We start from the raw sequence: 43710 nt of genomic DNA, 5'->3' as shown, positions 1-43710 counted from the left end.
CGGTAAGAAGAGGTGGTAAATTAATGATAATCCAAGCCCCCGTAGCTCAGTAATGGATAGAGCAAGGGATTCCTAATCCCTGGGTCGCCCGTTCGAGTCGGGCCGGGGGCACCAGTAAATACAAAGGGTTAGCTAAGTTGTCAACCATTTTTAATTTCTTTTTAGAAAATTTATCCCACCATTATCCCACCTCTTCCAAAGTGGGCTCACCCCGCGGTGCACGGCGCAGCCGCTCCCCCCCGTGGCTTCTTTTTTGGCAAAGGTTGATTTGATCCGGGACGCAACAGAAGAGATTGCTGATGGATTGAAAAAAAATTAACAGCTGCACTGAAGATGAGGCTTTTAGGAACCCTCAGCCGCCTCGCTAATGGGTTGACTTTCCCGGGCCTGTCCGGGACCTCAGATTTTGCCGTTATTGTATTTTAAATGTCAATAATTTACAACAGTTAACTGGCGGAGGGAGTAGGATTCGAACCCACGGACCTTTCGGTCAGCGGTTTTCAAGACCGCCGCCTTAAACCACTCGGCCATCCCTCCGTAATTGAATTTTAACCAATCCCCTGGACCACTGTCAACGTGTGTTACCCTTGGGACATACCTCTGACTCAGATCTGAGGCTCCTAAAGATTTGGGTGATAATGGCCAAAGAGAAATTTTAAATAATTTTGGGAAAAATACTTATACTGCGGTGATTTTTATGATCTAATAAAATTCAGATCAAATGAAATCAGGATATTTGATGAACATCTGGAGGTGCCTTGATTTACGGCCCGCAGGATAGCCGTCTCGTCAGATGTTCATGGCCCAGAGCGCCAATATTGTAAATTAATCTGAACGCTCCAGCCGAGAATCGGGAGCTTTCTTTCTCAAGCCATCGCCTAAATTTTTTGATTATCGCTATGATTTAAACCGACACCATGTTTGGCTGGTAGTGGGTTCAGACATCATAAACTAACAACAGGTTATCGAATATAATCTTGGGAGTAAGATGTTAACCGAAAGACAAGCCCAGGATCTGGAGGAAAGTCTCCGGCAACGCTATGAACTGGATTGGGACCAGGCCCGGGTGCGGGACCTAACCCTGAAGATTCTATACATCAAGGACCTGGAGACCCATCTGATAAGCCAGATTGAGGCTGGAGCCTGGTCACTGGAAAATTTCCCTTACTGGGCCAAGGTTTGGGAGTCGGCCTTGGTGTTGGCAGATTTTATGGTGGCCCAGGAGCCAGTTCCGGGCCACCGGATTCTGGAGTTGGGGGCCGGCTTGGGTTTTGTCGGTCTATTCGCTGCAGCTCGAGGGCATTTGGTCACTCTTACTGACAACCATCCTGATGCCCTGGCCTTTGCCACACTAAGTGCCTACTATAATAAACTTACCAACGCAACCATTCAGTTCCTGGATTGGCATCATCCTGAGCTGGGTCAGGCTTATGACTGGCTCATTGGCTCGGAACTCCTTTGTAATCCTAAATTTTTTGATTCCCTGATCGAGCTGTGCCACCGCTACCTGGCTCCCGGAGGACGCGTTTATATCACTCAGACCGCCCATTTCAAGGGCCAGTATCACTTCTTAGAACTGACCCAGAATCGCTTTGTGGTGCGCTATCGGAAAAAGACCCTGCGTCTCGACCAGGAGCCGAAAACCATTCTCTTTTTTGAATTGCGCCGCCCCGAATAGCTCAACCTCTTCCTACGAAGCCGCGGTCGGATCAACATGCTTTGAAATTATCGAGAGGCCGCCTAACTGGCGAGCCGGTCATACCTTTCAAGACCCTCCGAAACCGATAGTGACCTGATCCCCCTGGACCACTACCGGGACCCGGCGTTTACCCCCGGTCAGGGTCAACATTTCTGTCAAAGCCTGGGAATCCTGGATTACATCCAGATAAACGATGGATTTGCCTTCCTTGCCCAGAGCCTCCCGGGCTCGCTGGGTAAAAGGTCAAGTGTGCTTGCCGTAAATTTTGATAGTTTCGGTCATGACGCTCACCTCTTTAACTAACTTGGCCCAAAAAATAAACGCGCGTAAAGAGGAAATCTTCCATATTTAAGATAACCAAAGGATTTTCGGAAAGAGTGTACTGGACCCCTTCCAGGCGTTGGTTGACCTTTTCTTTCAGGTGGGCCAACAAATCATCGGTCAGTTGGGGGTGCTGGGGAACGGCTGCGGTCAGAAACTGACGAAAGACCTCAAAATTCCGCAGGGCCTCGGCCTGACTCTGTCGACGCAGGATGATCCGCAAGGGTTTCAAGCCATCACTGTAATAGTCGCCGATGTCTTCAAAATGCTTCTTGATCTGATTGGTGGACCATTGGCACATTTCCCGGTAACGCTGGGCCTCGGAACCGGTAAGATTGTCGGTGGCCAAAGTAATAAAATTGATGTCCGGGGAAGCGGCGGAACTGCCCGCGATATGGGTAAACCGGACGGTTAGGATGGGGTACCGGGGATTAGTTAAAACAAATTTCTGGATAAGTCGCTGACCAGGCCGGTCCGATTCACTCTGATGGGTCACCTTCCAGCCTTGCTTCTCCAAAACGTGCAACACTCCAGCCGCCCCCGGCGCCAATCGCCCCAGTTCTCGGAAATCCTCACTTTCCAGTCGCCTTGGAGCTATCTTGTAACCATAATCACCGACCGGTGAAGACTTCCGGGCCGCCAGCGGAGCCGAGCTAGGAGGCCGAGGCCGCCTGGTTAAGATTAGCCCAGGCGACGGGTGGCTTTCCTCGCGGGTCTCTGGATTCAGACCGATAACGAATTGGACCATGCCGCCAGGCCCCGGACGGAGTTGACGCCAGAAAACGTACGGACGGCCAGGAATTAGATCAAGGATAATCCGTACCCCTTTCCGGCCAGGAGTAAACAAAGTGCGGACCTGCCGGACCAAAGCCTGATCTCCCGGCAGATCTAAGGGCAGATGAGCCGCCACCGCGTTCGGGAAGATGATTATTAATTGGGGAGTGCTGACCGCAGTCACAGCCGATACCCGAGCCTCCACGGACTGGGTTAAGATTACGGTCAATAAGGTAGTATCCTGCACGCGGCTCAGTCCTAAGCGGAGAACTCGCGGGTCGGCAGGCAGGGCCTGTAAAACTCCAAGTCCCAGAAGCCAAAGCAGAGTCAATCCCCCTAAACGTCGCAGGTTTGCTTTTTTTACCAAATTGATCCCCATGGGTAGATTTGCCACGTCGGAAATGGCTATGCCTGCTTTTATTAATGAGTTATCGTGCTATTTTCTCCCAGATAGCTAACCACGGCTCCAAGGGGTTTTCCCGACTCTTATCCTCCCTCGGGCAGGCGCTTAAATTCCAGCCGCTTACCACCCGGCCTAATATCACCCGAGAGGTCCAGAAATAACTTCTCACCTACCGGAGTGCCGATAATCACCCCTCCGCCTTTGGTATGGAGCCAGATGTCGCCATTTTTGACTTCCCAACGGAAGGATACCTCCTGGCTTTCTATGGTCCAGGAGCCTTCACCGTCGGCTTTAAGTTCCAGAAATATCTGCTTGGGAGAAGGCTTTTTGACCTCAGCTACGTATTTACCCGTATAGGGGGTTCGTGATTTACACCCCAAGGCCCCACAAATGAAGAGGACGGCCAAGGCCAGCCACAGAATTCGGTATACCCTCATATCTTTTTCTCCCGTAAGATAAAGCCGCCCCGGTCAAAGATAAAGAGACGATCATAGAGGATAATCTGTATAGCCATGATCAACATCCCCACATCCCGGATGACCAGCCACCAGTCGAGAGGTTCGCCCACGGCCTCGAAGCAGCCGCAGTTAATTGGGGTGCCCTGAACCAGGTTGATGACAATGGCCACTGTAAAGACGATCAATAAGGCACCGATGATTGAGGCTGCGGCCCGGGTGCGAATACCCAGGATCAGGAACAAGCCGGTAACCAGCTCAATCCAGGGCATAATCACCGCCATAAAGTTGACCCCCAGATAGGGAACCAACTGAAAGCCAGCCACATTCTCGGCAAACTCACCGGGATAGACGATTTTATACATAGGGGCGACGATAAACGAAGTCCCCAGGACCAGACGGAAAACAATGGCGGTATAAGGACTGCGCCATATGGCAGCCAACAGGTTAATCATAATTCAGGGCTCCGTCGGATAATTGGTTTTTTCCCAAGCCGTTACTCCGGCGTCCAACACTTTGACATTGGTGTGCCCGCGCAATATGAGTTTGCGGGCCACATCGTCGTCGTAATGCCGGCTGATGTTACGGCCATAGACAATCAAGGGTTTGTCTTTATCAACCTGGCTGAGACGCATGGTATAAATAAAATCAAATAATGGCAAGGGCAGATTAACGGCCCCCTTAATATGCTTCTGATCGTAAAAGTTGGTGGGCCGGGCATCGATAAACAGGGCTTGCTGATGACTGTAGTCATTATAGGCTTGGGCCAGGTCGACCCGGGGTACTGGTTCCTGAGCCCAGAAATGGGGCACCAGGGGGATACCATTAGGATTGGAAAAGTTAAAGATGATTGCCAGAATCACACTCAATCCTAACAGCAACATATAATCGAACCAGGAGATTTCCCGCACCCGGACCTGCCGCACCACCTGAGTTTCCAGGCGTTTGTCACCTTCCACCAGCCATTGCGTCAACTGCCTGATGATCACACGGGCTAATTGCGGGTTGTCATCCAGCAGTTGGTCAAACTCGGCGCGGGTGATCTCGATAAGCCGGGTCTCTTCCAGTGTCTCCACCGAGGCGGTGCGAGGCTGATTGGTAACCAGGGCCAGTTCCCCGAAATAGGCTCCCGGCCCCAGGACGGCAAGTTCGGTGCGGATGTGGTCTCGGGTCTCCCGGAAGACCTGAACCTGTCCCTGGCGAATGACGTAAAAATGTTCCGGGATCTCACCCTGTTTGACGATCAGGGTATGGGCTGGTACGGTCTTTTCTTTCCCGATTTGGGAGATCTTCAGATGCAGAGGAGACGACAGGTCCGCCGAGTGACTGGATTGGGCCTCACCCCGATCTCTTATCTCTTTTTCCTCGTTTGCCATATTGGTGTCATCCTGTAGGCGGTTGATAACCGTCTGGTTCACCAGCTAGTCGCATAAATCTGCAGGCTGATCCGACCAAGTTTTCACCCTTTCGAATTTTTTCGTTCACGCGACCTTACGGGTCAGTTTTTTCAAGCGATTGACGCGCTTGCGCAGGATGGTGATCTTACTGCGAGGCTCTCCGGCGGCAATCGCGTCCAGTTTGGCTTGGCGCAAAGATTTAACTTTCTCTTTGATCTCCCGGACATTGATCGTCCGGGCGGTCTTTTTGCCTTCGTCCTGGATGCCCTTGACCTGCTTGATGGCAGCCAGCAGTTCCTCTTTGTTCATGCCGTGCACGCCGATAATTTCACCGCCTAAGGAAAGGGCATATTCACGCAGTTCTTTGGCGGTCATCCGCTCCAGGGGTTTTTCCTTTTTGCCTTTTTTTTCTTTTTTGGCCATAAAAATACTCCTCATTTTCCATTAAATAATTACTCCGACCCTGATTTTGCCGTTTTAGGTAGGAAGGGGCTGACCAGATCAATGGGAATGGGGAATAAAATAGTGGAGTTCTGCTCCGTGGCAATCCCCGCCAGGGTCTGCAGATAACGCAATTGCAGGGCGATGGGTTCTTGGGCCATAATATCGGCGGCTTCGTGGAGCCGTTTGGCCGCCTGGAATTCACCTTCGGCCGCAATGACCTTGGCGCGGCGTTCCCGCTCGGCCTCCGCTTGGCTGGCCATGGCCCGTTGCATTTCAGGGGGTAGGTCGATAGCTTTGACTTCCACCAGGGTCACCTTGATGCCCCAGGGATCAGTATGTTGGTCTAAAATGCTGGCAATCTGGGAATTGATTTTCTCCCGTTCCGAAAGCAGGTCGTCCAACTCCACCTGGCCGCAGACGCTTCGCAAGGTAGTCTGGGCCAGCAAGGCAGTGGCCTGAAAATAATCCTGGACCTCGATTACCGCCTTCCGGGAATCCATTATTCGGAAATAGACTACGGCGTTAACCTTGACGCTGACATTGTCCTTGGTAATGACATCCTGAGTCGGAACATCATAGGTCACCATCTGCAAGTTAACCTTCCTCATCTGATCAATAAACGGGATCAGGATAATCAGTCCCGGACCTTTATCCCCGGGCAAGGCTTTGCCCAGACGGAAGATTACCGCTCGTTCATATTCTTTTAAGACTTTGACTGCACTAAGCAAAAAAATTACCACCAAGATCAAAATAGTTAAGGGCCAGATGCCTATCATAGCAATTCTCCTTTTATGATGATGTTACCCGGCGGACCAGGAGTTTCAGATTTATCACCTTTACCACCTCGACAGGTTCCCCGGCGGCGATGGGTTCCTCGCTCATTGCCGTCCAATATTCTCCATGGATAAATACTCTCCCTTCCGGAGCGAGCGCCGTCCGCGCCACCCCTCTCTCTCCGACCAGGCCGGCTGCGCCGGTCGAGGGTTTGCTCATCTGGGCCCGAAGGACCAGAATAGTCACACCAACAAAGAATAAAGAGATAATAATGACCGTTGGTAAGAGGATTTCCCAGGAAATTCCCATGCCAGCCTCACCCTTCCGAAGCAGCATTATCGAACCCAGCAACAACGATGCAACTCCAGCCACGGCAAGCAACCCATAGCTGGTTACATAGATCTCCAATAGAAAAAAAATGAAGGCCAACAGAATTAATAATACCCCGGTCATGTTGATCGGTAAAGTCTGAAAGGCAAAAAAGGCCAGGAGCAGGGCCAGCGCGCCCACCACCCCGGGGAAAATTACTCCGGGATGGGCCAGTTCAAAATAGAGCCCGGCCAGGCCAATCATCATTAAAATAAAAGCAATGTTAGGGTCGGCGATGCGCTTCAGGATAGTGATCCGCAGACCCTCTTTAATCGGAACCAGGTGGGCGTTAGCGGTCTGTAACTTTATAATGCCTTTCCCGATCCTTATGGGTCGATTATTTACTTGGGCCAATAACTCATCCAGATCTTCGGCCATCAGATCAATGACCTTGAGACGCAGGGCTTTATCAGCCGGAATAGAGGCGCTGTGGCGCACCGCCTTTTCCACCCATTGTTGGTTCCGCCCCCGCTCCTTGGCTAAAGACTGGACATAGGCCACCATATCGTTAACCGCCTTGCGAGCCATAACCTTGTCGGTCTGCTTGATTCCCAGGGCTACCGGAGTGGCGGCGCCGATATTGGTGCCAGGTGCCATGGCGGCAACGTGGGCGGCCATAGTGATCATCAGTCCGGCCGAGGCGGCCCGCGCCCCCTTGGGTGAGACATAGACCAAGACCGGGATCTTGGCATTGATAATCCCCTGCACGATCTGTCGCATTGAGGTATCCAGACCCCCGGGAGTATCCAGCTGGATGACCAGGGCATCTGCCCGGGCCTGTTCAGCAGTGCGGATGCCATCCAGGATAAATTCGGCCAGCCCGGGATTGATCGACCCGGTGGCCGACAACACATATATGGTTGGCCTGGGGATTGCCTGAGCCGGTGCCCAGTTCGAGAGGCCCAGCAGCACAATAAGGAAAAATACGACCCTACGCCCCATGGTGTCCCGAGCCATAAACCGCCATCACTTTTTGCATGTCTTCCCAGGTCTTTTTGCGTTCCGCCGGAAACCGCAGCAGATAGGAGGGATGAAAAGTGGGCATTAGTTCAATATCCTGCCACTTCTGCCATTGGCCCCTCAGTCGGTTCAAGGGCACCGGGGTCCCCAATAACACCTGCGTGGCGATGCGGCCCAGAGTACAAATGATCTGTGGCTGAATGGCCTGAAGTTGTTTTTTCAGAAAGGGCAAACAGGTGTTGATTTCATCCGCTTCCGGATTGCGATTGCCAGGAGGACGGCATTTAACGATGTTCGTGATATAGACTTCCTGGCGTCGCAGCCCCAATCTGTCAAACAGACGATCGAGTAATTGGCCGGCCGCGCCCACAAAAGGCACTCCTTGCAGATCTTCTTCCTCTCCTGGAGCTTCGCCGATAAACACCAGCCGGGCATGGGGGTTCCCGGCCCCAAATACCACTTGTTTACGAGTGCGGCTCAACTTACAGCGCTGGCAGTCTTCCAACTCGGCCCGGATTTCTTCTAAGCTCAGAACTGACTTCGGTTCTGAAGGAGAAATCCTGGCGCGGTCAGCTTCCGGTTGGTCCTGGTCGGTCAGCCTGGCACCGGGTAAAGCCGCCAGCCCCAGTCGCTGTTGAAAGGCCAGCCAACCCCGCAACTGGGCTACCAGGCGAGACAATTCTTTCCGCAACGGCTCAGACATGACCAGTCCCAGACCGGCTGCCCGGCCACACGGTCGCCACCCAATCCAGGACCCGGTCCGCCACCTCTTCCTTGGAAAGCAACGGCAAGGGCTCCACCTGGCCGTCGCGGTGGATCAGGGTGACTTCATTGGTATCGACCGCAAAGCCGGAATCAGCTCGGTTGATATCGTTGGCAACGATCAGATCCAGATTCTTGCGTTTCAGTTTTTGCAGGGCGTGGCTCTCAAGATCATCGGTTTCAGCTGCAAAGCCTACCAGAATCTGGCCGGTCTTCTGCTTGCCCAACTCCAGCAAAATGTCGGGATTATGGTTGAGTCTGAGGATCATTTCCTCGCCGCCGCGCTTAATCTTGGTGCCGACAAAGCTGGCCGGTCGATAATCACTGACCGCGGCGGCCATCAACACTACATCCGTCTGGGGGAAATGCTCCATCACCACTTCTTGCATCTCCAGGGCGGTGCGGACCATAAAGCGCGTCACCCCTGGCGGGCAGGGTTGTGTTGAAGGACCGCTCACCAGCCAGACGTTCGCCCCCCGGCGTCGGGCCACCCGGGTCAGGGCATAGCCCATTTTGCCGGTGGAACGGTTGGTCAAAAACCGCACCGGGTCCAGGTCTTCGTGAGTTGGCCCAGCCGTAACTAAAATCTGGCAGCCCTCCAGATCTTTAGGAGTCAAGAGCGCTGCCACCTCCTCGACGATGTTAGCCGGTTCCGGCAACCGCCCCCAGCCCTCCGCCCCACAGGCCAATACTCCCGCCGCTGGCGGCATTATGTGAAATCCGGCCCGGCGGAGACGATCTAAATTATCCTGAACCATTCGGTTTTCATACATTTTAACATTCATCGCCGGGCAGATTAACACCGGCCGGATGGCGGCTAAGAGCAGAGTGGTCAGCAGATCATCGCCGATGCCCGCCGCCAGTTTGCCGATTAGGTTGGCCGTCGCCGGGGCCAGGACAATGGCGTCCACTTCCTGCCCCAGGCTGACATGTTCCAGTGGAACCGTGCCGGGACCAAACAGGGCGGTGCGGACCGGCGACCCTGACAGTGCTTCAAACGTTAAGGGGCTGATAAATTCTTGCGCACTCCGGGTCATCACTACTTGGACCCCAGCCCCTGAGGTAACCAGCAAGCGCACCAGTTCGGCGGCCTTATAAGCCGCGATGCCGCCGGACACGCCTACCAGGATTTTTTTTTCTCTCAAGATCTTTGCCATAAAGGAGGCTAATTTTTAAGAAACCTTGGCCGCAATCCGAACCTTCCCATTTCCTGACCACTAAACTTCCGGGAAATTAAAAAAAAGGATTGTACTTGCGTTCCTGGCCCACGGTAGTGGCCGGACCATGACCGGGCATGACCAGATAATGGTCCCCCAAGGGGAATATCTTTTCGCGCACCGATCTGATCAACTCTTCGAAAGAACCGCCGGGAAAATCAGTCCGCCCGATGGACCCGGCAAACAAGGTATCACCAACATAGACGATCGGATCATTTTGCATTACCAGAGAGATGCCCCCTGGTGTATGTCCGGGGGTATGCAGAACTTTGAGCTGATATTTGCCAAATGTCACCAGGTCTCCCTCATTCAGCAAGATATCAGCCTCAGAAGGGCGCACCCGGCCACCGGTAAAGAACAGGGCTTCCGCCGAGGGTTGGCTGAGCATGGTCGCGTCGGCCGGGTGAATGGCAATCGGCGCGCCGGTAGCCTCCTTCAGCGGCTGGTTGGCGTCGACATGATCGAAATGCCCATGGGTGTTGATGATCATCTTTAATTGCAGGTTCTTGCGCTGGAGGGTGTCAAGAATCTCCGGAGCATCGCCGCCGGGATCAATCACTACTGCTTCGGCAGTGTCTTCGTCCCCCAAGATATAACAATTGACTTCTAACAGGCCTACCAATAAGACTTCTTGAATCATTTTTATTCCGTTAGTTGATAAGGGTTTTTAGGAAAACCAACACATTCTGACCCCCTGAATTCCGAAGTAGCAACCGAAACCGAGCAGAAACAGGGCACAAAACACCATAAAGCCATGATAAAGGCGATCGGACAGGAACTGTTTCCCCTGGGCCACTGCCAGGGACACCAATGAGTACCAGCCCAGGTCGGCCAGAATATGGCCGAAAAAGAAAAAGGCAATACCCCAGAAACCATATTTATAGGCAAACATCACATATCCCAGTCCCAGGGTGAGCCACCAGATAAGCCAGTAAGGGTTGGCCAGGCTCATCAGTATTCCAGCCCAGATCGGGTGTATGCTGCAGCTGTGGTTCTGATTCAGGGACGGTTGCGCCTGTCGGGCCTCTTTAAGCAGGCCCAGACCCATCCACCATAACAGGCCGGCCCCCATCAGGGCCACCCCACCCATAATATAGGGCTGGTTGACCAGAGCTCCGACTCCCAGCAGTAACAGGATAAGCAGCGTGAACTCTAGTAATCCGTGTCCCAGGATGATTAGCGGCCCGGCCCAAAAGCCTCGACGACTAGCCTCAGTGATGGTAATGGTCAGCAGCGGTCCGGGTATCAAGGCCCCGGAAAGGGCAATCAGAAATGAAGAGCTAAAAATGCCCAAAAGGACAAACAGAATTTCCATAGCTGATAGCTAATGCAACCGGTTCGACAAGCCCTGGTTCTTCATAAAAATCCAGCTTATATTAACATACCGGGTTTTCAAACCAAAGGAAAATCAAAAGCGCTTGGGAAGCTTTAGTCTTTATGGTCTTTTGAGAACCGACATTTTTCAGAGTCTGATAATTTGACCGCCAGCTTCCTAAAGATCGATAAGCTTAAATGGTCATTAATGGGGTTTGGCGGTAGGCAACCGAATAGTTACCGTGGTCCCGACGTTTTCCTTGCTCTCAATGGAGATCTCTCCCCGATGTTGGGTAATGATTTTATGAACAATGGGCAACCCTAGACCGGGTCCGGAAGGCTTGGTAGAAAAGAAGGTATCAAAAATATGGGGTAACATATGGGCCGGGATGCCCTTGCCATTATCCGCCACTTTGACCTCCACCATGTCATCTCGGGGCGCGGTACTCAGTTTCAGACGGCCTCCGAAAGACATGGCATCCAGTGCGTTGGCCACCAATTGTAGGATTACCCGCTTCATGTTACCCACATCCATAGTCAGGGGCGGAAGGTTTTCAGTCAGCTCCACCTTGAGGTCAATGTGCTTTTCTTCAATTTTAGACCGGATAATTCCCAAGGCTCCCCGGACGACCTGATTGATGTCCTGTTCTTCCTCTCTGGGAATAAAAATTACTGAGGTTTCCACAACTTCCCTGACCATCTTTTCCAGGCGTTTGGCCTCCTTAATGATGATCTCCGCATAATTTCGAGTATCAGAGCCTTCGGGTAGCTTTTTCAGAAGCAGATGGGCAAAACCACCGATGGCATGCACCGGATTGCGAATCTGGTGGGCCACCTGTTGGGCACTGCGGACCGCCCCGCCCAACTGTCCGGCCAGAGACTGGAAAAACTCCACGTGCTCCCGGGCGAAATAGCCTTTCTGACTGCTGGCTGCGGTCAAGACTCCCAAGGCCAAGGTTTCCGTGGTAATCGGGGCCAACACAAAAGAGGCCATGGTTTCCTCTTCCAACAATCCTTCCAGGCGATCTCTCCCCATCAGAGAGGTATCCGAAACCGAAATGACCTGGGGGGTCAAAAGACATTGTCCCAGCAGGGTGTTGATTTCCGGCTTTACTGACAAGACCGGGGCCAAACGGGTCAGGCCCCGATAACTTTTGATGACTAACATCCCCTCATCGTCTAACAGTCGGACTGAGCACTTTTCTACCCCTAAGCGTTCGACCAACAGGTCCAGCACGCCCTCGATAAGTTCGGGCAGGTATAAAGTTGACGTCAAGGTTCGGGCCGCCTCATATAGCACCGAGAGTTCGGCGACCCGCCTTTTGAGTTTCTGTTGACTTTCTTCCAGGGAACTCGAGACCTGTCCGAAGAGATCAAAGACCCCTTCCATGCGGGAGCCTAAGGAAGATAAGTAGCCCTCCATGATTACCCGAGCGGCCGCCGGTCCGATCGAACCAGCAATAGTCCGCTCGACATAGGCCTGGAGCTGGAGTTTTTCCCGATCTCCCCAATCTTTTTCAGGTATTTCTACTTGCGTCAAGAAGGCGCGCCGAGCTTCGGCGGCCTTTTGGTTGCCGATGAATTTCTCCATGAAGCGGGTAAATTGATCCAGATTGGGCAGGTAGGTATATCGCCGTTCCAGCGGCATTCCTTCTTCCAGTTCAAAGACATCCACAAATCGCCAGGCCTGTTCTTGTTCCAGGGGACTGCTGGCGGTCAGCAAGGAAACGCTCAAAAAAGTCCCAATGTTAAAAAATAAGGACCAGAAGAAGGCGTGAGACAGAATGTCGAGACCGGTCAGACCCAAAAAGGCGGTGGGCTTGAGAAAAGCCAGGCCCAAAGGGCCAAATTTTAGGATGTCCGTCGAAAACATCCCCGCTTCAACCAGGTAGGGCAGGACCAAAGTATAAGCCCAGAGCAAGAAACCTGACCCCAACCCGGCAATTGCCCCGTATCTGGTGGCTTCTCGCCAATACAAAGCCCCCAGGATGGCGGGCGCTAATTGTGCAACCCCGCAAAAGGCAATCAGTCCCATATCCACCAGCATGGCGGAGGGGCCAATCAGGCGATAAGTGATATATCCTAAAAGGATCACCAACAGAATGCCAGATCGTTTGGTGGCCAAAAGATAGGGGGGCAGGCGGTCCTGCAACTTGAGCCGGATGGCCAGCGGCAGCACCAGGCTGTTGAGGAGCATGGTACTAACCGTGATGGAGGTCACCGCCACCATGGCCGTCGAGGCCGACAGCCCGCCGATAAAGGTTAACAGGGCCAGATAAGGATGGCCACTTTGGAGCGGGATTCTAAGGACAAAGGTGTCGGCCTGAGAAGGGGGAAAACCGAGCAACAAGCCTCCGAAGGCAATGGGCATGACAAACAGATTGATCAACAACAGGTATAAGGGTAAAAGCCATATGGCGGTCAGGATGTGCTTTTCATCAGTGTTCTCCACAACTGCCATGTGAAACTGGCGGGGCAGGAAAAGTATGGCCCCCATGGCCAGAAAGGTTTGGACCATGATCAATAGATAGCTGTCATGAGCGCCGGTGTTGATTTGAAGAAGCTGACGAAATTGCGGCTGCTGGCTGATACTCCCAAAAATCTCTCCCCAGCCCGGAAAAATGCCGTAAGTAACCACGACCCCGATCGCCAGGAAGGCCAGGAGTTTGATTAAGGATTCAAACGCCACCGCCGCCACCATGCCTTCGTGGCGTTCGGTGGGGTCCAGGTGGCGAGCTCCGAATAAAATCCCAAATACCGCCAGGACCAGGGACACATATAAGGCCGTATCGTGGTACACCGGGGTGGTGAGCGGTGAGATGACCTCATGGTAAGTCAAGATATTAAAGGTATCTGAGACAGACTTGAGTTGCAGGCCGATATAAGGAACCACGGCCAGCAGGACCCCCAGGGTAACCAGGGCTCCCAGGAAGGTCCCCTTGCCATAGCGTAGAGTGAGGAAATCGGACATGGTGGTCAGGTTGTTGTCTTTGCAGACCCGGAGCATCTTGCGCAACACAAACCACCAGAAAAAGGCCATTATGGTGGGGCCGAGATAGATGGTGAGAAAGGTCGCCCCCTGGGTTGCGGCTTTGCCGACGCTACCAAAAAAAGTCCAGGCCGTGCAATAGACCGCCAGGGAAAGGGTATAGATATAAGGATTGGCGATCACACTCCGGCCCTGGGCCCGCCGCCGGTCGCCGTAATAGGCGATGGCAAAGAGCAGCAAAAGGTATCCAAAGGCAATGACCGCTACCAATCCGGGACTGAGCATCACTCTTCTAAAGTCGTCTGGGCTTTTCCCTCTTTGGCAGACAAATGGCAACTAAAAGCGCAAAGCCCGACAATGGCCAGAATCCAAATCCCAAAGAGGTACCAGATCAGAGTTGGTACCCCTAACAGCATTTGCTCACGGTTAAAAATCTGCAGCAGAGGGTAATTCAGAAAGAAAAAACCCAGGATTCCAAGCAAGACCAAAAGCTTATCCTTTTTTGTCATGGCGGCGGGCATTCTTTCTGCTAACCTTCCCTAATTGACTAGATGAGGGGGATAACTCGGTTATTATTGCCCCACAAGCCGACGCAGAATATTCCTGCATAAGTTTATACTTTATAATAGCGTACTTATCGCGGGGAAACAAGGGGTCAGGGACGTGGTAAAGGCAAGCCCGCGGGGCAACTCTGATCCAATACCGATTAGCTTTCAAATGAGTAATTTTATCCTTTATCCCCTCTCCCCCGCTGGCGGGGGAGAGGGCGAGAGGGAGACGGGGCCGCCCCGGAGGCCATGTTCAACCAGCTAAACGGTCTGAACCTTGCTGAACGCCAGATTCTCAAATCGTTCGTAGCGGCCACGCATTGCCCGGGATAAAGCCAGCCCCAGGCCGGGTTCCATAAAATTGCGGTCGGTATCGACAAACAGTGCTGGCAGGCCGTTTCTACCAATGGCAGTTGCCACTTTCAGGGCATCGCTGCGAGCATCCGAACTGAATAACGGGACATTAGGATTGCCGTCTGAAATCACCACAATGATGGGGATCAGGCTCTTCTGGCGCTGCAGTTCCATTCGGGCTAGGCGCAAGGCCAGCTGCAGAGCATGGGCTAGCGGGGTTTTCCCCCCGGTCGGTAAAGCACGCAGTCTTTTTTGGGCCAGGGTGATACTGTTGGTCGGCGGCAATAAAACCCGGGCTCGAACCCCATTAAAGGTAATCATGCCGACCCGATCGCGGCGCTGGTAAGCCTGGATCAAAAATGATAGAGCCGCCTGCTTGGCCGCGGCCATGCGTTGGGCCGCGCCCATCGAGCCGCTGGCATCAACGACCAGTAACATGAGGGTCTGGGTTTTGCCGTGGCGGACTTTATAACGCAGATCATCGGTGCCGATGTCGATCTTGCCGTTCGTCAACCCTTGGCCGTTCGCCACCGCGGCCCGGAGGGTGGCATCGAGTGCCAGGTCCGGCACCTCACCATAAGGAAAGCGGGACCGCAGATATCGGCCATAATAACTCTGGGTGGCAGTAGCCAACCGCCGCCCGCGTTTGCCGTGATACTGACGGGGAAACAGGAAGGATAATGGTTTTAGCTCAAAGGCGGGGGGACAGGCGACCACATAGGCGCCTTCCGGGACCGGTAAATCTCGCTTTACCGGCTTTTTTTTTCCACCGGGGGCGGTATGGACTCGCTGCTGGAGGCCGCCTCAATCTGCTCGGCCAGCCTGGCCGTGTCGATTTCCTCGTCCTCCAGAGGATTGCCTACCAACCGGTGCCGCAGGGCGAAGACCGCAGCCCGTTTGATGTCGGCGACTCCGATGGCGGTCCGGCCGTCCAGGGCGGCCAGCGCGCTGGCCGCCTGGATGGTAACCAGATCCGCCCGATGCCCCTCGGCCCCCATGGTCAGGGCTAGATGCACAGCCAGAGAGAGGGCAGCCTCGCTAACCTGGACCGCAGGAAGAAGGGCCTTGGCTCGTTCGAGCCGATGCTTCAACTCAGCCTCGGATTGTTGGTGGGCAGCGATATAGTCTTCGGGGGCGCGCTCAAAGGCCAGCCGATTGTTAACAATGGCAGCCCGGGCAGCGGGATTGATCAGCCCCTTGACTTCGACGCAGATACCGAAGCGGTCCAACAACTGGGGCCGTAATTCTCCCTCCTCGGGATTCATGGTGCCCACCAGGATAAAGCGGGCCGGGTGAGCTACGGAAACCGATTCCCGTTCCACTATATTGACGCCACAAGCCGCGACATCCAGCAGCACATCGACCAGATGATCTTCCAGCAGATTGACCTCATCGATATAGAGGATGCCCCGATGGGCCCGAGCCAACAGGCCGGGTTCAAACCGCTTGCGGCCGGTATGGATGGCGGCTTCCAGATCCAGCGTGCCCAGCACCCGGTCCTCGGTAGCCCCTAAAGGCAGGGTAACCACCGGCACCGGCTTGCAGATCACCGGCAGGCCATTGCCTTGGGCCCGGCGGCGTTGACAGTCCTCGCAGAGGCCATCCACCCCTTGAGGATGGCAACCATAAATACAGCCGGCCACTGCTTCCATTTCCGGCAACAGGGCCGCCAAAGCCCGTACCGCGGTGGATTTGCCGGTGCCTTTTTCACCCCGGATCAGCACTCCTCCAATGGCGGGATTGACGGCGTTGATCAGCAGCGCCAGTTTAAGATCTTCCTGCCCGACAATAGCACTAAACGGGAAGAGCGGGAAACGGGAGCGCATAATGATTTATTGTTACCTTTCCGGGAGCGGTAGTCAAGGGTTTTGAATATCCTTGCTTTTTAAAGTCCCATTCCTCGGCCATTTTAAAAAACGACAAAAAAGGTTGACTTTTTGGGCTGATGGTGCTATATAATTATCGAGTTATGTCAGGCGAGAGCCACCCAGACTCAACTGGGTGGCTTTTTCTTTTGGGGAGCATGATGCGGCTGCTAATCATCGACAATTATGATTCCTTTACCTATAACCTGGTGCAATTGTTCTATGAATTCGATCTGGAGGTGCTGGTCTTTCGCCATGACCAGATTACCCTGGGGGGGATTGAGAGCCTCAATCCGGATTGGCTATGCATCTCCCCAGGACCCAAGGCCCCTAAGGACGCGGGAATCAGCAAGGCGGTGATCGCCCATTTTGCCCCCCAATTGCCTATCTTGGGGGTCTGCCTGGGAATGCAGGCCTTAAACGAAGTGTTTGGCGGCCAGACCGACCTGGCACCAGTACCGGTGCACGGTAAGCGCTACCAGGTGTTTCATCAAGGCCGCGGCATATTTGGCGGTATACCTTCGCCTTTTTGGGCTGCCCGCTACCATTCCTTGGCCGTAGACCCCCGATCCGCGGACCTGGAGGTCACGGCCTGGGCTAACGATGGCGTAGTCATGGGACTTAGTCATCGCCGCTATCCTTTGCATGGCGTCCAGTTTCATCCCGAGTCTTTCCTTACCGAATACGGCAAGGAGCTGACCGTCAATTTTCTAAGACTGGCCCCGGTGTTCGGAAGCACGACAGGGTGGCGCCAGGATTCAACTCGCCTTTTAAAGGACGGTGTTAATGTGGGGCAAAATAACTGATCTCAAAATTGCCTCGATTCCGCCGCCGAACGGGGTTACCGGACTGGCCGAATGGTTTGCAACCCGGCGGACCCAACCCTATGCCATGTTGCTGTTGAGCGGCGGGGACCTGGACTGCGCCCGCTATTCGGTGATGGGCTGGGACCCGTTTCTGGTCCTGCGGGCCAGGGGTAAACAGCTTAAGATTCAGCAAGGTAACCGCTACCAGAACCTGGTCGCCGACCCCTTCAATGTGCTGGAGGAGGTGCTGGAAGCCCTGGAACTTCCCGACCCCTTGCCGGTGTTTCCGTTTGCCGCCGGTGGCTTGGGGTTTTTGGCCTATGATCTGAAAAACCACCTGGAGCGCCTGCCCACCACCAGCCACGACGATCTGCAACTGCCGGAAATGGTCCTGGCCTTTCCGCGTCATCTGATCGTCCATGACCGCTATCAGCACCGCTGCTGGCGGATCAGGCTGAAGTACGAAGCCGCGCTTAAGGGGTCAGTGGAAAGGCAGCGGCAATCCGCGGCGGAGTCGGAGGTTTTTCCCGGGCAGGCGCACTTGGGAAATTACCGGGTGGGGGCCTTGCAGAGCAACTTCAGCCATGAGGAGTATCTAAGGGCCGTGGGCCGGGTGCGCCATTATATCCGCCAGGGGGATGTCTATCAGGTCAACCTGTCCCAGCGATTTTCCTTTCCTTTGGCCGGTGATCTTTATACTCTGTTTTTACGGCTCTACCAGCTTAATCCAGCTCCGTTTTATGCCTATCTGAATATGGGGGATTTTCAAGTATTATCCACCTCCATGGAGCGCTTTCTGTTCCGGCAGGAGGATTATCTGGAAACCCGGCCCATCAAGGGCACCCGGCCCCGCGGCGGCACCGCGGCCGAGGATGCGGCGCTGCGGCAGGAACTGCTCAACAGCCCCAAGGATGACGCCGAACTGTCGATGATCGTCGATCTGCTGCGCAATGATCTGGGCAAAGTCTGTCAGGCCCGCACCGTCATGGTCCAGGAGCACAAGCGCCTGGAAGCCTATCAGAACGTCTATCATCTGATTTCCATTGTCGAGGGCCGTCTCCGTCCTGAGACCACTCAGGTGGATATCCTGCGGGCCACCTTTCCAGGCGGTTCGATCACGGGCTGTCCCAAGATTCGAGCCATGGAAATCATCGATGAACTGGAACCCACGGTGCGCCACGTTTATACCGGCGCTATCGGCTATCTGGGACTGCACCGCAACCTGGATCTTAACGTCGCCATCCGGACCGGCATCTGCTATCGGGGAAGATTCTATTTTTCCGTGGGCGGCGGCATTGTTTACGATTCCCGGGAAGAAGACGAATACCTGGAGACCATCCACAAAGGTCAGACCCTGTTTAGTATTATCGGCCAGGGCGGCGTCCAGCAGACTACCCCGAGGGAGACCAGATTGGGCCAGGCCGAGGCCTGACCCGCGCATAGAACTCCTGATATAGACAGGTTGAGTAATGAGGTAAAAGGTAGACGCCTTCAATGGAACGGGAATTCATCTTTGTCAATGATCGGCTACTGCCGGCTCACGAAGCCCAGGTCTCGGTAAATGACCGGGGCTTCCTTTATGGCGATGGTTTTTTTGAAACCATGCGTGCCGAAGCCGGGCGAGTGTTATTCCTCACCGAGCACCTGGCCCGCCTGGAGGCCTCCTGTCGGCAATTTCAGATCAAATTGCCGCCGGAGATCCCATGGACTGACCAGATTCAGCAGTTGTTGGCTCAAAATAACTTAAACGCTAGATTGGCGATGGTAAAAATTCTGGTTACTCGAGGGCAAGCCGTCGGGCTGGGATTACCCGCCAGTGACCATCCGACCACCGTCATCTTTGCGCGACCTTACGAGCCACCAGAGGCGGCGGAATATCGGCAGGGCTGGCCGGTAGTGACCTTTCCGGAGAGCCGGGCCAGCTTCTTGGGCCGCCACAAGAGCCTGAATTATCTGTTCTGCCTGGCGGCCCGGCAATATGCCCTGGATCGAGGGGGGCGGGAAGCCTTGATCCTGGAGCCGGATGGCACCATCTCTGAGGGGGCGGCGACCGGCCTGCTCTTTGCGGAAACCGGAAGTTATTTTATCCCTCAGACCGCCAGTGGCCTGCCCAGTGTCACGGTGGCCATGGTAAAGCGGGCTCTGACCCGGCGGCAGATCCCAGTAACCGCAGTTCCCACTACAGTAGAACGCCTGGACCAGGCCCAAGGAGTGTGGCTGGCCAATTCTCTGATGGGGTTGTTGCCCGTAGCCTCGCTGGATGGCCGGGACCTGACTCGCTCGCAACAGACAGTATTTCTCAATCAGTGCCTGTGGTCAGAGGCTGGCTAGGGTCTGACGCAGCTTCTGACCTACTTTCGGCATTTCCCCTGGCCGGTATTCCCCCTGCGGAAACAGGTGCAAATCATCATCATAAAAGCGCGGAATCACATGCAGGTGGGCATGAAAAACCACCTGCCCGGCCGCAGGAAAATTATTCATCCCTAGATTGAACCCTTCGGCCTGAAAGGCTATTTGCAAGGCCCTGGCCACCTGCCGACAGACCTGGCCCATTTCCAGCCACAGGTCATCGGGCAGATCCAGCAGGTTCTCATAGTGATCCTGGGGAATCACCAGGGTATGGCCATAATGCACTGGGGCAATGTCTAAGAAGGCATAGACCCGCTCGGTGCGCAGAATCGGCACCGAGGATAAGCGACCCGCGGCAATCCGACAAAAGATACAGTCTGAATTAAACATTTTTCTCCCCTGTTCAGTCCGGCAATGGTATTATCTGCTAGAGGATAAGGAGGAGCCTGTTAACCTCTGGCTGCTACTGCCATATTAATCATGCCATTATGGGGTTTCGCAACAATATTTCCGACTAGGGGTGGATTATTATGAGCCGAATAAAAGACCTGCAGCCCTTATTGGCTAGCCTGGTGGCCGAAATGGAAAAAACCGTGTCCTATGCCGCGGCCCTGGCCCAGCACACCGAGGGCGAGTGCCTGTGGATGGACAGCCGGGAAGCCCGAGCTGAGGCTTTGGACCGCCAGCAGGGAGTGGTGCTGACCGTTTTCACCGGGCGCAGCTTTCTGGAATATGCCTTGAGCGGCCTGGCCGATCCTGATTTTTGCCCCCGGCTCTCCCAGGGGGCCCAGACCCTGGTCAATGTGGCCCTCCAGGAAGGCCTGGTGGAGACCGGATTAACCATTGATCCCGGTACTCCGTTGACCAAAGACTTTGCCGTCTTCCCCATCCTTGATCCAGCCGAAATTCCGTTGAAGGACAAAATGGCTGATCTGACCAAATTACGGGATCAGCTGATATCCGGCGACCCCTCGGTAGTGAACGCCACTGCGGCTTATCTTCAGGTGACCACCCGGGAATTATTTGTCAATCGGGCCCGCAGTCTCTATCAGGAGTTGCCCCGGGTCCAAATGGTGGCTCAGATCGTATTACGTCAGGATGATCGCACGGCCCGGCTGCATACCGGCCATTGTTATCAGGGTGGTTACGAGCATGCCCGCCTGGCTCCGGAAAAAATAACCAGATTGCAGCAGGATGCCCGCCGCATTCTGATGGCCCCGCGGCTGGCCCCAGGGACCTACGATTGCATTTTTTCCCCGGATTTTGCTGGCATTTTTGCCCACGAGGCCTTTGGCCACGGCACCGAAGCCGATCTATTCCTGCAGCACCGCTCTCGGGGTCAGGAATTTTTGGGCCAGAAAGTGGCTTCCCCGCTGGTCAATCTCTATGATTCCCCTGTACTCCCTGGCCAGGCCGGTAGTTTCTTTTTTGATCATGAAGGCCAGCTGGCCAGCGCCACTCAGATTATCCGTGAGGGTATTCTCGTCCGGCCGATCACCGACCTGAATTCGGCCTCCCGGCTGGGCCTGCCGCGCACGGCGAATGGCCGGCGGGAATCTTTTGCCCGCAAGGTTTATGCCCGGATGACCAACACTTATTTCGGTCCCGGCCGCCATAACTTTGAGGATATGCTGGCCGATATCGAGTTCGGCTATTTCCTGGATTATCCCTCTAACGGCATGGAGGACCCCAAAGGCTGGGGTATCCAATTGGAGGGGCTTTACGCCGAGGAGATTCGCCAGGGGCAATTGACCGGCCGGGTTTATTCCCCGGTGATAGTCACCGGCTACGTGCCCGACCTGTTGCAATCTATCACCATGGTTGGTAATAAAGTGGAAATCACCGGACTGGGCACCTGCGGCAAGGGTCACAAGGAATGGGTCAAGGTTTCGGATGGCGGCCCTTATTTACGTTTACGGGCCCGCCTAGGTTAAGCTCAAGCATTTGTTACCCAGGTTCGGGTTAATCAATTCTGCTTAAAATAAATGTTTTCACAGGAGTTTTTATGAGAACAATATGGATCGGCATTTTCGGTTTGCTGTTTTTAATAACTGGTTGTAGTAGCGATCTTAAGGCTACTAACTCCCAGGTGGAGACGGCGGCGGGTGATGCCCTGGTAATTACTGGGACAGTGCGCTATCTGCCCTTTGAGGGCGGATTTTTTGGCATCGTAGCCGACAACGGGGAACACTATGATCCGATGAACTTAGACCGCCAATTTGCCGTGGACGGCCTTCGGGTAAAAATCAAAGCCAAATTGCATCCGGATCAGGTTAGCTTTCATATGTGGGGGAAAGTTATCGAGATCATCAGCATCGAGAAATTATCGACTGGCGATTCTTAACCCGCAACTCGTTTTAGGGCCGTCCAAAAAAAGGTTTACCCCAAGTTGAAAGTATGCTAAGTTCGGACAACTGTTTGGTCCCCACTCATTAAGTGATTCTGTTTATGGCCATGTAATTGGTTGCCTGGCGGGTCAATCAGCCACAACCATACAAGGCAGTCGGACCAAAAAAATATGATTAATATTCCAGCGGCCAGCTTTTCTCCCGGCGATAAAGTAGTAATAGCAGCCTCGCATCTGCAGGACCTGGCGCAGGCCCTGGGTAACCGGGGTTTTACCCTGATCGGGCCGACGCTCCGCAACGGCAATCTGGTGCACGATGAACTAAAGGCTGTCACGGACTTGCCCATAGGCTGGACGGTCGAGCAACAGGCCGGGACCTTTCGCCTCAAACCCAGGCGTGACCAAGCCTTTTTTGGCTTTACGGTCGGGCAACATTGTTGGAAACCATTTTTGTTGCCGCCCCGACAAAGACTATGGCAGGCTCGCCGACAGAGTGACGGTTTTGAGGTTCTTCCCCATCAAGAAGAGATCCCTAAATTTGCCTTTATCGGGGTTCGGGCCTGTGACCTTAACGCCATAGCTGTCCAGGATCGGATTTTCTTACAGGGACCATATATTAACCCAGTTTATCAGGCTCGGCGGCAGGCGGCGTTTATCCTGGCGGTAAATTGCACCCAGGCCGGGGGCAATTGTTTTTGTGCTTCTATGGGTACCGGGCCTCAGGCCATTTCGGGCTTTGATCTGGCCCTGACGGAAATCCTCAACGGCGCGGACCATTACTTTCTCATCGAAGTGGGCACTGCCCGTGGAGCCGAGGTTTTAACGGAGGTGCCCCATGAAGCCGCGACTTCAGAGATCCTGAGGCAGGCAGAGAGTCTGGTGCAGGCCGCGGCGGCGCAGATGGGCCGTCACCTGGATACCACCGGCATCAAGGAACTGCTCTATCGTAACTACGAGCATCCTCGTTGGGAGGAGGTGGCCCGTCGTTGTCTGACCTGCGGCAATTGTACCCTGGTCTGTCCTACCTGCTTTTGCCAGACGATCGAAGATGTCACGGATCTGACCGGCCAGCAGGCTGAACGCTGGCAGCGCTGGGATGTCTGTTTTACCGCCGCCCATTCCTACATTCATGGCGGCAACATCAGAGCCTCGGCCAGATCTCGCTATCGCCAGTGGCTGACCCACAAACTGGCAACCTGGATAGACCAGTTCGGCTGTTCCGGCTGTGTCGGCTGTGGCCGCTGTATCACCTGGTGTCCGGTAGGCATCGATATCACCGAAGAGGTCCGGGCCATCCGGGAAAGTGAGGAAAAGGAGTAGCCCATGGAATCGCTGCAGTCCATCCTGGCCGAACATCCCTTCTTAACCGGCCTGGAATCAAAACACCTGCGAATGTTGGCCGAATGCGCATCTCTGGTTAGTTTCAGTTCGGGCCAGATGATCTTTACCGAAGGTCAGGCCGCCACCCATTTCTATCTGATCCGCTACGGCCGGGTAGCCATCGAGATCCATACCGCCCGGCGGGGATCGATTACCCTGGCCACCGTTGGGGAGGGCGAATTCTTGGGCTGGTCCTGGATTGTTGCGCCGCACCGCTGGCATGTTGATGCCCGCGCCATAGATTTGACCCGGGCCATTGCCTTAGATTTCCACTGTGTGTTGCACCATTGTGAGACCGACCATGATTTAGGTTACGAATTCATGAAACGCTTTGCTTTGGTGCTGGCTCAAAGCCTCCGCTTCCTCAAACTGCAATTGGTGGATGTCTATGGGACCTAAGCTCGAAGCCCGAATGTCCCAAGCCCCGGGTCATCTGAATCCAATGCAGCCCCAACTCTTTCAGATCCGGCGGGTCCGTAAAGAAACCCGGGATACCTTTACTCTGGCCCTCCAACCGACCTCGGGAACCGCGCCGTTTTGTTTTTTGCCGGGTCAATTTAATATGCTCTATGCCTTTGGAGTGGGAGAGGTGCCCATTTCGATTAGCGGCAACCCGGCTGATCCTCAAACCCTAGTCCACACTATCCGCGCCGTGGGCACGGTGACCAGATCTATCCAACAATTAAAGCCGGGCGGCATCCTGGGGGTGCGGGGGCCTTTTGGCACTCATTGGCCGGTAGTCGAAGCCACCGGCTATGATATGGTAATTGTCGTCGGCGGGCTGGGGTTGGCCCCGCTGCGTCCGGCCATTTACCATATTCTGGCCCAGCGCCACACTTACGGGAATTTTGAATTGATCGTCGGGGCCCGCACCCCGGGTGATTTGCTCTATTACCAAGAACTGGAAAAGTGGCGGGGCCGCTTTGATTTCCGGGTGCATGTTACCGTGGACAGTGCCGGGCCGGAGTGGCGGAATAATGTCGGGGTGGTGACTACCCTGATCCCCCGGGCCCGCTTTGACCCCTTGCATACCGTGGCCCTAATCTGCGGGCCGGGGGTGATGATGCGCTTTACCATAAAGGAACTTCTGGAACGCGGTGTCAAACCGGAAAACATCTACCTTTCCATGGAACGCAACATGCAGTGCGGGATCGGCTTATGTGGCCACTGCCAGCTCGGACCATATTTTATCTGTAAAGACGGTCCGGTGTTTTCTTATCAGCGGATCCAGAAATGGTTTGAATTGCGAGAGATTTGACATGAAACGTCGTCCCAAGCTGGCGGTCTGGAAATTCACCTCCTGCGATGGCTGCCAATTGAGTCTATTGGACTGCGAAGATGAACTGCTGGCCATCACCGCCCAATTGGAAATTGCCTATTTTATGGAGGCATCGCGGGCGGTGGTCCGCGGTCCCTACGATCTGTCCCTGGTAGAAGGCTCGATTACCACCCCCCATGATGCGGCCCGGATTCAAAAAATTCGCCGGGCTTCGAAATTCCTAGTGACTATCGGGGCCTGCGCCACGGCCGGGGGGATTCAGGCCCTGCGCAATTTTACCAACGTCAAGGACTATATCCCCCTGGTCTATGCCCGGCCAGAATATATCCACACCCTGGACCAATCCAGTCCTATTGCCGCGTTGGTGCCGGTAGATTTTGAACTGCGCGGCTGTCCCATCAATAAAAATCAACTGCTGGAGCTGATCAGCGCCTTTTTGCATGGCCGCCGTCCCACTATCCATCCGTATAGTGTCTGTCTGGAATGTAAACTGCGGGGCAATATCTGTGTCATGGTGGCGCAGGGTATCCCTTGTCTGGGCCCGGTCACCCATGCCGGCTGCGGCGCGCTGTGTCCGACCTATCAGCGGGGCTGCTATGGCTGTTATGGACCTAAGGAGACCCCCAATACTGCCTCGCTAAGTAATCGGCTGCAGGCGCTGGGAGTGCCGCCAGATGATCTGGTGCGGCTCTATCGGACCTTTAATGCCTATGCCGAACCTTTCCGCCAGGAGAGTGAAGCCCATGAGTAAAACCATAAAAGTCGATTACTTAGCTCGGGTGGAAGGCGAAGGCGCTCTTTATATCCGCATAAAAGATGATACCGTGACCAAGGTGCAGCTGAAGATTTTTGAGCCACCCCGCTTTTTTGAGGCCTTTTTGCAGGGCCGCAAGTTTACCGAAGCCCCCGATATCACGGCGCGCATCTGCGGCATCTGCCCGGTCGCCTATCAGATGAGCTCGGTGCACGCCATGGAACAGATTCTGGGGCTGAGGGTGGCAGGGCCGTTACGCGATTTGCGCCGCCTGATTTATTGCGGCGAGTGGATCGAAAGCCATGGTCTGCACGTCTATATGTTACATGCCCCAGATTTCCTGGGCTATGCTGATGCAATCGAGATGGCCCGGGATCATCCCGGTATGGTCGAACAGGGCCTCAAAATCAAAAAGATCGGCAACGAACTGGTGGCTCTGGTCGGGGGCCGGGAAGTCCACCCGATCAACGTCCGGGTCGGCGGCTTCTATCGCGTGCCGCACAAAAAAGAGCTGGCTGCCTTAACCGACAGGTTGAAATGGGCCCGCGACGCAGCCCTGGAGACGGTGCGTTGGGTGGGTTCTTTCGATTTCCCGCCCTTAGAGCAGGATTATGAATTTGTCTCCTTGCGCCATCCTCAGGAATATCCCTTTAATGAGGGGCGCTTGGTGTCCAATAAACGACTGGATATCGCGGTCAGCGACTTCGAAACGCATTTTGAGGAGGAGCATGTCCCTTATACAAATGCCCTGCACGCGGTGATCAAGGGCCGTGGCGCTTATTATGTCGGGCCCATGGCCCGCTATAATAATAATTTCGATCTACTCCCCCCCGCGGTGCAATCCGCGGCTCGGGAGGCCGGGCTGTCCGCCTGCTGCCGCAATCCCTTCCAGAGCATTATTGTCCGCAGCGTCGAAATTCTCTATGCCTGTGAGGAAGCCTTGCGGATTATTGACCAGTATGAGATGCCCGACCGGCCTTATCTTGAGATCAAGCCGCGCGCCGGAGTGGGCCACGGGATCAGCGAGGCCCCCCGCGGCAGCCTGTATCATCGTTATCATATCGATGACCGGGGGGTTATCCTTGATGCCAAAATCGTCCCCCCGACCTCGCAGAACCAGAAGACCATCGAAAGTGATCTCTACCAAGTGGCGGTACAGAATCTAGATCTATCCGAGGATCAACTCACCTGGCTCTGCGAGCAGACCATCCGCAACTACGACCCCTGTATTTCCTGTTCAGTGCATTTTCTGAAGATTCACCTGGAACGCGACTAAAGAAGGATGTCTCTCCCCTCTCCAAACCGGGTGTTAATCATCGGAGTGGGCCACCACTGGCGGGGGGATGACGCCGCTGGCCTGCTGGTGGCCAGCCGTCTTAGAGCACAAGGGCGCGACCCGGCAGTGGTCCGGGAAATGTCCGGCGAGGCCGCCGACTTGCTGAACGCCTGGCAGGAAGCCGCGGCAGTGATTATCGTCGATGCAGTCCTTACTAAGGCTCCCCCGGGGACGATCTATCGCTTTGATGCCCATGCTGAACCGCTGCCGGCGGAAATCTTCCCGGCCTGTTCGACCCATGCCTGGGGAGTAGCCGAAGCCGTGGCCCTGGGCCGCATCCTGCAACGCCTGCCACCTCATTTGATCATTTATGGTATTGCTGGCCAGAATTTTGGCCTGGGCCCGGGGCTGTCCCCCCCGGTCGAGACCGCCATCGTAGAAGTTACTCAGCGTATATTAAAAGAATTATCATTAATTCTCGGCAGTAAAATGGATTAACCAGGTTCACCGGTAAACCGGTAATTCCCCTCCAGGAAGGCCTGGATATATCTATCCACCGTCTTCTCATCACCCATGACCATATCCCGCTGGCGAGCGCAGGCCATCAGCCTGCCGAGCAGATCGAGCTTCTCTTCCATCAGAACTTGAGGGTATTTCCCCAGCCGGGCCACTACCAGATCTCCGGTAATTTCTACGTCAAAATCCAGTTTTGTGAGAATAACGCCAAGGAATCGGGCTCTGAGCCCCCGGCGGTGTTCATCCGCCGCGCCTCCCTTAAATCGAAAGCTGATGTAATTATCGTTCCGCACCTCGCTCACGTAGGCATCGATGGTAGCGAAGTGATATCCTAACCGTGAGCTGAAATTTAGATAATGCTTTGACACAATGGCCAGGGTGCGCAGCCAGAAGTCGGCATTCTGCGGCGCGGGCGCAGCCAGCGACCGAGAGAACACCGAGTAAAGCCCCTTCATATCTATGGGAATCGGTCCCGCCCAGGAGACCTCGGGGTGGCTGATGCCTTTCCACAGGGCCCGCATCGGGATAGAGGTTATGGCCTCGGGCGGAACAAATTTGGCCCGGCGGTCCTTTTGAATGCCCCCTCCCAAATCGATGAGGTAAAGATTCAGCGGAATGGCAGTCTTCAAACGCACCATAAAGGCTTCTTCCTGCCTGGCCTGTTCGCCCAGTTCAAACATCTCGGCTATGGCCATCTGGTGGGCAAAGCGGGTTATGTCATGAAGAGTTTGACAAGAGGCCGGAGTAAAATTGCTCAATTTCGGATCGGTCATATTGAGAGGGGTAATCCAACGCAATACCCGGCGTAGGGTGACATAAATGGGGGTCTCCGTAAACCGGGAAGGCTGCGGGGGCGGAGTCTGAAGCAATTCTTCCACCCGACCCTGATAAACCCGCAGATTGTTCGCATCCACGGTGATTTCCTGGCCGGTCTGTAAGACTTGCGTGGCTTTTTCGGTATCGACCAGGGTGGGGACCTTATACTCCCGAGCCAAAATAGCCAGATGAGAGGTGGCGCTGCCGATATCCAATACCATAGCTCTGGCTTTATGCAGCACCGCGCCGTAACGTGCCGAACTATAGCGGGCCACTAATACCCCGCCTTCCGGGAACCGGGCTAAATCTTCGTCTTTTTGAACGACAAAAGCAGGCCCGGACGCCACCCCAAAACAGGCCACGGTGCCACCATCAATCAGAATGGGATTATCCTTGACTTGAGCAGATGGAAAAGCTTCCGGCAGAGGTTGCAACAAGGTCAAAGGTCGTGACTGCAAGAGCACTATCTGTCGCCACGGATCTACTGCAAATTCGATGTCTTGTGGCTCCCCGAAATATTCTTCCAACCGGAGGCCATAGCGGCCCAACTGCAGCAACTCTTCCTGGGTCAAGGCTGGTTGATAATTCTCCGGTTCAGGTACAGCTTCTTGGGTAATTCCCCCCTCTGCGGCAGCGGCCGTGAGGCGAAAGGGTTTAGGGCTGATGTGTTGTGATACTACCGAGATTTCCGGTTTTTTGGAGAGCAGATAGCGGTCTGGAATCAAAGTGCCTTCCACCACAGTAGGGCCCAACCCCCAGACCGCGTCAACCACCATCACCTCCTCGCGGCTGCCAGTAGGGTCCACGGTGAAAAGGACGCCGCTGGCTCGAGCCGGTACCATGGCCAGGCAACCCACACTCATGCCTAACTCGCGATAAGACAATCCTTTCTGTAACAAATATATTAGGGCGTTAGGAGAAAATTGACTGGCCAGGACTTCCAGATAACTTGGAAAGAATTCTGGTAGAGTAACATTCAGTTTGGTAATGAATTGCCCTGCAAAAGAATATTCTTGATCTTCATACAAGGCGCTGCTGCGCAGGGCCAGATGCGGTTGGTAGCCCAGGGTTTTGGCTAACCGATGATAGTGTTGGTTGACCTCATCGGCTAGGCGGGCGGGGATTTCGGCCTGCAAGATCCTTTCCCTTATCTGTCGGCATTTTCCGTGAGTAACTCCAGGTTGGCGGTATCGACCTCCTGGAGAAAAATCTTCAATGGCTGGTCCAATTGATTTTCAGCCAGGACCAGGCGATAAGCCTCGAGCGTTAACACAAAACCATCCGGGGTGGGCAGCTGCAAACGATTTTTAATTTCCCCCAGATTGGCATTTTTGCCGCCCACCTGCCCGAGATGGCGCCGGTCTACCTGGCTCAGCGGCATGGCCAATGAGCCTGTGGTTTGGGCCACTCGGCCTGCCACCTCATTTTGAACCTTCGTTTTTATGGTTTCGTAAACCGGAATCAGGTCGGCATAGCGGCCATTGCCCAGGATGTTGAGCTCGTTGATGATTTCTTGGCATTTTTCCAAGATCAGGTCGCTCTTGGTACGAATATACTGCATGTCAAAGACAAAATCGGCCTCGGAGACCGTCTCCAGGCGCGACATGATTTCCAGGGCAGCATTATTGGCTTCCAAAAGTTTCTTGAAGCTTTGGTACTTTTTCTTAAACAGATCCTCTCCGCCTTCGGCGGCGAGAGGCTTTTTTCTTTTCAAGAACCCAAAAATTCTCAAGGAGTCCACCAGTAAGTCGCCAGGCCCAAAGAGTTCAGGTTTCCGCTTGCGCCTGACGCCATTTGAGCGCTTTGTCGACGGTCATCAGAATCTGCTCTTTTCTAAAGGGCTTGGTAATATAATCAAAAGCTTTGTGCCGCATAGCTTCCACAGCCGACTCGATGGTTCCAAAGGCCGTAATGATAATCAGCGGCAAATTGGGGTCAATCTGCTTGATAATTTTCAATAACTCGATGCCTTCCATTTCGGGCATGCGCAGATCGCTTATGACTAAATCAGCGCCATACGTCTTACACCATGCAACTGCCTGGTGCGGGTCACTGGTTGTAAGTACCTTATGATTGGTCTTCTCGGTTAGAATGAATTTCAGCAGATCCAGAAGATCTGGTTCATCATCAACAATTACAATGGTTGCTGACATTACGGAACTCCTTCGCAACAAAATTTAGGCACCATCAAATTAGCTTCAGTTCAACCGCTCGTAATTTAGCTAATGGCAAAACTTAAGCTGGTCACGACCCTGAGATTCGGGCGGGTCCACCCGGTTAATCCGCTAAAAGCCACGATCAGCAGCAGGGTGCCTTATTCCTCTATCCGGCTTTTTAAGTTCCGGTTCTCCTTGACTATTCGTTGCCACTCCAGAGCCCGCTCCAGGGCCACCAGAATCTGTTCTTTACGAAAGGGCTTGGTAATAAAATCATAGGCTCCCCGGTGGACCGCTTCTTGAGCTGCCTCCAGGGTGCCGAAAGCGGTAATCATAATCACCGGAATATCCGGGTCTTTCTTTTTCACCGCTTCCAAAACTTCAATTCCATCCATCATGGGCATCTTTAGATCAGTAATGACAATATTAAAATCATTTTCGGACAGAAGTTCCTCGACCTCGATGGGGTTATTGGTAGTAACCACCTCATGGGGGGTCTTGTCAGTGATGAGCATTTTGAGCATGACTAACATGTCAGTCTCATCATCAATAATGAGGATCTTAGCAGACATGGCCACCCCCTGTTGCTTGGCTTTAGTCCCTTATAGTTGGGCTATTGGGAGGGTAATCGTAAACTTAGTACCGCTTGTATGATCTTTGCTCTCTTCTTTGGTTTTGCTCTCACAGGTAATGGTGCCGCCGAATTTAGTGATAATCGCATAACTGACGGACAGACCCAATCCCGTCCCTTCGCCGACCTTGCGAGTGGTAAAAAATGGATCATAAATTTTTGGCAGGTTTTCTTTTTTGATCCCCTCACCAGTATCAGCAAAGACGATTTCAACCCTATCATGCTTAGAATTAAGGCGGGTGCTGATAGTTAAGTGACCGCCTTGCGGCATAGCCATGACCGCGTTGTTAATGAGGTTTAAGACAACCTGCTGTAACTGCGCGGCATCGCCTCGAGCTTTGGGCAGCCCCTCGGCAAGATCAAGATGATACTTCACTTTTTTGGTCAGCAGGGTATTCTTGACTACTTCCAAGACCGTTTCCACGCTGCGATTGACATCGGTGTCATATTGATCTTTCTCCGGGGCACGTGCAAAAGTCATTAAATTTTCAACAATCTTCTTGCAATTGTTACCTTGCCGCTCGATAGTTTTTATGATATTGTATTCCTTAGAGTTTTCATCTATTTTTTCTAGCAGCATATCGGCAAAACCTAAAATAATGGCCAGCGGGTTGTTAATCTCATGGGCCACCCCGGCGGCCAGTTGCCCCAAGGAAGCCAATTTTTCCGTATGATATAATTGTTCCTCAAATTTTTTCTGGCTCGTAATATCATGGCCGATAATCATGACGCTCAGAACCCGGTCATTTTCCCGGATAGGGGTTAAATTGAAATTAAAAAAGTACTCCTTGCCCCCGATGGTTAATTCCTCGGTAGCACGTTGCCCCTGTTTTTGGGCAATTACTTCCTCCACCAAGCGATTGAGTTCCGCTTTGGTGTTTCCCGGAAACACATCGCTGATAGTTTTGCCCATAATGCCCTGCGGGGTGTAGCCTAAAATTTTCGCCCCATAGGGGTTTATGGACACAATTTCTCCTTTGGCGTCAACATTTAAGATGGCATCCTCGGCAGACTCAACCAGAGATTTATAGAGCTTCTCGGACTTGGCCAGTTCATTCTTGGATTTTTCCAGGGCCGCGGTTTTGGTGTGCACCTCTTTTTCCAAAGCCGCCGACCAGCGGCTCTCGTAATAAATTACTGTCCCGCCTCCCAGGATGATAATGAAAATGACCACCCCTTGCAGTAAAAACTGTCGGATATAAACGTCATGAATGGCCCCTTCCACTTCACTTTGGGGGGCCACCACGGCCACTGACCAGATAATCCGGCCATTGTCGCCCTTCAAGATGATGGGAGCGTAGGCGATGAATTTTTTCATTTTTCTAACGATACCTCGGTGCCAGCCGCTCCAGTACCAGGAAACGCCCTCTTGTCCGGCAAGCATCTTTTCCCGCTGGATTTTGTTGATCTCCGCAAAAGAGATCTTGGGAGCCCTTTGCTCCCGGACTTCAAAAGCAGACCTGCCAATGAATCCCTCTTCAGGATGATAAATGAAATACCCCCGACTATCGATCACCCAGGCATATCCACTGTGACCCGACCTAATGTCCTTGGTAAGTTTTTGGATTAATTGGTAAGGATCGACCAGAAAATAGAGGCAGCCGGCAAAACGACCCGTAGCTTGAGGATGACTGGCATCCAGGGAGATCTGATAGGTGGGGGTAAAAATGACCAGGTAAGGATTTTGCTTGCGGGTAGAATGAAGAAATGTCCCGGTCCTCTGGAAGATGATTTGATTCCGGTGCTCCGGCTGCTTGGCCCAGGCGAGAAGCTCGGATTGGGAGTAATTTCCTTTGATAACCCGACTCTCACCCTGGGCATTTACCCAATAAATCTGTCGTCCCTCAGCATCCAACAGGCCTATGCCGATGACCCCCAGATTGCTGACGTTGGCCATGGTGATCCGCATCCGATTAGGCCAGGAAACCTCCAAATACTGCACCGATGGGGACAGGTTCAGGGTATGTAATTCTCCTTTCAAATAAAAAATCTTATCCTCGATATCCGAGGCTACCCCTTTGGCAATGGTCAACTGTTGTTGGTTGAATTGCTCGCTGATGATATCTCTCATCTTCTCAGCCGAGAGCAAGCCAAAAATAAAGGCCCCGGCCAACAATATCACCGTAAGGGTGATGACAATTAAATATACTTTCTTAGAAATGATATTAAACATCTGGTGTTTGAGGACCTGTTGATCGCAAGGTCTGGCTGGGGTCAATCAAGGCGTAAGCCATTATCTTATTAGTGAACCTGGTGCTCCCCGCAATGCTTTTCCAAAAAATCGATTACATAACCTGAAACTGCGGCATCGTCCGACATCACCATATCCATCTGCTTGGTAAACACTTCCAAGCGTCCCAGGATTTCTAATTTTTTGAGTAGCCTCGGCCCTGGATCTCCAACTTGTAGGCCGTCAAGCAAGTCACCAGTGACCGTAACCTTAAATCCTAACTGAGCTAAGATTTCCCCGATGAGTTGCAGCCGGCGCACGCGGCGCTCTAATGAAGCCGCGCCCCCCTGGTAGTGAAAACGGATGTAATTGTGGTCCAAATTATCACTGACATAGGCCTCGATGGTGGAGGCATGATACCCCAGGCAGAGGCTGAAATTCATATAATCTTCGGATAGCAGGGCAAAGCTGATTTTCCGCAACTGGTCTTCGGCCTGGGGCGTGGTCGAGGTTACCCCGATGACCGAAATGAATCCCTTGACATCCAACGGCCGGGCCTTGGGCCAGGGAATGGACATCATTCCTTCTAGAAAGGCCCGGAAGGGAATGGAACGGACATCTTCCAAGGTTATCGACGGTCGTTCGACGGATAAACTGCCGCCCGCATCAACGACGACAATGGGGACCAATCGACCGGTGACTAAGTTGACCGCGTCCTTTTTGCCGACTTCACCACTCAGGCTAAGGCAGAACATCTCATTTCTGCAGATTTCCGACGTATAATAGAGCAGGTCATGAAGGCTTTGACAGCCCTCGGGGGCCAGAGGCTGATTTGCCGGCCCTAGATGCAAGGAAAAAAGCCGGGGGCTCACCCGCGCCAGCATTTTTTGGGCCAGGAGGTGATCAGAGTTGCCGGCCGGTTCCGCTGGGAGAAGGGTTTCCCCGCGGCCGGCGGACACCTGGAGGCGCTGGGCATCGACCGTGATAATCATGCCTTGGCTAATATGGGAGGTATCATCGCCGGTATCAAAGATAGTCGGCAAGCGCCGCTCTCGAATCAAAAAAGCCAAATGATTATGCGGCTGGCCAGTTTCCACCACCAAAGCCGCCGCCTTGGGTAACAGCGGCACCAGGCCTAGTGCCGGTTTATTGGCGATGAGGACAGCCCCATCCGGAATATCCAGACTGTCTGGCCAGCGGTCAACGTCGATCCGAAAGGCGGGTCCCGAGGCCAGACCGGGATAGATCGTTATTCCATGTGAAATCAACAATCGGTCGGGGCCCTGACCAGCGGTTGAGTCCTGAAAGGATGGCCTCCCGGAGGGAATGCTTCGCAGGATGATGACCTCCCGGTTAGAACCCAAACCCCACTCCAATTCCTCGAGGTTGGGATAATTAGTACTCAATATATGATAGTAATCCGCAATTTTTAAGGCTTCGGTCTCCTGGAGACAGGGTTCCCCTTTAAATTTTTCAGGCAGGGTTGCCATATAAAAACCCTGTTCAGGGTGGTAAGTCAGCCATTGCTCCTGAGGGCCGGTTTCGGGAGAGGTTAACTCCGTTACCCGACCCTGGGCTACTTTGTACCGTTTGGCAGGCACAGTCCCATGCTGAACCGCCGGCCACCAGCCCCACACCGCTTTGATGATCAGCGCCTCGGTATTCTCTTCATCTTTAGCCCGATAAGCTACGCCGCTGGATAACAACTCTGGAGTGGAGAGAGTGTGCTTCTCAAATAACAGGTCCTTGGTATAAAATTCATACCGCAATTTCGGGGTTAATTCATCGTTAATCTGATCGGCTATTCTGGCAAACAGCGCGGCCACTTCAAAATACCGACCCCTGCTAAACCTTTTCAGAGCATTTATCACCCCGCGGACATAGTCTGATACGATAGCCCAATTTAATTTAATATAGGCAGGGCTGAAATAATCCTCCCTATGCAGACGGGCCTGCATCTGGGCCATAACCTCGAGCGCCGCAGTGGTGGTGGTCAATATCTCGGAATAGAGCTGGACCTTTCTTTGATATTGTTCTTTACGGCTCAACGGCCGGGGGGCTGTCCGGATTGTTTGGTCTTTTCTGAAAAGACGCCGCCACCATGACACCAGCTTTCTCCTCTTCAGAAAGAATGCGCCGCTAAGACAAAATTTTTTTAATTATAACAAAAAATAATGAACAGAGCCAGGGATCCCAACTTGCCGGCGATCCCTGGCCACTCGCTGCGCCGCTGCGGTGATGCTAAGAGCTCTGGTCAGACCTCTTCTTTGCTGACCGGCTTTTCCATGCTCAGGCCGAGCCCTTCGAACAGCTCATAAATGCCGAAACCGAACCACAGGGTATAGACCACATAGAAAATCAACAAAAAGGTGAGCATGCCTGCATTGTCGGCTACCTTGGCCGGGGTAACGCCGAAAAAGTTATATCCCGGCTCCAGCGCCCGCTTCTGGACCTCGCCCACGACTTTGTACTGTTTAAACTTTTTCTGTTTTTTCAAGGATGCAGCCAGGTTATTTAGGGAGACCCACCAGGTTTTCACAACCTCCTTGGAGTTATAGTGATATTTGGCCCGGAGTTCCTCTCCCCGGTTGTTGAACAGGGCTTCGGCATCATCCACCGCTTTTAGGAGGATCTTGCCAAGATCGCCGTTTATTTTTAACACTGGGCCGGCGGCTTCCACCTGGGCCCCGGCCTGGCTAAAGAGGATCTCGGCCTTCTTAGCATTTTCGGGAGACCCCAGGGTTATTTCCGCAACCACGGGGGTGCCCACCAAGGGTTGGGCTATCTTGCGCATGTCGTTCATGTAGTTGCTAGAGCCTTTGGCCAAGCGGTTGAAAAAATCATCGGTATACTCCAGCCCGTTTTTGCCGTCTCCAAATATCGGCATAAAGATCAGAAAGAGAACCACCCCAAACGATATCAGGAGAAATAATCCAAGAAGCAGGTTTTTGGTTTTCATGAGTTAATGTACCCCCTCGACGACAGTGGTTAAAGAGGGTTCCTTCCCCCTTAAGACATTGAGATTTTTGAAGAACATGGATAACACCCAGAGCCCGAAGATGCCAATGATCACAAAGAAGACGATAAGTCCGATTAAATCGAGGCCACCGGCCAGTCCCTTGGATATGCTAATGTATTCCATCTGGTTAAGTCTTTTCGGCAGCGCGAAGAGGCGATTGAGAAAGCCGGCCAGGATGGCGGTAGCGTAAAAGCCCCGGATATAGATACCCTTGACCACCTTGGTAGTGAGAGCCCCGACCTGGATTCCGATCAGAGAGCCCAGGAGCATGCCCATGGCCAGGGTGTAAAAAATAAATCCATAAATGGCATACTGCGAAATGGCGGCAAAGCCGGCAGTGAAGATGATCTGCAGGATGTCGGTGCCTACCGTAGTGAAAGAGGACACCCCTAACAGGTAGACGAACATGGGGAAGGTCAGAAAACCGCCGCCTACCCCCATAATCGCCGCTACCAGACCGACGATGAAGCCGCACCCGGCCACAAACAGGCCGGAAATCCGGTTGCCGCCCGGCACCAGATCCTCGTCAAAGGAGATCATCGGGGGGATACGGACCGATTGCAGCTTCTGGGCCAGGCCAGTGGTGGCCGCCGCCGGGGGGGTGGCTACTTTCTTCTCATCCGGGGCCAGAGTGCGGTGGGCGCGACCGGCCCGGCGCAGCTTGAGAAAGTCGGTCATGGCGTAAGTGCCCAAAAAGCCCAACAGAAAAACATACACCAGGCTGATAAAAAGGTCGCTCATGACCGGGTTGAATTCATAAATAGCCCGGTTGATGGTGCCCCCGACCACCACTCCTAAGGTTGAGCCGACCAAGAAGGTAATGGCGAGTTTTACCGAAACGTTGCCCAACTTTCGATGGACTGCCGTCCCCATAATGGCCTTGGCAAAGATGTGAAAGAGGTCGGTGCCCACCGCCAGAATGCCTTTGACGCCGATGCTCATCAGGGCCGGGGTGATGATAAAGCCACCGCCGGCGCCGATGCAGCCCGTTATCAGGCCAGCCACTAGTCCGATGAAAATAGTGAGGAGAAAAATCGAGGTGGAATAAAAGGCCGGCGCATAGGCCTTTTTTCCCCCCAACAAATCCCCTGCCGCCCAGGAGATGCCCAGAAAGGCCACGATCGGCAGACAAAGAGCCAGCAAGATCAACAACTTTTTCCGATTTCGCAAGATATTGGTGGAAGTCTCGATCTCCCAGCGGGCGTGGGCCTCAGCAGCCATCTGCAACATGTTAAACACGCTTCGTACTTTGTTCATGACGGATCTACCCTCCATACTAAATTTTTCCTGGCCCCTGAAGGGAATTCAGGGGCCAATCTTGACGACTTACTCTAACTGAAGTCTTAATCGATTTATTAATCAATCTTTATGCCAAAAAAGGGAAAAGCTTCTTATCAATATAAGTATATGTAATTATTTATATTATCTTTTTGTTGGGCAATTTCGGAAGGAGATTATCCGAAAATTTCCGCCAGGTTTTTTTACAAACTGTAAAACGGCCGTTTAGGAGCAGGGCTACCCGATGAACCACTTGACGTCGGCATTAATATTATCTACTTTAGATATAAAGGACTTAGAGAGGTTACCATGAATACCCGGTTCAGCTTACGATTGGCAAGAGATTAGCATAGGGGAATTTGGGGGTGGCAAGATGGGTTTCTTTCAGTGGTTAACGAGTATCTCGCAAAGTACAGCTCCTACGGGGCAGCCGTTTGCCCCCCAATGGCTTTATGTGGTCATGGTCCTGGTGATCCCGGCCCTGATCGGGGTAGCCTTGGCTGGAATTTTGAAGGTTATCGAGAAGGCCTGCGGGATCAAACTCGGAGGAGGAAGTGTTTAAGCAGGCCGTGAGCATACGATGAATATTCCTCTGTCCATTGCCAGTTATTGGATCAAGTACCTTAATCCGCAATTAGCACTACTGACTCAGCCAATTCAGGGGTGGTTCTACACTGTCTCTCCCCAGGGCGAGCTGACTATCAATCTGATCGCCTTGATCGTTCTGGGACTGGCTATGGGCTTTCTGGCCGGTTGTTTTGGGGTCGGCAGCGGTTTTTTGATGGCTCCCCTTCTCAATCTCTTCGGGAACATTCCGTTTAATGTGGCCATCGGGAGCGACCTGACCTACATGGTAGGGTCGGCTACGATCGCCAATCTGCGACAGCGGGCCGTGGGGTATGTGGACTACAAGTTGGGACTGCTCTTGTTTCTGGGCAGTGCTCTGGGGGTGGAGGTCGGGGCGCAATTTTTAGAGCTCCTCAAATATGCCGGGAAAGTCTCTCTTTTAGGCCACCGGTCAGACTTAATGCAGCTCACCATGACCGCGGTCTATGCCCTAATGCTGGGCTGGATCGGGACGACAGTGTACCGCGAGACCTGGGCTATCCGCCGGTTAAAAACCGGTGTGCCGGCGCCTGCCCCCCCGGCGGTGGCCGTAGGCTCACGATTGCAGACCATCAGTTTGCCACCAATGGTCGCGCTGCCCGTATCCGGGGTGGAGGCCATTTCTCTCTGGTTGATTCTGGGGGTCGGTTTCGTCTCCGGATTGCTGACCGGGTTTCTGGGAGTGAGCGGCGCCTTCATTCGCATGCCCGCCTTAATTTACGTTTTAGGCGTTCCCACGGTGGTCTCTCTGGGGACCAACCTCTTTGAATTGTTGATCTTGGCTCTATATGGAGCCCTAACCCATAGTTTAAAAGGTAATGTAGATCTTATACTGGTAATGATTTTATTAATTACTACTACGGTAGGTAATCAACTAGGGGTGCTGTTGCAAACTAAAATTGTCGGGTGGCGTTCACTCCTGTTGTATACTGCCATTATATTTTCCACTATATTATTTTTGCTGCTTAAACTTATCAGCTAAGCTTTGGTTAACATTAGCTGTTGGCCCTCCGAAGCCATTCGGTTATGATTATACCGTGGTCATAGGCCTTTTTATAACTTCACTGAGTGACCGGACGAATAATTTTTCTTAAGGATATCGGCTACCACTTTTTTCAACAGATCAATATTCTCTCCTTTCTCCAAGCAACTTGCCACCCCGGGCAGGTCCGGGTAATTGATATCGCAGTAAATAAATGTGTAAATGACCATAGGTAAGGCCGGATACTGTAAATGCAGCCATCTGATTAAATCAGGTTTGGTCAAACACGAAGGGATGTCGGGATCCAGGATAAGCAAGTCCGGTGGATCTTCACCACTTAACAATTGGGCTAATTCACCCTCTTCTCCGGCCAGGATTACTTGGTACCCCTCACTCAAAAACTCCCGCCGTAAGAATTGTCGTACATGGCGATTGCGATCGGCTATTAAAATCTTGAATTTTCGGTTCATGGCCAGAACCTGCGCAATTTCTTGTCAAGCAACTACTACAATTGATATGCCAGCCGGAAAGACAACCTGATATTTAGGTAACCAGCTAGATTTTCTGTAAAAATTACACCGGACCAGGCAGTGCTCGGTAACTCTGAGGGAATTTACCCCTGTCAATATTTTTCACAAACTGTAAAAGATAATCAGAGGAGCCGGGGAGATTAGGCAGAGGTCACGAACCCTCGCTTTTTACCAAGCTGCCTATTTTTAAACGATATTTATCAATTTTGGCCTGGAGCGTGGGACGCGATAGACCCAAAAGTTTGGCGGCCTGACTGCGATTGCCACTGGTGAGATCCAGAGCCTCCTGGATAATCAGACTGGCAAAACGGTCGATGAGGGCATCAAAAATATTGGTCTCCGTATCGGTGCTCAGCTCTTGACGAACCCAATTTCGGATAATTCGGAAAGTGTCTTCAACTTGGACAGATTTGACTGCATTTTGGGCTCCAATGGCTTGAGAAATTTCCTCCGCCCGGATGGGGTAGCCGCGACTAAAAATCAGGGCCTTTTGCAGGACATTTGCCAACTCGCGAACATTACCGGGCCAATGGTAGCCCTTGAGCAGGGCTCTGGCCTCAGGGGTCATTCCCGGGTTGTTCACATCCAATTCGTGAGCAAAACGGCTCAGAAAGTAGTCGGTTAATAAGGGGATATCGTCGGCCCGGTCACGCAAGGTAGGCAACCACAGGGTGACCACTTTAAGGCGATAATACAAATCTTCGCGGAAGCGTCCCTCGGCCAGCGCGGTTTCGAGGTCCCGGTTGGTGGCGGCAATGATCCGCACATTCACCGGGATAGTTTCGCGGCCGCCCAGGCGCTCGATGTTCTTCTCCTGCAGCAGTCGCAAGATCTTGGCCTGTATGCTGGCCGGCATGTCGCCGATTTCATCGAGAAAGACAGTACCACCATGGGCCTGCTCAATTTTTCCCACTTTGCGGTTTAGGGCTCCGGTGAAAGCCCCTTTTTCGTATCCAAACAATTCGCTTTCCAGCAGGGTCTCGGGAATAGCAACGCAGTTGATTACCAGAAAAGGCTTTTCCGACCGCAGACTGTGTTGATATATGGCTCTGGCGACCAGTTCTTTGCCGGTTCCCGAATCGCCGCGAATAAGCACCGTGGCATCAGTCGGAGCTACGCGGCCGATAGACTTGTAAACCTCCTGCATGGGTTTGCTTTTGCCAATAATCGCTTCATCCGCCACCTGATCGGGAGGCATGTCTATCAATACCTTGGAGTGCATGAACCGCCCGGCTTCCAGGGCCTTCTCAATTAGAGTAAGAATATCGGGGACTTCAAATGGCTTAAGAACATAATCAAAGGCTCCCAACTTAGTGGTCTCAATGGCGGTCTCCGTAGTGCCGTAAGCGGTCATGATAATCACCGGCAGCTTGGAATCGAGCTGATGAATGGCCTTAAAGGTTTCAATCCCGCTTATTCCCGGCATGCGAATGTCCATGATGACCATATCGGGATGATTTGCCTGGACCATGTTGAGGGCGGTTTCGCCATCGGGAGCCGTCCAAACGGAATGTCCTTCGGCAGTCAACAACTTTTCAAAACTTTGCCGCAATCTTGGGTCGTCGTCAACTATCAGGATGGTTCCCATGCTGAATCTTCCTATATGGCAAGTTAATTGTAAAAGTAGTCCCCTGGCCTTCGCGGGACTCGAGATCTAGCCAACCGCCATGTTTCGCAAGGATGCGGGCGGCAATACTAAGGCCAAGACCTGTTCCCTCTTCTTTGGTACTGAAAAAAGGCTGGAGAATTTTGTCTTGTATTGCCTCCGGAATTCCGGGACCATTATCGCTCACCTGAATTGTCACCACCTGTCCGATTGATTGTAAAAAATTTTCTCCCTCCTGAATGATAATTAACCCTCCATTTCGCATTGCCTCACAGGCGTTGACCAAGAGATTGACCAGCACCTCCTTGAGCTGGTCAGGATCGGCCCAAACTTCCGGGAGGGGGCGGGAGCGCTTAAGCTTTACTTCCACATGATACGATTCAAGTCGATGCCTGAGCAGTTGCAGAGCCATGTCCACCACCACCGAGGGACTGACTTTCTGCATGGTCAATTTGGGCGGGCGGGAAAATTCCAGGAAATTGCCGACTACAGTATCAATATGGCGAATTTCCTCTGAGATCACCTCAAAGTCTTCTTGCTGGCTGGGAGTTAAGTCAAGCGTCCGTCCCAATGAGAACAGGCGCATTTTCACCGAAGTCAGGGGATTGCGGATGCTGTGCGTCACTCCGGCCGCCAATTTGCCCACCATGGCCAGCTTTTCTGATTGTAAGAGATGTTCTTCGCTCCGAGCCAGTTTGGTTTGGGCCTGATCAACATTTTCAATCAAGTCATGAACCCGCCGGCTTAAGGCCTTGACCTCGTCAGGTTCACGAGAGGCACCCGGAACCAGCCCGGTTTCCAGGCTCAATTGTCGGATCGGTTCCAATAGTTGTTTGCTCAATATGTAACTTAATAATAATCCAATAAAAATTACGCTCGGCATAATAATTAACGCCAGGGTTTTGATAAACCGGGCTTGCTCACGGCTTTCCTTCTTGATCTGGGAAATTATTCCGTGATTGACAAATTTATAAGTTTCGCAAAGATCGTAAATTTCTAAAAATTGACGGCGGATTTCCCAATGAAGTTTACTACCCTCGGCGCGCAAACCACGTTTATATAAATTTATTACTTGTTCTCGCCCTGAGTTATAATCCCGATATTTAGAGGCAATCTTTTCGATAATTTTTATCATCACCGGAGTAGTGGCTAAAACCTCAGCGTTAGCTAAGCAGTCCAAAAAGCTCTCATGGTTCTGCCGCAATTTTTGGAGCCACGTAGGATTACCGTCCAGAAAATAGTAAGTTAAGTATCCCTTTTGCCTTAACAAAGCAATTTCTAAACCTTCGGCGGCCTGCAAGGAGGCCATGTTTTTATCTATTAAAGAGGAAAACAGAACATCCGTGGCTCCGGTATGCCAGATGGTTATCAGTCCCCCCAACAAAGCGGTAAAAACCAAAGCCCCCAGCAGAGAAAAAATCCTGACCCGCAAACTGACATATTTCCACATGGTTCTTACCAACGCTCCTTTAGCTTGGCCACTTTAAACATTATAATCGAAAATTTCAACTCACGCAGCCATAGTGGGCTTGCCCCCGGGCATTTAAGTATTTAATTGAAATCTGAAATTTTTTTTGATAATTAAATATCAACCGTGGCTCAAGGCGGAGCTTGCCCGACTGCAAAGGATAAATACACCATAATATTTCTTCTTCAGGGAAGATATCGATGTTTCCCGAAACCAATATATTCGATGAGATCTGTGCCAAAAAGCAGGGGATTGACCGTCTGGTGCTAGAAAAGGTAATCACCTTGGCTGTAGAGCTGGCCCGCGAAGGAAGGGAAGGAAGGAAAATCGGCACCTTATTTACCGTCTATGATTCGGATACCGTGCTGGAACGCTCCAAGTGTCTTATTCTGGACCCCTTGTTCGGACATCCGGACCAAGTAAAAAGGATTGACAATCCCAATATGCGGGAGACCATAAAGGAACTGGCACAACTGGACGGGGCCTTCGTGGTCTCCGATTCAGGGGTGGTCATCTCGGCCTGCCGATATCTGAATGCCTCTGCGACTGGGATTGATTTGCCCCTCGGATTGGGATCTCGCCATATGGCCGCCGCTTCCATCTCTCGTGAGACGCGAGCCATCGCCGTCGTCGTCTCCGAAAGTTCGGTGGTGCGGGTATTTGACGACGGCAAGCTGGTGTCGGAAATAATTCCCGAGCTCTGGGTGTTAAGTCGCTACAGTCTCCATCTGAGCTGGCCCTATCTGGAAAGAACCACCAATCATGTTACCGTGGTGAGCAAAGAAGATTGACCAGGAACACCAGGTAAGGAGATGTGAAGAAAATGGCGTGGAAAACTGTGGATTATGAAAGCCTACGGTAATTCTGCCAGAAAATGATACGCCTTAGAGCGATGATCGGTATTGCCAAGACCGTAAAAGGCCCTTCCTAATCCCGCGCTACCGTGATAGGCTGGGGATTGACCGGCTAGCAATTGATTATTCCGGCCTTTCACGCCGGCAACACCGGTTCAAATCCGGTTGGGGACGCCAAAGTAAATCAAGGGGTTGGGCTCGGCTGCCCGGCCCTTTTCTTTTAGACAGCTTCTCGTTGCCAA

The 43710-nt window shown here is 52.9% G+C and carries 42 protein-coding genes and 3 tRNA genes; 17 read left to right on the top strand and 28 right to left on the bottom strand.

The genetic code is table 11. From position 1 onward, the window contains the following. Positions 1-35: 35 nt before the first annotated feature. Positions 36-114, top strand: a tRNA-Arg gene (locus tag JRG72_07155). 337 nt (positions 115-451) lie between these two features. Here the strand turns inward: JRG72_07155 and JRG72_07150 are convergent. Continuing rightward, positions 452-537, bottom strand: a tRNA-Ser gene (locus tag JRG72_07150). Positions 538-988: 451 nt separating this feature from the next. Here JRG72_07150 and JRG72_07145 point away from each other — a divergent pair. Beyond that, positions 989-1678: a methyltransferase domain-containing protein gene (locus tag JRG72_07145; protein MBW2134992.1), complete on the top strand. Its 690-nt coding sequence runs from the start codon at positions 989-991 to the stop codon at positions 1676-1678. An 87-nt stretch (positions 1679-1765) separates the two neighbouring features. Here JRG72_07145 and JRG72_07140 read toward each other — a convergent pair whose 3' ends face one another. From JRG72_07140 to JRG72_07070, 15 genes are all read right to left on the bottom strand, one after another. After that, positions 1766-1915, bottom strand: a complete 150-nt coding sequence (locus JRG72_07140; protein ID MBW2134991.1) for a hypothetical protein — start codon at positions 1913-1915, stop codon at positions 1766-1768. A gap of 79 nt (positions 1916-1994) precedes the next feature. Then, positions 1995-3161, bottom strand: a complete 1167-nt coding sequence (locus JRG72_07135; protein MBW2134990.1) for a hypothetical protein — start codon at positions 3159-3161, stop codon at positions 1995-1997. A 119-nt stretch (positions 3162-3280) separates the two neighbouring features. After that, complete coding sequence (locus JRG72_07130; GenBank protein MBW2134989.1) at positions 3281-3634, bottom strand: hypothetical protein; 354 nt, start codon at positions 3632-3634, stop codon at positions 3281-3283. Beyond that, complete coding sequence (locus tag JRG72_07125) at positions 3631-4107, bottom strand: DoxX family membrane protein (GenBank protein ID MBW2134988.1); 477 nt, start codon at positions 4105-4107, stop codon at positions 3631-3633. Before JRG72_07125 ends, JRG72_07130 begins: the two co-directional genes overlap by 4 nt. 3 nt (positions 4108-4110) lie before the next feature. Then, complete coding sequence (locus JRG72_07120; protein MBW2134987.1) at positions 4111-5028, bottom strand: cyclic nucleotide-binding domain-containing protein; 918 nt, start codon at positions 5026-5028, stop codon at positions 4111-4113. Between the two features lie 105 nt (positions 5029-5133). Beyond that, positions 5134-5472: a transcription termination factor Rho gene (locus tag JRG72_07115; GenBank protein MBW2134986.1), complete on the bottom strand. Its 339-nt coding sequence runs from the start codon at positions 5470-5472 to the stop codon at positions 5134-5136. A 29-nt stretch (positions 5473-5501) separates the two neighbouring features. After that, positions 5502-6269 (bottom strand): slipin family protein, encoded by a 768-nt coding sequence (locus JRG72_07110; protein MBW2134985.1) that lies wholly within the window; start codon positions 6267-6269, stop codon positions 5502-5504. A gap of 13 nt (positions 6270-6282) precedes the next feature. Beyond that, the gene (locus tag JRG72_07105) at positions 6283-7593 is read right to left on the bottom strand and encodes a nodulation protein NfeD (protein ID MBW2134984.1); all 1311 of its coding nucleotides are present in this window, start codon (positions 7591-7593) and stop codon (positions 6283-6285) included. Then, positions 7568-8299, bottom strand: a complete 732-nt coding sequence (locus JRG72_07100; protein MBW2134983.1) for a uracil-DNA glycosylase — start codon at positions 8297-8299, stop codon at positions 7568-7570. Before JRG72_07100 ends, JRG72_07105 begins: the two co-directional genes overlap by 26 nt. Next, complete coding sequence (gene coaBC / locus JRG72_07095; GenBank protein ID MBW2134982.1) at positions 8292-9506, bottom strand: bifunctional phosphopantothenoylcysteine decarboxylase/phosphopantothenate--cysteine ligase CoaBC; 1215 nt, start codon at positions 9504-9506, stop codon at positions 8292-8294. Before coaBC ends, JRG72_07100 begins: the two co-directional genes overlap by 8 nt. Before the next feature lie 85 nt (positions 9507-9591). Further along, entirely contained in the window at positions 9592-10215 is a 624-nt protein-coding gene (locus JRG72_07090; GenBank protein MBW2134981.1) for an MBL fold metallo-hydrolase, read from the bottom strand. A 27-nt stretch (positions 10216-10242) separates the two neighbouring features. Next, positions 10243-10890 (bottom strand): LysE family transporter, encoded by a 648-nt coding sequence (locus JRG72_07085; GenBank protein ID MBW2134980.1) that lies wholly within the window; start codon positions 10888-10890, stop codon positions 10243-10245. 204 nt (positions 10891-11094) lie between these two features. Then, entirely contained in the window at positions 11095-14163 is a 3069-nt protein-coding gene (locus tag JRG72_07080) for a GAF domain-containing protein (protein MBW2134979.1), read from the bottom strand. A 524-nt stretch (positions 14164-14687) separates the two neighbouring features. Further along, the gene (locus tag JRG72_07075; protein MBW2134978.1) at positions 14688-15497 is read right to left on the bottom strand and encodes a VWA domain-containing protein; all 810 of its coding nucleotides are present in this window, start codon (positions 15495-15497) and stop codon (positions 14688-14690) included. 32 nt (positions 15498-15529) lie between these two features. Continuing rightward, on the bottom strand, positions 15530-16606 hold the full coding sequence (locus JRG72_07070) for an ATP-binding protein (GenBank protein ID MBW2134977.1): 1077 nt from the start codon (positions 16604-16606) through the stop codon (positions 15530-15532). 197 nt (positions 16607-16803) lie between these two features. Here JRG72_07070 and JRG72_07065 point away from each other — a divergent pair, with 197 nt between their 5' ends. The 3 genes from JRG72_07065 to JRG72_07055 all read left to right on the top strand — a co-directional run bounded on the left by JRG72_07065 (position 16804) and on the right by JRG72_07055 (position 19782). Next, positions 16804-17451 (top strand): aminodeoxychorismate/anthranilate synthase component II, encoded by a 648-nt coding sequence (locus tag JRG72_07065; protein ID MBW2134976.1) that lies wholly within the window; start codon positions 16804-16806, stop codon positions 17449-17451. Then, positions 17432-18883: an anthranilate synthase component I family protein gene (locus JRG72_07060; protein MBW2134975.1), complete on the top strand. Its 1452-nt coding sequence runs from the start codon at positions 17432-17434 to the stop codon at positions 18881-18883. Before JRG72_07065 ends, JRG72_07060 begins: the two co-directional genes overlap by 20 nt. A 62-nt stretch (positions 18884-18945) precedes the next feature. Beyond that, entirely contained in the window at positions 18946-19782 is an 837-nt protein-coding gene (locus JRG72_07055) for an aminotransferase class IV (GenBank protein MBW2134974.1), read from the top strand. Here the strand turns inward: JRG72_07055 and JRG72_07050 are convergent. Further along, positions 19768-20190: an HIT family protein gene (locus tag JRG72_07050; GenBank protein ID MBW2134973.1), complete on the bottom strand. Its 423-nt coding sequence runs from the start codon at positions 20188-20190 to the stop codon at positions 19768-19770. The genes JRG72_07055 and JRG72_07050 overlap by 15 nt on opposite strands. A 140-nt stretch (positions 20191-20330) precedes the next feature. Between JRG72_07050 and JRG72_07045 the strand changes: the two genes are divergently transcribed. The 8 genes from JRG72_07045 to JRG72_07010 all read left to right on the top strand — a co-directional run bounded on the left by JRG72_07045 (position 20331) and on the right by JRG72_07010 (position 27334). Beyond that, positions 20331-21734, top strand: a complete 1404-nt coding sequence (locus JRG72_07045) for a TldD/PmbA family protein (protein ID MBW2134972.1) — start codon at positions 20331-20333, stop codon at positions 21732-21734. Between the two features lie 71 nt (positions 21735-21805). Further along, positions 21806-22144, top strand: coding sequence for a hypothetical protein (locus JRG72_07040; GenBank protein ID MBW2134971.1), 339 nt, complete (start codon positions 21806-21808; stop codon positions 22142-22144). A 174-nt stretch (positions 22145-22318) separates the two neighbouring features. After that, the gene (locus JRG72_07035; protein ID MBW2134970.1) at positions 22319-23467 is read left to right on the top strand and encodes a 4Fe-4S dicluster domain-containing protein; all 1149 of its coding nucleotides are present in this window, start codon (positions 22319-22321) and stop codon (positions 23465-23467) included. Between the two features lie 3 nt (positions 23468-23470). Further along, positions 23471-23926 carry a cyclic nucleotide-binding domain-containing protein gene (locus JRG72_07030; protein MBW2134969.1) on the top strand — a complete coding sequence of 152 codons (456 nt, stop codon included), beginning with the start codon at positions 23471-23473 and terminating at the stop codon, positions 23924-23926. Continuing rightward, a complete protein-coding gene (locus JRG72_07025; protein MBW2134968.1) occupies positions 23916-24785 on the top strand; it encodes an FAD/NAD(P)-binding protein in 870 nt (289 codons plus the stop codon). Before JRG72_07030 ends, JRG72_07025 begins: the two co-directional genes overlap by 11 nt. A gap of 1 nt (position 24786) precedes the next feature. Beyond that, a complete protein-coding gene (locus tag JRG72_07020) occupies positions 24787-25557 on the top strand; it encodes an oxidoreductase (protein MBW2134967.1) in 771 nt (256 codons plus the stop codon). Beyond that, the gene (locus JRG72_07015) at positions 25550-26836 is read left to right on the top strand and encodes a Ni/Fe hydrogenase subunit alpha (GenBank protein MBW2134966.1); all 1287 of its coding nucleotides are present in this window, start codon (positions 25550-25552) and stop codon (positions 26834-26836) included. Before JRG72_07020 ends, JRG72_07015 begins: the two co-directional genes overlap by 8 nt. Before the next feature lie 6 nt (positions 26837-26842). Beyond that, positions 26843-27334 carry a hydrogenase maturation protease gene (locus tag JRG72_07010; protein ID MBW2134965.1) on the top strand — a complete coding sequence of 164 codons (492 nt, stop codon included), beginning with the start codon at positions 26843-26845 and terminating at the stop codon, positions 27332-27334. Here JRG72_07010 and JRG72_07005 read toward each other — a convergent pair. The 8 genes from JRG72_07005 to JRG72_06970 all read right to left on the bottom strand — a co-directional run bounded on the left by JRG72_07005 (position 27331) and on the right by JRG72_06970 (position 37401). Next, a complete protein-coding gene (locus JRG72_07005; protein ID MBW2134964.1) occupies positions 27331-29304 on the bottom strand; it encodes a phosphoenolpyruvate synthase in 1974 nt (657 codons plus the stop codon). The two genes, JRG72_07010 and JRG72_07005, sit on opposite strands and share 4 nt — an antisense overlap. A gap of 11 nt (positions 29305-29315) precedes the next feature. Then, positions 29316-29774 (bottom strand): hypothetical protein, encoded by a 459-nt coding sequence (locus tag JRG72_07000; GenBank protein ID MBW2134963.1) that lies wholly within the window; start codon positions 29772-29774, stop codon positions 29316-29318. Between the two features lie 160 nt (positions 29775-29934). Continuing rightward, positions 29935-30321: a response regulator gene (locus tag JRG72_06995; GenBank protein ID MBW2134962.1), complete on the bottom strand. Its 387-nt coding sequence runs from the start codon at positions 30319-30321 to the stop codon at positions 29935-29937. 161 nt (positions 30322-30482) lie between these two features. Continuing rightward, on the bottom strand, positions 30483-30896 hold the full coding sequence (locus JRG72_06990) for a sigma-54-dependent Fis family transcriptional regulator (protein MBW2134961.1): 414 nt from the start codon (positions 30894-30896) through the stop codon (positions 30483-30485). A gap of 30 nt (positions 30897-30926) precedes the next feature. Continuing rightward, positions 30927-33128, bottom strand: coding sequence for a PAS domain S-box protein (locus tag JRG72_06985; GenBank protein MBW2134960.1), 2202 nt, complete (start codon positions 33126-33128; stop codon positions 30927-30929). Between the two features lie 68 nt (positions 33129-33196). Continuing rightward, complete coding sequence (locus JRG72_06980) at positions 33197-35233, bottom strand: hypothetical protein (GenBank protein ID MBW2134959.1); 2037 nt, start codon at positions 35231-35233, stop codon at positions 33197-33199. A gap of 146 nt (positions 35234-35379) precedes the next feature. Next, positions 35380-36084, bottom strand: coding sequence for a hypothetical protein (locus JRG72_06975; GenBank protein ID MBW2134958.1), 705 nt, complete (start codon positions 36082-36084; stop codon positions 35380-35382). A 3-nt stretch (positions 36085-36087) separates the two neighbouring features. After that, a complete protein-coding gene (locus tag JRG72_06970) occupies positions 36088-37401 on the bottom strand; it encodes a sulfite exporter TauE/SafE family protein (protein MBW2134957.1) in 1314 nt (437 codons plus the stop codon). A 394-nt stretch (positions 37402-37795) separates the two neighbouring features. On the opposite strand from JRG72_06970, the gene JRG72_06965 reads away from it, so the two are divergent. After that, positions 37796-37984 carry a hypothetical protein gene (locus JRG72_06965; GenBank protein MBW2134956.1) on the top strand — a complete coding sequence of 63 codons (189 nt, stop codon included), beginning with the start codon at positions 37796-37798 and terminating at the stop codon, positions 37982-37984. A gap of 18 nt (positions 37985-38002) precedes the next feature. Next, positions 38003-39010: a sulfite exporter TauE/SafE family protein gene (locus tag JRG72_06960; protein ID MBW2134955.1), complete on the top strand. Its 1008-nt coding sequence runs from the start codon at positions 38003-38005 to the stop codon at positions 39008-39010. 71 nt (positions 39011-39081) lie between these two features. Here the strand turns inward: JRG72_06960 and JRG72_06955 are convergent, their stop codons facing one another. The 3 genes from JRG72_06955 to JRG72_06945 all read right to left on the bottom strand — a co-directional run bounded on the left by JRG72_06955 (position 39082) and on the right by JRG72_06945 (position 42596). Then, complete coding sequence (locus tag JRG72_06955; GenBank protein MBW2134954.1) at positions 39082-39480, bottom strand: hypothetical protein; 399 nt, start codon at positions 39478-39480, stop codon at positions 39082-39084. 211 nt (positions 39481-39691) lie between these two features. After that, positions 39692-41128, bottom strand: a complete 1437-nt coding sequence (locus JRG72_06950; protein MBW2134953.1) for a sigma-54-dependent Fis family transcriptional regulator — start codon at positions 41126-41128, stop codon at positions 39692-39694. Further along, a complete protein-coding gene (locus JRG72_06945) occupies positions 41106-42596 on the bottom strand; it encodes a histidine kinase (protein ID MBW2134952.1) in 1491 nt (496 codons plus the stop codon). The genes JRG72_06950 and JRG72_06945 overlap by 23 nt, the downstream gene beginning before the upstream one ends. Positions 42597-42814: 218 nt before the next feature. Between JRG72_06945 and JRG72_06940 the strand changes: the two genes are divergently transcribed. Both JRG72_06940 and JRG72_06935 read left to right on the top strand, forming a co-directional pair. Then, on the top strand, positions 42815-43405 hold the full coding sequence (locus tag JRG72_06940) for a DNA integrity scanning protein DisA nucleotide-binding domain protein (protein ID MBW2134951.1): 591 nt from the start codon (positions 42815-42817) through the stop codon (positions 43403-43405). A 155-nt stretch (positions 43406-43560) separates the two neighbouring features. Next, positions 43561-43645 (top strand) — tRNA-OTHER (locus JRG72_06935). Positions 43646-43710 lie beyond the last annotated feature (65 nt).

Source organism: Deltaproteobacteria bacterium, assembly GCA_019309545.1.
Taxonomy (GTDB): Bacteria; Desulfobacterota; Desulfobaccia; order Desulfobaccales; family Desulfobaccaceae; genus Desulfobacca_B.
This window is presented reverse-complemented; position numbering and strand designations above follow the sequence as displayed.

Bases quoted from the DNA above. Each gene is read 5' to 3' on its own strand.
- JRG72_07145 (MBW2134992.1), top strand. From the start codon at position 989: ATGTTAACCGAAAGACAAGCCCAGGATCTGGAGGAAAGTCTCCGGCAA.
- JRG72_07130 (MBW2134989.1), bottom strand. From the start codon at position 3,634: ATGAGGGTATACCGAATTCTGTGGCTGGCCTTGGCCGTCCTCTTCATT.
- JRG72_07125 (MBW2134988.1), bottom strand. From the start codon at position 4,107: ATGATTAACCTGTTGGCTGCCATATGGCGCAGTCCTTATACCGCCATT.
- JRG72_07120 (MBW2134987.1), bottom strand. From the start codon at position 5,028: ATGGCAAACGAGGAAAAAGAGATAAGAGATCGGGGTGAGGCCCAATCC.
- JRG72_07115 (MBW2134986.1), bottom strand. From the start codon at position 5,472: ATGGCCAAAAAAGAAAAAAAAGGCAAAAAGGAAAAACCCCTGGAGCGG.
- JRG72_07110 (MBW2134985.1), bottom strand. From the start codon at position 6,269: ATGATAGGCATCTGGCCCTTAACTATTTTGATCTTGGTGGTAATTTTT.
- JRG72_07105 (MBW2134984.1), bottom strand. From the start codon at position 7,593: ATGGCTCGGGACACCATGGGGCGTAGGGTCGTATTTTTCCTTATTGTG.
- JRG72_07100 (MBW2134983.1), bottom strand. From the start codon at position 8,299: ATGTCTGAGCCGTTGCGGAAAGAATTGTCTCGCCTGGTAGCCCAGTTG.
- JRG72_07090 (MBW2134981.1), bottom strand. From the start codon at position 10,215: ATGATTCAAGAAGTCTTATTGGTAGGCCTGTTAGAAGTCAATTGTTAT.
- JRG72_07085 (MBW2134980.1), bottom strand. From the start codon at position 10,890: ATGGAAATTCTGTTTGTCCTTTTGGGCATTTTTAGCTCTTCATTTCTG.
- JRG72_07080 (MBW2134979.1), bottom strand. From the start codon at position 14,163: ATGCTCAGTCCCGGATTGGTAGCGGTCATTGCCTTTGGATACCTTTTG.
- JRG72_07070 (MBW2134977.1), bottom strand. From the start codon at position 16,606: ATGCGCTCCCGTTTCCCGCTCTTCCCGTTTAGTGCTATTGTCGGGCAG.
- JRG72_07065 (MBW2134976.1), top strand. From the start codon at position 16,804: ATGATGCGGCTGCTAATCATCGACAATTATGATTCCTTTACCTATAAC.
- JRG72_07060 (MBW2134975.1), top strand. From the start codon at position 17,432: ATGTGGGGCAAAATAACTGATCTCAAAATTGCCTCGATTCCGCCGCCG.
- JRG72_07055 (MBW2134974.1), top strand. From the start codon at position 18,946: ATGGAACGGGAATTCATCTTTGTCAATGATCGGCTACTGCCGGCTCAC.
- JRG72_07050 (MBW2134973.1), bottom strand. From the start codon at position 20,190: ATGTTTAATTCAGACTGTATCTTTTGTCGGATTGCCGCGGGTCGCTTA.
- JRG72_07045 (MBW2134972.1), top strand. From the start codon at position 20,331: ATGAGCCGAATAAAAGACCTGCAGCCCTTATTGGCTAGCCTGGTGGCC.
- JRG72_07040 (MBW2134971.1), top strand. From the start codon at position 21,806: ATGAGAACAATATGGATCGGCATTTTCGGTTTGCTGTTTTTAATAACT.
- JRG72_07035 (MBW2134970.1), top strand. From the start codon at position 22,319: ATGATTAATATTCCAGCGGCCAGCTTTTCTCCCGGCGATAAAGTAGTA.
- JRG72_07030 (MBW2134969.1), top strand. From the start codon at position 23,471: ATGGAATCGCTGCAGTCCATCCTGGCCGAACATCCCTTCTTAACCGGC.
- JRG72_07025 (MBW2134968.1), top strand. From the start codon at position 23,916: ATGGGACCTAAGCTCGAAGCCCGAATGTCCCAAGCCCCGGGTCATCTG.
- JRG72_07020 (MBW2134967.1), top strand. From the start codon at position 24,787: ATGAAACGTCGTCCCAAGCTGGCGGTCTGGAAATTCACCTCCTGCGAT.
- JRG72_07015 (MBW2134966.1), top strand. From the start codon at position 25,550: ATGAGTAAAACCATAAAAGTCGATTACTTAGCTCGGGTGGAAGGCGAA.
- JRG72_07010 (MBW2134965.1), top strand. From the start codon at position 26,843: ATGTCTCTCCCCTCTCCAAACCGGGTGTTAATCATCGGAGTGGGCCAC.
- JRG72_07000 (MBW2134963.1), bottom strand. From the start codon at position 29,774: ATGTCGCGCCTGGAGACGGTCTCCGAGGCCGATTTTGTCTTTGACATG.
- JRG72_06995 (MBW2134962.1), bottom strand. From the start codon at position 30,321: ATGTCAGCAACCATTGTAATTGTTGATGATGAACCAGATCTTCTGGAT.
- JRG72_06990 (MBW2134961.1), bottom strand. From the start codon at position 30,896: ATGTCTGCTAAGATCCTCATTATTGATGATGAGACTGACATGTTAGTC.
- JRG72_06985 (MBW2134960.1), bottom strand. From the start codon at position 33,128: ATGTTTAATATCATTTCTAAGAAAGTATATTTAATTGTCATCACCCTT.
- JRG72_06975 (MBW2134958.1), bottom strand. From the start codon at position 36,084: ATGAAAACCAAAAACCTGCTTCTTGGATTATTTCTCCTGATATCGTTT.
- JRG72_06970 (MBW2134957.1), bottom strand. From the start codon at position 37,401: ATGAACAAAGTACGAAGCGTGTTTAACATGTTGCAGATGGCTGCTGAG.
- JRG72_06965 (MBW2134956.1), top strand. From the start codon at position 37,796: ATGGGTTTCTTTCAGTGGTTAACGAGTATCTCGCAAAGTACAGCTCCT.
- JRG72_06960 (MBW2134955.1), top strand. From the start codon at position 38,003: ATGAATATTCCTCTGTCCATTGCCAGTTATTGGATCAAGTACCTTAAT.
- JRG72_06955 (MBW2134954.1), bottom strand. From the start codon at position 39,480: ATGAACCGAAAATTCAAGATTTTAATAGCCGATCGCAATCGCCATGTA.
- JRG72_06950 (MBW2134953.1), bottom strand. From the start codon at position 41,128: ATGGGAACCATCCTGATAGTTGACGACGACCCAAGATTGCGGCAAAGT.
- JRG72_06945 (MBW2134952.1), bottom strand. From the start codon at position 42,596: ATGTGGAAATATGTCAGTTTGCGGGTCAGGATTTTTTCTCTGCTGGGG.
- JRG72_06940 (MBW2134951.1), top strand. From the start codon at position 42,815: ATGTTTCCCGAAACCAATATATTCGATGAGATCTGTGCCAAAAAGCAG.